The sequence below is a fragment of the Paenibacillus sp. KS-LC4 genome, from assembly GCF_036894955.1.
GTDB lineage: Bacteria > Bacillota > Bacilli > Paenibacillales > Paenibacillaceae > Pristimantibacillus.
In genome coordinates, this window is the sequence record NZ_CP145905.1 from 5,148,014 (window position 1) to 5,205,684 (window position 57,671).

At 48.5% G+C, this 57,671-nt stretch carries 59 protein-coding genes (2 of these 59 running past the window's edge); 9 read left to right on the plus strand and 50 right to left on the minus strand.

Going from position 1 to position 57,671, the window contains the following annotated elements; translation table 11 throughout:
• Window positions 1-1,089, minus strand: the 5' portion of a protein-coding gene (locus V5J77_RS21750) for an MFS transporter (protein WP_338552926.1). It extends 144 nt beyond the left edge of the window; only the first 1,089 of its 1,233 coding nucleotides appear in the window; it begins with the start codon at window positions 1,087-1,089; its stop codon lies off the left edge, out of view.
• A 227-nt stretch (window positions 1,090-1,316) separates the two neighbouring features.
• Between V5J77_RS21750 and V5J77_RS21755 the strand changes: the two genes are divergently transcribed.
• Window positions 1,317-1,961: a GntR family transcriptional regulator gene (locus tag V5J77_RS21755; RefSeq protein WP_338552928.1), complete on the plus strand. Its 645-nt coding sequence runs from the start codon at window positions 1,317-1,319 to the stop codon at window positions 1,959-1,961.
• A gap of 125 nt (window positions 1,962-2,086) precedes the next feature.
• On the opposite strand, the gene V5J77_RS21760 is transcribed toward V5J77_RS21755, so the two are convergent.
• The 8 genes from V5J77_RS21760 to V5J77_RS21795 form a co-directional block, all read right to left on the minus strand.
• Window positions 2,087-2,683: a TetR family transcriptional regulator gene (locus V5J77_RS21760; RefSeq protein ID WP_338552930.1), complete on the minus strand. Its 597-nt coding sequence runs from the start codon at window positions 2,681-2,683 to the stop codon at window positions 2,087-2,089.
• Window positions 2,684-2,754: 71 nt separating this feature from the next.
• Window positions 2,755-3,912, minus strand: a complete 1,158-nt coding sequence (locus tag V5J77_RS21765; protein ID WP_338552932.1) for an ABC transporter permease — start codon at window positions 3,910-3,912, stop codon at window positions 2,755-2,757.
• A gap of 211 nt (window positions 3,913-4,123) precedes the next feature.
• Complete coding sequence (tatC, locus tag V5J77_RS21770; protein ID WP_338552933.1) at window positions 4,124-4,936, minus strand: twin-arginine translocase subunit TatC; 813 nt, start codon at window positions 4,934-4,936, stop codon at window positions 4,124-4,126.
• Between the two features lie 37 nt (window positions 4,937-4,973).
• Entirely contained in the window at window positions 4,974-5,204 is a 231-nt protein-coding gene (tatA, locus tag V5J77_RS21775) for a twin-arginine translocase TatA/TatE family subunit (protein WP_046229102.1), read from the minus strand.
• A gap of 41 nt (window positions 5,205-5,245) precedes the next feature.
• Window positions 5,246-6,322: a molybdopterin-binding protein gene (locus V5J77_RS21780; protein ID WP_338552935.1), complete on the minus strand. Its 1,077-nt coding sequence runs from the start codon at window positions 6,320-6,322 to the stop codon at window positions 5,246-5,248.
• The gene (locus V5J77_RS21785; protein ID WP_338552937.1) at window positions 6,319-6,813 is read right to left on the minus strand and encodes a MogA/MoaB family molybdenum cofactor biosynthesis protein; all 495 of its coding nucleotides are present in this window, start codon (window positions 6,811-6,813) and stop codon (window positions 6,319-6,321) included. Before V5J77_RS21785 ends, V5J77_RS21780 begins: the two co-directional genes overlap by 4 nt.
• 65 nt (window positions 6,814-6,878) lie before the next feature.
• Window positions 6,879-7,373 (minus strand): cyclic pyranopterin monophosphate synthase MoaC, encoded by a 495-nt coding sequence (moaC, locus tag V5J77_RS21790; protein WP_338552938.1) that lies wholly within the window; start codon window positions 7,371-7,373, stop codon window positions 6,879-6,881.
• 24 nt (window positions 7,374-7,397) lie between these two features.
• On the minus strand, window positions 7,398-8,009 hold the full coding sequence (locus V5J77_RS21795) for a 5-formyltetrahydrofolate cyclo-ligase (protein WP_338552939.1): 612 nt from the start codon (window positions 8,007-8,009) through the stop codon (window positions 7,398-7,400).
• Between the two features lie 155 nt (window positions 8,010-8,164).
• Here V5J77_RS21795 and V5J77_RS21800 point away from each other — a divergent pair, with 155 nt between their 5' ends.
• Window positions 8,165-10,096, plus strand: coding sequence for an ABC-F family ATP-binding cassette domain-containing protein (locus V5J77_RS21800; protein WP_338552940.1), 1,932 nt, complete (start codon window positions 8,165-8,167; stop codon window positions 10,094-10,096).
• 288 nt (window positions 10,097-10,384) lie between these two features.
• Here V5J77_RS21800 and V5J77_RS21805 read toward each other — a convergent pair whose 3' ends face one another.
• The 21 genes from V5J77_RS21805 to yyaC all read right to left on the minus strand — a co-directional run bounded on the left by V5J77_RS21805 (window position 10,385) and on the right by yyaC (window position 29,373).
• On the minus strand, window positions 10,385-11,041 hold the full coding sequence (locus V5J77_RS21805) for a response regulator transcription factor (protein ID WP_046229099.1): 657 nt from the start codon (window positions 11,039-11,041) through the stop codon (window positions 10,385-10,387).
• A complete protein-coding gene (locus V5J77_RS21810; RefSeq protein WP_338552942.1) occupies window positions 11,019-13,415 on the minus strand; it encodes an ATP-binding protein in 2,397 nt (798 codons plus the stop codon). The genes V5J77_RS21805 and V5J77_RS21810 overlap by 23 nt, the downstream gene beginning before the upstream one ends.
• Before the next feature lie 33 nt (window positions 13,416-13,448).
• On the minus strand, window positions 13,449-13,622 hold the full coding sequence (comX, locus tag V5J77_RS21815; RefSeq protein WP_338552943.1) for a competence pheromone ComX: 174 nt from the start codon (window positions 13,620-13,622) through the stop codon (window positions 13,449-13,451).
• A gap of 123 nt (window positions 13,623-13,745) precedes the next feature.
• Complete coding sequence (locus V5J77_RS21820) at window positions 13,746-14,669, minus strand: polyprenyl synthetase family protein (RefSeq protein WP_338552944.1); 924 nt, start codon at window positions 14,667-14,669, stop codon at window positions 13,746-13,748.
• Between the two features lie 29 nt (window positions 14,670-14,698).
• Window positions 14,699-14,902: a hypothetical protein gene (locus V5J77_RS21825; RefSeq protein WP_338552946.1), complete on the minus strand. Its 204-nt coding sequence runs from the start codon at window positions 14,900-14,902 to the stop codon at window positions 14,699-14,701.
• A gap of 31 nt (window positions 14,903-14,933) precedes the next feature.
• Entirely contained in the window at window positions 14,934-15,662 is a 729-nt protein-coding gene (locus V5J77_RS21830) for an ABC transporter ATP-binding protein (RefSeq protein ID WP_338552947.1), read from the minus strand.
• A 627-nt stretch (window positions 15,663-16,289) separates the two neighbouring features.
• Window positions 16,290-17,861, minus strand: coding sequence for a 2-isopropylmalate synthase (locus tag V5J77_RS21835; protein WP_338552948.1), 1,572 nt, complete (start codon window positions 17,859-17,861; stop codon window positions 16,290-16,292).
• 188 nt (window positions 17,862-18,049) lie between these two features.
• Window positions 18,050-18,241 carry a hypothetical protein gene (locus V5J77_RS21840; RefSeq protein WP_338552949.1) on the minus strand — a complete coding sequence of 64 codons (192 nt, stop codon included), beginning with the start codon at window positions 18,239-18,241 and terminating at the stop codon, window positions 18,050-18,052.
• 8 nt (window positions 18,242-18,249) lie between these two features.
• On the minus strand, window positions 18,250-18,399 hold the full coding sequence (locus tag V5J77_RS21845) for a hypothetical protein (protein ID WP_338552951.1): 150 nt from the start codon (window positions 18,397-18,399) through the stop codon (window positions 18,250-18,252).
• Between the two features lie 595 nt (window positions 18,400-18,994).
• On the minus strand, window positions 18,995-20,050 hold the full coding sequence (gene tsaD / locus V5J77_RS21850) for a tRNA (adenosine(37)-N6)-threonylcarbamoyltransferase complex transferase subunit TsaD (RefSeq protein WP_338556980.1): 1,056 nt from the start codon (window positions 20,048-20,050) through the stop codon (window positions 18,995-18,997).
• Window positions 20,051-20,070: 20 nt separating this feature from the next.
• Complete coding sequence (gene rimI / locus V5J77_RS21855; RefSeq protein WP_338552952.1) at window positions 20,071-20,577, minus strand: ribosomal protein S18-alanine N-acetyltransferase; 507 nt, start codon at window positions 20,575-20,577, stop codon at window positions 20,071-20,073.
• The gene (tsaB, locus tag V5J77_RS21860; RefSeq protein WP_338552954.1) at window positions 20,574-21,506 is read right to left on the minus strand and encodes a tRNA (adenosine(37)-N6)-threonylcarbamoyltransferase complex dimerization subunit type 1 TsaB; all 933 of its coding nucleotides are present in this window, start codon (window positions 21,504-21,506) and stop codon (window positions 20,574-20,576) included. Before tsaB ends, rimI begins: the two co-directional genes overlap by 4 nt.
• The gene (gene tsaE, locus V5J77_RS21865) at window positions 21,499-21,999 is read right to left on the minus strand and encodes a tRNA (adenosine(37)-N6)-threonylcarbamoyltransferase complex ATPase subunit type 1 TsaE (RefSeq protein ID WP_338556983.1); all 501 of its coding nucleotides are present in this window, start codon (window positions 21,997-21,999) and stop codon (window positions 21,499-21,501) included. The genes tsaB and tsaE overlap by 8 nt, the downstream gene beginning before the upstream one ends.
• Before the next feature lie 12 nt (window positions 22,000-22,011).
• Complete coding sequence (locus V5J77_RS21870; protein ID WP_338552955.1) at window positions 22,012-23,202, minus strand: thiamine-phosphate kinase; 1,191 nt, start codon at window positions 23,200-23,202, stop codon at window positions 22,012-22,014.
• A 16-nt stretch (window positions 23,203-23,218) separates the two neighbouring features.
• Window positions 23,219-24,085 carry a YitT family protein gene (locus tag V5J77_RS21875; protein ID WP_338552956.1) on the minus strand — a complete coding sequence of 289 codons (867 nt, stop codon included), beginning with the start codon at window positions 24,083-24,085 and terminating at the stop codon, window positions 23,219-23,221.
• A gap of 128 nt (window positions 24,086-24,213) precedes the next feature.
• Window positions 24,214-24,570 carry a hypothetical protein gene (locus V5J77_RS21880; RefSeq protein WP_338552958.1) on the minus strand — a complete coding sequence of 119 codons (357 nt, stop codon included), beginning with the start codon at window positions 24,568-24,570 and terminating at the stop codon, window positions 24,214-24,216.
• Window positions 24,571-24,745: 175 nt separating this feature from the next.
• On the minus strand, window positions 24,746-25,825 hold the full coding sequence (locus V5J77_RS21885; protein WP_338552959.1) for an HD-GYP domain-containing protein: 1,080 nt from the start codon (window positions 25,823-25,825) through the stop codon (window positions 24,746-24,748).
• 235 nt (window positions 25,826-26,060) lie between these two features.
• Window positions 26,061-27,236, minus strand: a complete 1,176-nt coding sequence (locus V5J77_RS21890; protein WP_338552960.1) for an SAM-dependent methyltransferase — start codon at window positions 27,234-27,236, stop codon at window positions 26,061-26,063.
• Between the two features lie 2 nt (window positions 27,237-27,238).
• A complete protein-coding gene (locus tag V5J77_RS21895; RefSeq protein ID WP_338552961.1) occupies window positions 27,239-27,886 on the minus strand; it encodes a DUF6483 family protein in 648 nt (215 codons plus the stop codon).
• A gap of 61 nt (window positions 27,887-27,947) precedes the next feature.
• Entirely contained in the window at window positions 27,948-28,832 is an 885-nt protein-coding gene (locus V5J77_RS21900; protein WP_338552962.1) for an alpha/beta hydrolase, read from the minus strand.
• Window positions 28,825-29,373 (minus strand): spore protease YyaC, encoded by a 549-nt coding sequence (gene yyaC, locus V5J77_RS21905; RefSeq protein WP_338552963.1) that lies wholly within the window; start codon window positions 29,371-29,373, stop codon window positions 28,825-28,827. The genes V5J77_RS21900 and yyaC overlap by 8 nt, the downstream gene beginning before the upstream one ends.
• 219 nt (window positions 29,374-29,592) lie before the next feature.
• Between yyaC and V5J77_RS21910 the strand changes: the two genes are divergently transcribed.
• Window positions 29,593-29,820 carry a DUF1128 domain-containing protein gene (locus V5J77_RS21910; RefSeq protein WP_338552964.1) on the plus strand — a complete coding sequence of 76 codons (228 nt, stop codon included), beginning with the start codon at window positions 29,593-29,595 and terminating at the stop codon, window positions 29,818-29,820.
• 100 nt (window positions 29,821-29,920) lie between these two features.
• On the opposite strand, the gene V5J77_RS21915 is transcribed toward V5J77_RS21910, so the two are convergent.
• The 4 genes from V5J77_RS21915 to V5J77_RS21930 all read right to left on the minus strand — a co-directional run bounded on the left by V5J77_RS21915 (window position 29,921) and on the right by V5J77_RS21930 (window position 34,439).
• Entirely contained in the window at window positions 29,921-30,394 is a 474-nt protein-coding gene (locus V5J77_RS21915) for a hypothetical protein (RefSeq protein ID WP_338552965.1), read from the minus strand.
• 184 nt (window positions 30,395-30,578) lie between these two features.
• Window positions 30,579-32,168 carry a UDP-glucose--hexose-1-phosphate uridylyltransferase gene (locus V5J77_RS21920; protein ID WP_338552966.1) on the minus strand — a complete coding sequence of 530 codons (1,590 nt, stop codon included), beginning with the start codon at window positions 32,166-32,168 and terminating at the stop codon, window positions 30,579-30,581.
• A 26-nt stretch (window positions 32,169-32,194) separates the two neighbouring features.
• Complete coding sequence (galE, locus tag V5J77_RS21925) at window positions 32,195-33,193, minus strand: UDP-glucose 4-epimerase GalE (RefSeq protein WP_338552967.1); 999 nt, start codon at window positions 33,191-33,193, stop codon at window positions 32,195-32,197.
• A 73-nt stretch (window positions 33,194-33,266) separates the two neighbouring features.
• Window positions 33,267-34,439, minus strand: a complete 1,173-nt coding sequence (locus V5J77_RS21930) for a galactokinase (protein WP_338552969.1) — start codon at window positions 34,437-34,439, stop codon at window positions 33,267-33,269.
• 213 nt (window positions 34,440-34,652) lie between these two features.
• Here V5J77_RS21930 and V5J77_RS21935 point away from each other — a divergent pair, with 213 nt between their 5' ends.
• Both V5J77_RS21935 and V5J77_RS21940 read left to right on the plus strand, forming a co-directional pair.
• The gene (locus V5J77_RS21935; RefSeq protein ID WP_338552970.1) at window positions 34,653-35,519 is read left to right on the plus strand and encodes an AraC family transcriptional regulator; all 867 of its coding nucleotides are present in this window, start codon (window positions 34,653-34,655) and stop codon (window positions 35,517-35,519) included.
• A gap of 130 nt (window positions 35,520-35,649) precedes the next feature.
• On the plus strand, window positions 35,650-36,888 hold the full coding sequence (locus V5J77_RS21940) for an FAD-dependent oxidoreductase (protein ID WP_338552971.1): 1,239 nt from the start codon (window positions 35,650-35,652) through the stop codon (window positions 36,886-36,888).
• Window positions 36,889-37,049: 161 nt separating this feature from the next.
• Here the strand turns inward: V5J77_RS21940 and V5J77_RS21945 are convergent, their stop codons facing one another.
• Entirely contained in the window at window positions 37,050-37,589 is a 540-nt protein-coding gene (locus V5J77_RS21945) for a hypothetical protein (protein WP_338552972.1), read from the minus strand.
• Between the two features lie 206 nt (window positions 37,590-37,795).
• Between V5J77_RS21945 and V5J77_RS21950 the strand changes: the two genes are divergently transcribed.
• Window positions 37,796-39,037, plus strand: a complete 1,242-nt coding sequence (locus V5J77_RS21950; RefSeq protein WP_338552973.1) for a magnesium transporter CorA family protein — start codon at window positions 37,796-37,798, stop codon at window positions 39,035-39,037.
• Window positions 39,038-39,146: 109 nt separating this feature from the next.
• On the opposite strand, the gene V5J77_RS21955 is transcribed toward V5J77_RS21950, so the two are convergent.
• Window positions 39,147-40,127, minus strand: a complete 981-nt coding sequence (locus V5J77_RS21955; RefSeq protein ID WP_338552974.1) for a Gfo/Idh/MocA family oxidoreductase — start codon at window positions 40,125-40,127, stop codon at window positions 39,147-39,149.
• A 217-nt stretch (window positions 40,128-40,344) separates the two neighbouring features.
• Between V5J77_RS21955 and V5J77_RS21960 the strand changes: the two genes are divergently transcribed.
• Window positions 40,345-41,160: a lipase family protein gene (locus tag V5J77_RS21960; RefSeq protein WP_338552975.1), complete on the plus strand. Its 816-nt coding sequence runs from the start codon at window positions 40,345-40,347 to the stop codon at window positions 41,158-41,160.
• Between the two features lie 80 nt (window positions 41,161-41,240).
• Here the strand turns inward: V5J77_RS21960 and V5J77_RS21965 are convergent, their stop codons facing one another.
• The 8 genes from V5J77_RS21965 to efeO form a co-directional block, all read right to left on the minus strand.
• Window positions 41,241-41,885, minus strand: coding sequence for a hemolysin III family protein (locus V5J77_RS21965; protein ID WP_338552976.1), 645 nt, complete (start codon window positions 41,883-41,885; stop codon window positions 41,241-41,243).
• Between the two features lie 64 nt (window positions 41,886-41,949).
• Window positions 41,950-42,651, minus strand: coding sequence for a hypothetical protein (locus V5J77_RS21970; protein WP_338552977.1), 702 nt, complete (start codon window positions 42,649-42,651; stop codon window positions 41,950-41,952).
• Window positions 42,652-42,879: 228 nt separating this feature from the next.
• Window positions 42,880-43,080 carry a hypothetical protein gene (locus tag V5J77_RS21975; RefSeq protein WP_338552978.1) on the minus strand — a complete coding sequence of 67 codons (201 nt, stop codon included), beginning with the start codon at window positions 43,078-43,080 and terminating at the stop codon, window positions 42,880-42,882.
• Between the two features lie 14 nt (window positions 43,081-43,094).
• Window positions 43,095-44,030, minus strand: coding sequence for a methyltransferase domain-containing protein (locus V5J77_RS21980; RefSeq protein WP_338552979.1), 936 nt, complete (start codon window positions 44,028-44,030; stop codon window positions 43,095-43,097).
• Window positions 44,030-44,368, minus strand: a complete 339-nt coding sequence (locus V5J77_RS21985; protein WP_338552980.1) for a lipopolysaccharide assembly protein LapA domain-containing protein — start codon at window positions 44,366-44,368, stop codon at window positions 44,030-44,032. Before V5J77_RS21985 ends, V5J77_RS21980 begins: the two co-directional genes overlap by 1 nt.
• A gap of 139 nt (window positions 44,369-44,507) precedes the next feature.
• The gene (locus V5J77_RS21990; protein WP_338552981.1) at window positions 44,508-46,292 is read right to left on the minus strand and encodes an FTR1 family protein; all 1,785 of its coding nucleotides are present in this window, start codon (window positions 46,290-46,292) and stop codon (window positions 44,508-44,510) included.
• Window positions 46,293-46,314: 22 nt separating this feature from the next.
• Complete coding sequence (efeB, locus tag V5J77_RS21995; RefSeq protein ID WP_338556985.1) at window positions 46,315-47,559, minus strand: iron uptake transporter deferrochelatase/peroxidase subunit; 1,245 nt, start codon at window positions 47,557-47,559, stop codon at window positions 46,315-46,317.
• An 82-nt stretch (window positions 47,560-47,641) separates the two neighbouring features.
• A complete protein-coding gene (gene efeO, locus V5J77_RS22000; protein ID WP_338552982.1) occupies window positions 47,642-48,553 on the minus strand; it encodes an iron uptake system protein EfeO in 912 nt (303 codons plus the stop codon).
• A 476-nt stretch (window positions 48,554-49,029) separates the two neighbouring features.
• On the opposite strand from efeO, the gene V5J77_RS22005 reads away from it, so the two are divergent.
• Window positions 49,030-49,947, plus strand: coding sequence for a hypothetical protein (locus tag V5J77_RS22005; RefSeq protein ID WP_338552983.1), 918 nt, complete (start codon window positions 49,030-49,032; stop codon window positions 49,945-49,947).
• Window positions 49,948-50,071: 124 nt separating this feature from the next.
• The gene (locus tag V5J77_RS22010) at window positions 50,072-50,311 is read left to right on the plus strand and encodes an NHLP leader peptide family RiPP precursor (RefSeq protein ID WP_338552984.1); all 240 of its coding nucleotides are present in this window, start codon (window positions 50,072-50,074) and stop codon (window positions 50,309-50,311) included.
• A gap of 51 nt (window positions 50,312-50,362) precedes the next feature.
• Here the strand turns inward: V5J77_RS22010 and V5J77_RS22015 are convergent, their stop codons facing one another.
• From V5J77_RS22015 to V5J77_RS22040, 6 genes are all read right to left on the minus strand, one after another.
• Window positions 50,363-52,279, minus strand: a complete 1,917-nt coding sequence (locus V5J77_RS22015) for a HAMP domain-containing sensor histidine kinase (RefSeq protein WP_338552985.1) — start codon at window positions 52,277-52,279, stop codon at window positions 50,363-50,365.
• Between the two features lie 154 nt (window positions 52,280-52,433).
• Window positions 52,434-53,300, minus strand: coding sequence for a protein-glutamate O-methyltransferase CheR (locus V5J77_RS22020; protein WP_338552986.1), 867 nt, complete (start codon window positions 53,298-53,300; stop codon window positions 52,434-52,436).
• Entirely contained in the window at window positions 53,273-55,984 is a 2,712-nt protein-coding gene (locus V5J77_RS22025; protein WP_338552988.1) for a CHASE3 domain-containing protein, read from the minus strand. The genes V5J77_RS22020 and V5J77_RS22025 overlap by 28 nt, the downstream gene beginning before the upstream one ends.
• A gap of 180 nt (window positions 55,985-56,164) precedes the next feature.
• The gene (locus V5J77_RS22030) at window positions 56,165-56,917 is read right to left on the minus strand and encodes a sigma-70 family RNA polymerase sigma factor (RefSeq protein WP_338552989.1); all 753 of its coding nucleotides are present in this window, start codon (window positions 56,915-56,917) and stop codon (window positions 56,165-56,167) included.
• A complete protein-coding gene (rsbW, locus tag V5J77_RS22035) occupies window positions 56,914-57,357 on the minus strand; it encodes an anti-sigma B factor RsbW (protein ID WP_338552990.1) in 444 nt (147 codons plus the stop codon). The genes V5J77_RS22030 and rsbW overlap by 4 nt, the downstream gene beginning before the upstream one ends.
• A 66-nt stretch (window positions 57,358-57,423) precedes the next feature.
• Window positions 57,424-57,671 carry the end of a DUF948 domain-containing protein gene (locus V5J77_RS22040; protein WP_338552991.1) on the minus strand. The gene runs 298 nt beyond the window's last position, so 248 of the gene's 546 nt are visible here — the last part of the coding sequence; its start codon lies beyond the right edge, outside the window — the gene reads right to left on this strand; the stop codon is at window positions 57,424-57,426.

Sequence of the window (57,671 nt, forward strand, 5' to 3'; positions counted from 1 at the left end):
GCCAAGCCCGAAAGCAAGACCGAAGAAAATACCTGATACGAGCCCGACCTTCCCTGGCAGCAGCTCATTCGTATACACCATAATAATCGAGAAGGCTGAAGCCAAAATCAGCCCCGCAAAAAAGATCAAGATGACGGAAAACGTTAAATTCGCATACGGCAGGGCGAGTGAAAACGGGGCTGTGCCCAAAATCGAAAACCAAATCAGCGCACGGCGGCTGAATTTATCCGCTAGCATGCCGCCGAATAGCAACCCGATCACGTTGGCAACCAAAAAGACGAATAATATCATTTGCGCCTGGCTGGTCGATATCCCAAATTTTTCTATAGCATAAAAAGAATAATAGCTCGTTAACGCTGAAATATAAACATATTTAGAAAAGACCAAAATCATAATAATCGTTACCGCAAACGCTACTCTCGTCTTTGAGAGGCCGCTTCTTGCAAACGGATGATTTTGCACCGTCCCCTTGCGCTCCTTCTCGGCCTTCAAGTGCTTCGTATACCATCTGGCGACGTAGCTTTGCAGCATGAAACCGACAACGAGCAGCAGGGAAAACCAAACGACACCCTTTTGCCCCGTATGTACGAACAGCAACGCCGTCATGATCGGAGCAAGCGCTTGTCCAATATTACCGCCAAACTGAAAAATCGACTGCGCCAGCCCTTTACGCGCCCCGCCTGCCAAATAAGCTACCCGCGCCGATTCCGGATGGAATATCGCTGACCCGACCCCAATCAGCATAACCGCAGCGAGGATCATCCAATAATACGCCGAGAAGGCCAGCACCAGCACACCCGCAAGGGTGAAAAGAACACCGATGGGCAGCAGCCTTGGAATCGGCCGTTTATCGGTGAAAATACCAATAAGCGGCTGTAAAATCGCTGCCGTCAAATTAATGATTAAAGTAATAAGCCCAATTTGCGAAAAGGTTAATGAAAAAGCATCTTTAAGCACCGGATACAGTGCAGGCACAATCGCTTGAATCGTATCATTGAGCAAATGTACCGAGCTTGCGGCGAACAAAATCGGAAAAAAAGTAGTAGCCGCCACATTGGACGGCCGAATAGCAGCTGGATTAGTAGACATCAGGTTCTCCTTTTTCGAAATAAAAATCGAATTTTGATATGCGATATATTGCATATTATATTCCGGTTATGTATGCTATAGCAAGATTTATTTTCCCGATTGCTTTTTTTCTAAACGCAGCTTACTTTAATCCATTTGCACCCTCTTGCTGCTTCGATATATGATAGGAAGTAGCCAAATACGCCGTTTGAGAGTGATCGTTTAATTTTCTTGAAGAAGGTGATGCAATGCCGATACCGACTAATTATTCCTCGCCGCTAAGAATATCTGCGAAGGATCGAGCTTTAGCTCAGCTCCAGAAATGGATTATAGAAGGCACGCTTCAGCCTGGAGAAAAGCTGATTGATGCTGAGCTTGCAGATGCGCTTGGCGTCAGCCGGACGCCGATTCGCGAGGCGCTGCAATTGCTTGAAGTACAAGGGCTTGTGCAAATGCTGCCCAGCAAGGAAACAAGAGTAACGATGATTGAGGAAGAGGACATGCCCAAGCTTTATGCGCCGCTTGTTGCACTGAATGCTCTCGCAGCAGAGCTTGCAGTACCGCATATTCAGCCGGAGCATATTGCCCGCCTTAATGAGCTGAATGCCCAGTTTGCGAAATGCATTCAGGAGAATAAGCCTTATGAAGCGCTTGAATACGACGAGGAGTTCCATAATGTTATTTTGGAGCTGGCGGATAATGCCTATATTCAATCCTTTACCTCCTCCCTGCAAATGCATATTCGCCGCTATAAGTATTTATTTATTAAACAGCCTGCTTCGATAGCACAAGTAGGTGTCAAGGAGCATCAGGCGATCATTGATGCGCTCGAAGCCCGCGATGCGGAAGCCGCCTCCCTGATGATGAAGAAAAATGTAAGCATCCATATTTAGGAGCTGTGGGGAAATTAGAGATACTTCCTTTGCTCGCAGCTTCTTAGGCGAAAACAGAAAACCAACTTCCCCTCCCGCTTGCAGCAACGGAGTTGAAGTTGGTTTACTCTTGTTTACACATAAGCTTATTCGACTTGCTCCGAAGGCTTTAACGCTTTAAAAATAAAGGCCGTCGTTTCTGAAATCTGCTCCTCCAGCGTACTCACATCATCCCCCATAAGCACCAGCATATGATTATTTCCTTTTGGAAAAAGCAGGGTTGAGCTAACCGCCTTAAAAACGGTATGAACAGAATTAAATTCGAATACTCCCTGTTCTCGCCCCTTCAACAGCCACTGGTATATTAGCTGCCACAGCGGCAGGACACGCTCCTGAATCATGGCAATACGCGGCGTGTTCAGCGCAAACTCATGTTGAATAATGTAAGATAACTCTGCATCCTCATCGCGAAAAGTAAGCAGTTCCCGAATAATAAGCTTCATGCCTTCAAGAGGATCCATATCCTTCGCAATAGAAGCAATGCCCCTGCTAGGAAAAAAAGCTTCAAACAGTGCGAAAAACAAATTATCCTTTCCGCCAAAATAATACGAGATCAGCGCCACATTCGCGCCCGCTTCCTCACAAATTTGCCGGACGGATGTCCTGTCAAAGCCTTGAGCGGCAAACAGCTTTTTCGCTGCCAGCAAAATTCTCATTTTCACATCAATATCCGCAGCTTTCATCTCAGCCTCCTAACGGCAACCACTTTATTTGACGCATGCGCTTGGGGCTGATTAGAATGCGCGGAAACGAATTAGTTCGACTTCATTGCCACTTGCCCCGGCTTTGGCGCAGCCTGCTTCTTCAAACCAACCGCTGCCATGCTAATCACAAAACCGATGATCGCAATAATAGCCAGTGCCGCAACCTCGCTTCCAATGCCCGTTCCACCGAACAGCACATTCATTAGCCCTTCAACTGCATAAGTTGCTGGAAGCGCCTCTCCAAGCTTTACATAGAAATCCGGCAACAGCTCACGCGGCACAATCGCACCAGATGAAACGAGCTGCGCGGACAGTGCGATAATATTAAACAGCATGCCAGCCATGCCAAATACATATAGGAACATTTGAGAGACAAACATAAACGCAAGCACGAACATGAGCTGGAACAGCCAAAGCTTCAAGAAGCCCTGCTCCATTTGTCCATTAAACGCAGCGAGCAAAGAGGAGCCGACAAGCGATACGCCAACTGCCGCACCTGCCGTAATGATGCTTCTAGCTGCAAAACGCTGCCAGCGGCCTGCCTGAGCACTAACCATCATCGACGATTGCTCCAGATTCATCCCCATAATCATCGCGCCAACATAAGAAGCAAGCACCATCATCATCGGAACCATTTGGTTGCTCATGCCTTTAACAGGGTTCATGGATTCAATGTTCGCCGTAATACGCTGCGCTAAGCTTTGGCCAGCAACTGCTGCCTGCTCCGCTGGAACACCTGCCTTGCCAAGCGTACCTGCGATACCTTGCTCGACCGCCTGTGCATTGGCTTCCTTCGTTACCTCTGCGGCAACATTACTCATAATGCTCTTAATTAAAGCGGGGTTGGATTCATTAATAAAATAGCCAATATCCGCCTTGCCATCTGCCGCCATCGCCTTTTGCGAGAAATCAGCAGGGAAATAAATAATCATTTGCAGCTCACGTGCGTTAAGCTGCTGCTTCGCATCCTCAAGACTTGTAGGCTGCGACATTTGGAAAGGCAAATTGCTGATCAAAGAACCTGCGATTTGCGTGCCGAACTGTTGATCCTCATTAACGACTGCAATATGCAGTTTATCAGTACGATCGGTCACTCCATTATAACCTGTCATCCATATAACTGAAAATACAATTTGAAACATAAGCGCCGTAATAATACCCACAATTGTTGTTGGACGCTTCATAAAAGCTTGAATCGTGTTTTTCATCGCCAATCCCATCCTGTCTGTGTCAATTCATCTAATTTAAACGAATGTTTTAAACAATCAATTTAAACAATTGTTTCAATAATATATTTTGCTTTGAAAATTGTCAACATGAAAATAATGATCCCTGGCATAAATCAGAAAATCCCTGTGTCCGCTGCAATAAATGCAACGAATACAGGGATTTATGTTTCGGCGTCCGCACACGAAGCTATTACGCTTCATCGCTCATTTCCTCTTCCCGCAGCTTATCTGCTGCAAGCTGCTTGCGGTATATGGCAGCGGATAGGAAAACGCTCATTTCATACAAGCCAATTAATGGGATGGCTACGAGCGAATCTGATACAAAATCAGGCGGCGTCACCACAACCCCAATAAAAATCATAATGAAATAAGAAATACGGCGCATTTTGCGCAACCGGATCGGATTCAAAATCCGAATTGCGGTTAAAAACATAATGACCAGCGGCAGCTCAAATAAAAGCGAAATCGGAATCAAAATATTAAACATAAAGGTGAAATATTGAATAATTCCGAACGTCTCCACCAAATTCAAACTGTCTGAAACATTTCTGGTGAAATGAAACGCGAGTGGAAAAACGACAAAATAAGAAAACGACAGCCCTACCAAAAACATCAACAAGGCGAATGGGATATACTTAAGCGTCGCCCGCTGTTCCTTTACATGCAGAGCCGGCTTAACGAATGCCCATAGCTGATACGCTGTAAATGGAATCGTAATAATAAGCGCTATGACTAGCGCGAATTTCATATAGACGCCGACCCCGTCCCACAAGGAGAACGTATGCATCGGCAAAGAGCGCGCTGGCTCAAGGCTCATAATAAAATCATAAGCAGGCTTGGCCACAAACAAACCGGCAATGAGGCCCACCAAGATAACGAGCAGCATATAAAAAATCCGTTTGCGAAGCTCTCCGATATGCTCCAGCAGCGGCATCAGGCCTTCCTCACGCAGCCGTTCGCGATTAAAGGGTTGTTCGGTAGCTTCGTCTTGCCTGATTCCCATCTGTCACAATCTCCTTCCAGAAAAAAAGCGGGCCCGATTAATCCGGCAGCCGCTTGTTATTCGACTCAGTATTGTCTGATTTGGAAACGTCGATCCGTTTCTCCTCTTTGTCCTTTGGCTCATCATCCATTACATCTCTTGCACCCGCTTTAAACTCCTTAAGCGTCCGGCCGAAAGCTCTACCCAATTCAGGCAGCTTGTTAGGGCCAAACAACAGCAGGGCCACTAGCACCAGCAAAATAATTCCCGTTGCACCAATAGATGGCATAATCGTCTACCTCCCTCTCACTCTTGGATGTCTGTCCAAACTCAGCATCCGTACAAACCGCCATAACCGAGCTGTGTAATATCTTGCTTCACAATGCGATGCCCAGCAAGTATGCGTGCCAGCAGGACATCGAATGAAGTATACGGGTCATGCATGACGCATCCCGGCAAGCCAAGTATCGGCACTTCGTTCAAATAGCCCATTAACAGCATCGATCCAGGCAGCATCGGCGTTCCATAGCTCACGATGTGCGCACCCGACGCCTTAATTGCCCCTGGTGTGCGGTCGTCAGGATCGACAGACATACCGCCTGTTACCAATATCATATCATAATCTTGCTTAAGCAAATAGTTAATTTCATTAACAATTACCTGCTTGTCGTCGGGAGCAAAGCGCTGCTCGATGACCTCTGAGCCGAAGGCCTCCAGCTTGCTGCGGACAGCGGGACCGAATTTATCCTCGATTCTCCCGCCAAATACTTCCCCGCCTGTCGTCAGCAAACCTACTCGCAGCTTGCGAAATGGCTTTACACGAACAGGCGCAGCACCATCATGTGCCGAGCGATATTCTGCTGCCAAGCGCTCAACTACCTCTACCTTGGACTCCGGCACAACAAGCGGAATAGCGCGAGTAGCCGCAAGCTGCCCATCCTTCTTAACTACGCTATTCGTCTTTACCGTCGCAAGCGCAATTTCTCCGAGCGAATTAATGGCATGCACCAACGCTTCGTCAACCTCAACGAGCCCCAGCAGCTCGGATTTCATGCTTACTTTACCTTCATGCGGTTCGCTCAGCCAGATACCCTCTCCGCAAAGCGCCTTTGCCATCCTGCTTGCAGCATCATCCTCATGCAGCTCGCCAGCAGCAAGCTCCATAATGTAAATATGCTCCTTGCCAATATCGAGCAGATTTGGAATATCAGCCTCAGTTATAATATGGCCTTTTTTAAAAATACGGCCTTTAAACTCACCCGGCACGATGCGGGTGAGGTCATGAGCCAGCCGCAAACCAATGGCATCGTAGACCGACACTTCCTTGAGCACCGTCTTGGTTACTGAACTCAGATCGGCCGTTGTCGCTGCTTCTCCTTGCTGCTTATGCTGCCCGGCACTGCTCATAATACGTCGTCTCCTTGTGTACCGGAAATAATCTCAAGGGCTTGAGGCAGTTGATCCATAATGGCCATTAAGCTTTCATGGACACCTTTCGGACTGCCCGGTAAATTTACAATCAGCGACTTGCCGCGGATGCCGCATACGCCTCGGGACAGCATGGCACTTCTCGTCTTTTGAATAGCGCCAAACCTCATCGCTTCCGCAAGACCTGGAATAACCCGGTCAACCACACGCAAGGTAGCATCAGGCGTCACATCACGTATCGCAAGTCCAGTCCCTCCTGTTGTCAGCAATAAATCCGCTTGATAATATTCGGTCATCTCAATGATGGCTGCCATAATTTCATCCTGCTCATCTGGAACGATGCGATAATCGACAATTACGCCGCCAAGCTCTTCCTCAACCAGCTCCCTGATAACTTGTGCGCTTGTATCTTCACGTTCACCGCGCGAGCCTTTATCACTAGCCGTCAAAATAGCTACTTTCCACTGCATTTACCGTTCCTCCCATCCCTTGTCCGATCATGGGTGATTCCATCGCTGGAAACAGCCGCCTTGCTTTATTTTTCTATCGAGTCTGCTTCCGCTTGAAACTGGTAATCGCCGTTTTTGCCACCGGTCTTTGCAACAAGATGTGTCGGGCCAATTACCATATCCTTCTGAATTGCTTTGCACATATCGTAAACGGTCAGCGCGGCGATCGAAACTGCCGTCAACGCCTCCATTTCGACCCCTGTTTTACCTGTTGTTTTCACGGTTGCCTGTATGTATAGCTCATCTGCGCCATTGTCATCAAAGCGCACATCCACACCAGTCAAAGGAAGCGGGTGGCACATCGGAATGACGTCCGATGTTTTTTTTGCGGCCATAATGGCTGCAACCTGTGATACGGCCAGTACATCGCCTTTGCCTATCGTTCCCGCTTTAATCCGTTCCAGCGTCTCGCTGTGCATCGTAACGGTCGTCTGTGCTGTAGCACTGCGAGACGTAACGTCCTTATCGCTTACATCCACCATCTTGGCCCTGCCCTGCTCGTTAAAATGCGTCAATCCCACAGCACTCTCTCCCCCTTACAGCTTCTATAGCAAAAGAATCCCGGATTCCGTTACGATTCCGTTCATCTTCAAATCATGCTCCTGCATCAGAACCTGCTCTGCAACCTGCGCTTCGAAAGCGGCGCCAATCCACATCGCACGCTTCCCTTCCTCACCTGCCCGCTCCGCAAATCGGTCATAATAGCCTCCTCCATAGCCCATTCGTCCGCCAATGCGGTCAAACTGTATGCCTGGGACGATGATAATGCCTGGCACCTGCCCCTGCGGAAGCTCCTCGCATTTCGCCGGGTCAGGCTCACGGATTCCGTATGCGCCTTCCATTAAATCCGCTGGCGATTGCAGCCGATACAGTGTCATCGAGCGATCAAGCGGGTGACAACGAGGGACGATTACCTCACGCCCAGTTGACCATAACCTTTCCATTAGCGGCCACATGTCAAGCTCTGAGCGAAACGGGACATAACACATGATTTCGCGCTGCTTCGGATGCTCTTCCAGCCACACGCTTAATGCGCCGCATGCAAGCTCAGACCACAATGCCCGATCCTGCTTGGACAAGCGATCGCGGGCTTTAGCAGCATCCGCTCGAATCCGTTGTTTCTCCGCCTTTATTTGCGATTTCTCATTGTCCGTCATAATCGCTGTTCTGCCTTTCCAGTTCCTCAATTTCGATTATGTTCAGTTTACCATTGTTATGCAACTTTCGCCAATGGCGGCTTGCATTTGTGGTAATATATAATGAAATAGCAAGCAAGTGAAAGCTAAGCAATTATTCGTTGGAGGTATTTTTTATGCTGCTTCAAGTTTCTAATATAAGTAAAAGCTACGGTGTAGATCCCATATTATCAAACATTACGATGCAGGTGCTTGAACGCGAGCGCATCGGACTCGTTGGCGTCAATGGCGCCGGTAAATCCACGCTGTTAAAAATCATTGCGGGGGAGATCTCTTTTGACTCCGGGGCCATCCACAAAGCCAAGGAAACGCGACTTGGCTATTTGGCTCAAAACAGCGGTCTGCAATCCGACCGCACCATTGAAGCAGAAATGCGTGCCGTATTTGCTCATCTGCTGGAGGCCGAGCAGGAGCTGCGCGATCTGGAGCAGCAAATCGCCGATCCTGTGCTGCATGAACAGCCAAAGCGTTATGAAGAGATACTTGACCGTTATTCCCGCCGCTCGGACTGGTTTCGCGAGCAAGGCGGCTTTGAAATCAATACGCGCATCAACAGTGTGCTTCACGGCATGGGCTTCGGCACTTTTCCGCTAGATACACCGATCCATACGCTCAGCGGCGGTCAAAAGACGAGGCTGGCGCTCGCCCGTATTTTGCTTCAGGCTCCTGATTTGCTCATGCTCGATGAGCCGACCAACTATTTGGATATTCCGACGCTCACTTGGCTTGAAGGCTATTTACGCAGCTATTCCGGCGCGATTCTTGTCGTCTCTCATGACCGATATTTCCTTGATGCGCTTGTCCAGACGATTGTCGAAATCGAAAGGCATTCCGCTAAACGTTATACAGGCAACTACAGCCGATATATTGACTTGAAGGCTGCCGAGTACGAAAGCGATTTAAAGCAGTTTGAGAAGCAGCAGGACGAAATTGCCAAGATGGAGCAGTTCATTCAGCGTAATATCGTCCGTGCCTCAACTACGAAACGCGCCCAAAGCCGCCGTAAAGCGCTCGACAAAATGGACGTGCTCGATAAACCGCTAGGCGATTTAAAGAAAGCCAATTTCACGTTCCAAATTGAGCGCCAAACCGGCAAAGATGTTTTGCAGGTATCGGATTTATCCGTGCTGTTCGACGAGAAAAACAAGCCCTTGTTCCAGCATGTATCCTTTCGCCTGCATCGTGGCGAGACGGTGGCTCTTATTGGACCTAACGGTATCGGCAAATCGACACTGCTTAAGACGATTGTTGGGCAGCGCCAGCCATCCAGCGGCACCATCGCCTGGGGCTCCAATGTCAAGCTCGGATATTACGACCAAGAGCACACTGGACTTAATCAGACAAATACCGTATTGGAAGAAGTATGGGGGCTCTACCCCCATATGGAGGAAGCCCGTATAAGAACGGTTCTTGGCAGCTTTCTATTTAGCGGTGAAGATGTGCTTAAACGCATTTCGGCGCTCAGCGGCGGCGAGAAAGCTCGTGTATCGCTTGCCAAGCTTATGCTGGCTCAAGCCAATGTGCTCATTTTGGATGAGCCTACCAACCATTTGGACTTGTACAGCAAGGAAGTGCTGGAATCCGCTTTGCTCGATTATGAAGGCACGCTGCTCTTTATTTCTCATGACCGTTATTTCCTTAATAAAATGGCGGAGCGCATTGTCGAACTGACACCCACGGGCACTGAACATTTCCTAGGAAATTATGACGAAATGATAGAGAAAAAGCATGAACTCGAAGAAGCACGGCTAGAGGAGTTAGCTAAGCGGACTGCTAGCCGTAAAGCTGCTGCACCTTCCGACAACGTTAGCGATTACGCGTTGGACAAGCAAGCAAAGCGAGAGGAACGCAGCCGTCAGCGGAAGCTGGAGCAAGTCGAAGCCGATATTGCCGAGCTGGAGCAAGCCATTGCAGATTTGGAGCTGCAACTGACAGACCCGTCTATTTTCAATGATTACATGCGCATTCAGGAAATACAGTCGCAAATTGACCAAAAGCGCACTGCTTTAAGCGAAGCCTATGAGCAATGGGAAACGCTTAGCGAATAGTATTTACTGCCTCTCTCCTTTATTAAATCATAGTAAATAACATTGCAGAACATGAACGAATCACATGCTACACGAATTCGTTCATGTTCTGCTTTTATATTAGGTAGTACTAGGTCCATAAAAAAATATAAAAAGATGCTTGCGCTATAAAAGCGCAAGCATTGAGAGGGAAACCAATGTTAGGGTATTGCTAGGGGGATCAATGACTACAGCTTGCAAAGATTGCTGTAGCTATCCCAATATGAAAATGTCATTGCCTATCGAATATATAGGCAGCAACGGTAAAACTCAAGGGACAAATTGCTCAAGTCGGATAATGCCAAGCCGCTTGGCCTCAGCGATCGCTTCCGATCGAGACCTCACGTTAAGCTTTTCAAAAATCCGAGTTAAATGGTACTCTACAGTACGCTGACTCATATGCAGCTTTATGGCAATATCTTTGTTGCTATTGCCATACGCGACCTGCTGCAAAATATCCTGATCGCGTTCTTTGATTGATACTTCTTCAATTACTTTCTCAGCACGCGTAATTTTGACTTCGTTGCGTCGCAGCTGCTTAAGCAGTGAAATCGGAATTACCGCTTCCCCTCGCATAGCGCATCTAATGGCGTTATGCAGCTGTTCTCGCGAGACCGTCTTAGAGATAAAGCCGGAAACGCCGCATTCTATCAATAAATTATAGTGCGTGCTAATTTCATAACCAGTATATATGAGCACTTTGCGATCCGGATCTTGCTGAATCAAACGTTTTGCAAGCTCAAGACCGCTTATGCCTGGCATGTTCAAGTCACATAAAATAATGTCAAATCCTTCATTGCTAATCGCATCTAGCGCTTCCATAGCCGATAATACAACCGTCACCTTCATTTCAGGATCTTGTTCTATCATCGTTTTGGTGCCTTCTCCGACAGATGGATGATCATCAACTAATAAGATACGAATCACGCAGCAAACCCCTTTCCGATCGGCCAGTCGTCATATTTTGCGGCAATATAATAATGACCTCAAGACCTTTTCCACGTTTCGACCGGAATGTTATTTCACCTTCAAGGCTAGCGACCCTTTCTTTTATACCGGATAAACCCATATGCTCGAAAGAAGCCTCCATGTAATCGACATCCATGCCGACCCCATCGTCCTTATAGTGGAAATAAACGATGTTTGTTCTCTGCTCCAACTCTAACGTGACCAGATTGGCACGCGCATGCTTATCAGCATTGCGAAGCAATTCTTGGACAATGCGGTAAATCGCTGTAATCTGCTCTTCGTTAAGCAGGTTGTCGAAAGGCTTGGCCCGAAAATCGACCGCAAAATTGTTTCTCATTTGCGTATGCTCAATAATCGATTCCAATGCTTCAACAATGCCCATTTCCTTAAGAAGAGGCGGCCTTAACTCATTGCAGGTTTCTCGAATTTGATGGATGACATCAAGCAGTCCTTCCTTGATTTCGTCAAGCTCGACTTCAAGCTTTTCCGTTATCGGATGGTCCAGCATAAGTGCTTCCAGCCTTCGATACCACAATAATTGGTCTTGAAGCGCAGAATCATGAAGATCAGCTGCAAGCTTCCGTCGTTCATTTTCCGAAAGGCAAAACAACAATCTTAAAATCCAAGGTGTTGTAGCCTGCTCCTTCTTAACCTCAGATTCTAAATCCTCAATTAAGCTTTCAATCAAATATAAATTTTCAAACACGATACTTGCATAATTTGCAAGAGTCTTGAGCCAACGAAGCTCATCTGAATTAAAACGGGTATGGTTGGTTTTGGAGCCAATCCATACGATGTACTGCTTTGACTTCTGGCAGCCAATAATTAGTCCCAGACCATGGGGCAGCTCAACGACTTCCCCAACTTGAAGCGATTCAGTCACTTGCAGTAGAAAAATAGCGGTACTCTGCTCATCATCCTGCACCCCTGCTGGAATAACCAATGCTTCAACCTGGTCTACAACGAGAAAATCAATTCGGCTAGCTGGAAGCAATGCCCCAATTTCTTCTTTCAGCACCATCTCCAGATCATCCCGCTTCATGACTCGTGCAATTTTGCGCGAGAAACGATCAAGGCTGTCTTGGTAGCTGTACATCGCTTTAAAAAGCTTGGGACGAAATTTATGATCAATCTGCTCCTTGGAATAAAGAAACAGGGTCATAACAACGTAAATAATGAGGAAAATTTGAAGCCACCTGACCCAAGAAAATACAGTATCACTACTTACAATTGCAGCAATCATCATCGTAACAACAAGTGCAGGCAATAAAGACAGCAAGGTATAATACTTAAAGCGGGTCAATATAAAATCAACATCAAACAATTGGTTGGATGTTAATAAATAAAAGTAAACAATCGGCAGCACGAACAAAAAAGGTGCTGTGAACGCCGCTGGCAAAATTTGAATGTTTCCTCCCAGTAACGGCAATAAATTCATTGTCATGAAAGGGGTAAAAGCAGCCAAATGCGAGGCAAGCGTTATTTTAAATAAAGAGTTGAATCTGCTGCTCCGATAGTAAAAGAACTTCCTAAACAACTGATAGATACAAATAAAATTACCAACTATCAATGTACCATGATACACCATTCTGGCATTTAAGAATACTGCTTCCGGCATGTAATTCGTCCAAACATAAACTAAACAGAATAGTGAGGTTGAACCAAACACGATAATCATCGCTACAATCAGCTTTGGACTGATAAAGATGATACCATATCGCCGCAAGTAAATATTCATAAACAATAAGAAAAGAATGGCGACAAACGGAAGCACCGCGTACATGATGGTAATACCAACTAAATCACTGCGGTATGCAGCAACTGATGCAAAATAACTTATGCCTATTGCCGTAAAAAACAATATCAGCATAATCGCAGCTGTATCATGTTCACGCTTCTTGTATAAGAAAGTAGATAATCCGAGAAATAATAATAGAGAGCCCCAAGGAATATACAATTGAAGTAACAATTCTATTCCTGTGTGATCGCCATTCCAACCCCGATTAAAAGTGACTAACCTAAGCTCGCCACCCGCATTCAAAACTTGAACACTATCTACTCTCTCAATGGTTGAAAACTTAATGATATTGCGGTTCTGATCAGTTGGTTGTCCATTGACCTGTTGAACGATGTCTCCGACATTCAAGCCTTTAATTACAGCTTGTCCTGCTGGCTCAAGTGATTCAATTAAGTACTGACCTTGATCATTCTTAACTGTTACTGCGCCAATGAAAGGATCATTAATAATAACAATAGTCAGATAGCATAATAATGCGAATAACCCACTCAGGAAGAAAGATACTAATAGTTTCCTTGAGCGTAACAACTTCATCTTTCTCCCCCTAAACTCGTACAGCGGATTACCTTATGTCCAGTAGGCCAATTGGTAATTATCTTTCTTATCTGCTTGAATGCTCAGGGTTTCAAAAATTGCCTTCTTCTCCGCTGAAGTCACTCCAGCCATTTGCAAGTTCCCACTCATTGCTAAATCCATCATTTGCGAGTCTTTGGCTAAAGAACGAATAAATTCTTTCAACACTGGAACTCCTCCTTGGAATGTGTAAGGGTCTTTCTGTAGTTAACTATAACAGGAAATGATAGCCAAGCAAACGCAAATCTAATTCGTATTTACCGCAACTATCATTGCGGTGTCATTCGAAGGCTATTCTTTAGCCAATATGCTTAACAGCATTTCCTTATGCACGGCCACTTCCGGAACTGATTCAATGAGTTCCATAAAACGGTTATAATGCGTGCGCATCACAACTGAACCATATAGCATGGCACCAGATTTTTCATAAGCTTCCTCAAGCAGTCCGCGCTTATCTGCTATGTCAGCCTCATTCAAGCGACCTTCAAAGTAATCCCTAATCCACTTATGCTGGTCTACAGCGTCCTCAAGCATGTACATAGTAAGAAGCGTTTTCTTACGCTGCAAAAAGTCATTTTTCTCATCCCAGCGAAGCAGATCGCGAATGTCATTTTTAATTTGAGCCGCCATCCCCACTTCAACCGCATATTCCGCTACAATTGGATGCCAACCTCGGCCGGTAAGCATAACGCCCGTCATGCAGGCATTAACGATTAAGGCTGCCGACTTTTGCTTTATCGACTGAAAATAGGACTGCTCGTCGGACACAACGTTCATTAAATCCATCATTTGCCCGTTCGCCGCTTGCAGGAGTTGAAGATTCATCATTTTCATTGTTGTTTGTACATGGGAGCTATCGAATTCAGAATCCATCATCGCTTGCTGCGAAAGGGTCATGAAAGCAGCTGCAAGATGCAGTGCTATAGGCAGAGGAGCTTCAGACCAGGCTTGCTTTGGAGCATCCTGATCCTGTAAATCATCGAGAATATCGGTCGCCAGAATAAGGAATTCAACCGCTGCTGCCGCACGATATACTGCCGTCCCTTCACCGCCGAACATTCGGTAGTGGAGCACCGTCAAACGTCCAAAAGGAAGCTGCTCGTTCAGCCTGTCCATTAAAAATAAGTAGGCATACTGAATCAAAGAGTCCACTGTAAAATGTCGTTTGACCATCTCTCGCATTTCAAATTCGATTTTAGGTACACAGTCCTCCAACTTTAGACCCCCATCGTTTCAAGATTTTTCTATTTTACACGATGGAGTAAAAACGTACCAACATTTTTCAATATTTTAGTAATAAAACCCACCTTCCTCCTTGAATTCAACCGCTCCTGTTCTATCCCCTCCTCGTTTATTCGGCTCACCAGCACAGCGATCATTTCCATTCGTTTCCTTAACATGTCGGCACGATTGACAAATGGGCCAGTGGGGTCACGATCCCGGTTCATGAATGTTAAGCCCTCCTTCCAACTGTTGCTGTTACACGGCTCCCGCGTAAGCAAAATGGACATATACGGCTTCCATCGTTAAACCACCAGCTGGAATTTGCGAAATTAATCGCTTAGGGGTATCGCATTTCACTAAATTTCCTTGACGCAGCACAGCAATACGATCACAATGATGCTGCATTTCTCCCATGTCATGACAGGAAAGAACAATCGTTTTCCCTTGGCGCTTGAGCTCCAATATAATAGACCAATATTCTTCTCTCGCTTGCATATCCAGCCCCGTAGTCGGTTCATCCAGAAAAATAATCTTTGGGTTGTTGACGACAGAAATCGCCAGCGCCACGCGCTGCCGCCAGCCGCCAGACAAACGTCTAACAGGACGATCCAAGTAGCTTTCCAAGCCAAAACGGTCAATAATCTCTTTCATTTCGCATGAGCATTTATAGAAGGAGCGGAACATTTCCAGTGCCTCCCTCACATTCAGCTTATCCACCAGCGAGATACTTTGCAGATGAAGGCCAATATGCTCCTGAAGCTCGGTTGCTTCAGCAGCCGGATTAATGCCAAGCACCTCGATTTGTCCCTTGTCGGGCTGACGCAGTCCCATCAGCATTTCGAGCAGCGTCGTCTTTCCAGCCCCGTTCGTGCCGATAATGCCAAATAACTCCCCCTCTTTTATGTGCAAGGAAATATTATCGACTGCCTGATTCGAGCCGTAAGCTTTACATACCGAGTCTACCTTAATCATTGTCCTTCTCATCTAATTGTCGCCTCCCTGATTGATAAGACGTTCTGGCATAACCCCGTTTCTCTGATCTTCTGCCGTAAACCACCGCTTGTCTTATAACCTTACCCCATATGAACGGTAATTTCACCGTAAAAAAACGCAATCACCACCGCAATTTGTTTGCGGTTCCGCAACTTTTTCAAGGAAATTGATAGATTTATATGAGTAAAACCCAGAAATATGACTTGTAATGTAAGTTTTTATTCATTAACCCTCCCCACTAATATCGAATCGAATACTTCATAATTTTAGTATATTAATCAAATAAAAAGGAAACCTACAGTAAATTTTCATTTTTTACATCGAAAATGGTTATCCACAGCTTTGTCCACAATCAGACGCAAATTGTTAGTAAATTCTGTCGACATTTTCCGACGTAAATAAAGGATTTGTAAACGTTAACGTAATCAATTTTTAATGCCGTCGATTTTTTCGAATAATTATTCACACTATCCACAATTCCAGTGTCGACAAAGTGAAAAAACTATCCACTTTCCACGAACAGCCCATCCCCAGTCAAACCCTTGATTTTACGTATAAAAAAGAACTTATCCACAAAGCTTAACGCACTGTGAATAAGTCCCATTCTCGAGCTTGCTATTAAATTACACTTTGTTCATTCGCCCGCTTATTAATGGTCAGCATCGCTTGATTGCAGGCAGCGACATATGCCTGTGCGGCTGCATATACGATGTCGCTATGAATCGAAGTTCCACGATAGCGCTCACCATTGTTGACAATGGTCACGACCGCCTCACCGTGTGCATCCTCGCCTGTGGACAATGAATGGATTTCCAGATCCTCAAATTCTGCCGCAACAGGGATCGCTTGCTGAATGCAGTGAATGACGGCTTCTAGAGGTCCATCGCCAGTTCCTGTATAGGAATGCTCGGTACCCAGATCATTTTCACGAATTGTCACGGTCGCAATACGGGATTTATGGCTGCCCGACAGCACCTGCAGATCGGTCAGCATATACGGATCGGGCTGAGTCGCCGTCATTTCGCCAGCGATGCGAATCAGCTCATTATCCGTCACCAGCTTCTTCTCATCGGCAACTTGCTTGAAGCGATTGTAAACATTGACAAGCTCCTCGCCTTCTACGGGTATCCCGTATTCCGACAGGCGATGCTTGATTGCATGACGGCCGGAGTGTCTGCCCAGCACAATCATGCTGCGCGGAATGCCCATCGCCTCCGGGTCCATAATTTCATACGTATTGCGGTTTTTCAGAAGGCCATCCTGATGGATGCCAGACTCATGCTGGAACGCATTGCGACCCACAATTGGTTTATTAAAAGCAATCGGATAATGCATCGCCCGGCTGACCATCCGCGACGTTTCATAAATTTCGCTTTGCTCGATCCGCGTCTCCATTTGCAGCACCGATTTCCGAGTTTCGATAATCATCGCAATTTCCTCCAGTGAACAGTTGCCAGCACGCTCTCCAACGCCATTGACGGTAACCTCTACCTGCGTCGCACCTGCACGAATGGCCGCCAGGCTGTTCGCTGCTGCCATCCCCAAATCGTTATGGCAATGAGTGCTGTAGCGAACCGTTTCTCCTCCTCTAGCCAGGCGACGAACAGAGCGGAACATATCGTCGATTTCATCTGGCATCGCATAGCCCAGTGTATCCGGCAGATTGATGATCGTCGCACCTTCGGCTATAGCCGCTTCGACCAGTTCTACGACAAAATTGCGATCCGAGCGCGTTGCATCCATCGCTGAAAATTCAATTTCATCTACGAACTGCTTACCGTAGGCAATCATCTCACGGGCGATTTGCACGACCTCCTGACGTGTTTTGTTCAGCTGATGCAACAGATGAATATCAGATGAGGAGATGAAAAGATGCAGTCTTCTTCTTGCTGCATCCTGCGTCGCCTTGATCGCCGCATCAATATCGACCTTCATCATGCGGGCAAAGCCGGCAATTTCAACATGCTGAAGCTCGCGGGAAATTTGCTGAATCGCTGCAAATTCGCCGGGGCTGGAAATAGCAAAGCCCGGCTCGATGACGTCAATACCCAGCTTACCTAACTGGCGGGCGATAATAATTTTACGTTCAGGATCAATGGAAGCGCCCGGAGACTGCTCGCCATCTCGCAGCGTCGTATCAAAAATTTGAATTTTTCTCATGCCGTTATTCATATCATTTACCGTTGTCATCGTTATGACCTCCTGAAATTTTAGTTAGCTATAGCTACAACTGCAACCAAGGTGAAACGGCTGTCGCTGTCCTTTGGCGGCGCGGCGCGTTTCATTACGAGAATATAAGCTGTTTATAAGAGTGAAACTTATAAATGCTTATATAAAAAAAAGCCTGTCGTCTCTAATTGAAAGAGACGACAGGCTTTTCACCCACCGTGGTACCACTCTAATTGGCCGGACCCTGTATGCGCCTTGAGCAGAAAAGCCAGAGCGGCTTCTCCTTTCAGGCTGCCGCTGGATGGATGATTCCATACCTGCCGCATTCGCGCGGGTCCAAACCCGCTTGATGCCCGGTCACGGGGGCTGATTCCGTAACGATGTACACCTATCAGACTCACAGCTAGCCTTAGCCGCCTGCTCCGATTGTTCCATCGTTCCGCTCCCAGGCGAGTTCGAACGTAAGCTTCGACTGCGTCGCACCATCCCGCAGCTCTCTGCAGCGCTTCCTTGTCGACCATCCAGCAGCTTGATTATCCGCCTGCCGCTTCCCATTCAAGGTTCACGCTATTATCCCGCTTTATCGCTCTACTACTCCTGTTCCTTGCGTTTACTGTATGTGATTTCAGCTTCTCATGCTGGTTCATGTCTAGCTTGCCTGCTTGCTCCTGTCATTGCTTGCTTTCAACTTTTAACTTTGAACTTTGAACTTTGAACATCCAAACAACAAGAAAAGCCTGTCGCCTCTTGAATAAATCAAGAGACGACAGGCTTATTACAATCCTGCGCGGTACCACCCTTGTTGACCCTCCGCTTTGCTATCGCAGCAAATTAGAAAGCCCACCTTAGGCACATCATCAACTCCGGATGTTGATTGATGCGCACCCGATTACGGGGGTTAGCCGTGACAGTGTAGTAAATCCGGCTATCCATGGTTAGCCAGTTGTTCCACTGTTCCGCTCCCAGGCGAGCTTCAGGCTTCCGTCGACTGCGTTGCACTAGCCCGCAGCTCTCTGTTCATTCCGGGAATGGCCCTACTATTCCTGTTCCTTGCGTTTGCAGAATATGAAGTTCAAAGTATTGTTGCTTATTATATGTCTTCAAAAATGAGATGTCAATCACAGCACTCAAAAAAATTTCGCGCAGCCATCAGTCTAGCTCTGCGCCTGCGGCGCCATCCAGCTTTCTAGGCTAAAGCTCGGCTCAGCTTTAAGATCAAGCGACGAATATTCGCCGCGCTGCCATTTCAGGAAAGCGGCGGCGCCAATCATCGCCGCATTATCCGTGCATAGCGTCAGCGGCGGAATAAACAGCGGCACGCCTTCGGCTCCGCAACGGGAAGTCAGAGCTGCCCGCAAACCGCGATTCGCTGCAACGCCTCCGCATAGCAGCAGCTGCTTGGCGCCATAGGCGCGAACGGCGCGAAGCGCTTTTTCAACAAGCACCTCGATGACCGATTCCTGAAAGCCTCGTGCTAGAGCTGCTTCATTCAGCGTATCCCCGCGCATTTGCGTCTGATTAATAACAGCGAGCACCGCCGACTTCAAGCCGCTGAAGCTGAAATCATAGGAATCCGCCTCCAGCCACGCCCTTGGCAGCGCCAGTGCCTCCGATGCATCGGAGGCCAATCTGTCAATATACGGCCCGCCCGGATAAGGCAGCTTGAGCGAACGGGCTACTTTGTCGTAAGCTTCCCCAACCGCATCGTCGCGCGTGCGACCAATCATGCGGAAGGAGCCTTCATTTTCGAGCAGCACAAGCTCCGTGTGCCCGCCAGAAACGACAAGCGCCATACACGGATACTCCAGTTCATGGACGAGCTGGTTAGCGTAAATATGTCCCGCTATATGATGGGTCCCGATTAAGGGCAGGTCGAGCGCCATCGCCAATGTTTTGGCAGCTACGATTCCAACAAGTAGTGCTCCGACTAGTCCCGGTCCCTGTGTCACCGCAATTGCCGATAAATCCTTCAGCAACACGCCCGATTCAGCAATCGCTTGCTCAATCATCAGCGTAATGACCTCAACATGCTTGCGTGAGGCAATTTCCGGCACAACGCCGCCAAAGCGCTGATGCACCTCGATTTGGCTCGAAATGACGTTCGATAATATATGCTTTCCATCCTGAATAACGGCAACGGATGTTTCATCACAGCTCGTCTCAATGGCAAGAATAACGCCTGACTTGCCTTCATTCGCCGCTGTCGTCATTCCTTCCTGCTGTTGTATGCTCAATGGTCCCACCTCTCTTCCCGGACGCCCAAGCTGCTCGTATCAAGCTCCGCCCACATAATGAGCGCATCCTCCTGATTATCTGAATAATAGCCGGGACGGACGCCTGACGATTCAAAACCAAGACTGCGGTAAAGCCGCTGCGCCACCACGTTTGATACCCTAACCTCCAGCGTCATTTTGTTCGCGCCGAAAAATACCGCCGTCCGCTGAAGCTCGCTCAGCAGCAGCTTTCCAAGTCCCTGTCCGCGATGATCCGAACGAACCGCTACATTCGTCACATGCGCCTCGTCCACGATTACCCACATGCCCGCATATCCGATAACTTGCTTCTCGTATTCCATCACCATATATTTGGCAAACATATTATTCGTCAATTCATTCGTAAAAGCTTCCGCAGTCCACGGGCCTGTGAAGGCCTCCTGCTCGATCGCCACAATAAACGGTATATCCTGCAACGTCATGGCCCGATAAATAATCTCATCCCGATTGATTTCTCTCATCATGACTCCGCATCCTTTACTCGAGCCGCGTCCACATCGGCATTAATGACAGACACTAGAGAAGCCGATTGAGCGGCCAGCTCTTCCGCTTCCTTTGCAGCCTTTAGGGCAGCCTCTTTTTCTTGCAGCTTAACTTCCGCCTCATGCAGTTGCGTGTAGTTGGGCGCAAGCGTATGGAGGTCATCTGTATCGCCTTCAAGCAGCCGTTTCCGCCCCAGCTCAGCTATCGCACGGCCCTCCAGCTCATAAGGAAACAGACCAACCTCTACACCTGCTACTGCACAGCCTTCCACAAGCCGCTGCGCCTCCACCTCATGTAGCTTAAGATCGCCAGTGATGTAAATTTTAGCAACATCGTTAGCCTGCTTCTGAACCTGCTCCAGTAACTGATCGACCCAATCCCGCATCAGCCTGATTCCATCCGCCGCCTGGCGTTCCCATTGCTCGCCATATGCATAGGAGAAGCTTGCCGTATATACTTGGCCGCGCCTTGCATCCATGATAGGAATGAACCATACTGCACCCTTGTTCATATTAGGATCAGCCGACTGAATTTGATGCAGCACTGATGGAATCAGAGCATCCGTTTTTTTAAATCGCTCACATGCCCCGTAAGCAATCGCTTCAAGGCTGGACAGCGCTACTAACGGCTTATCCCAGGCCCAAGCAAGCGTCTTAGCAGCCGTTACTGCAATTCGCATGCCCGTGTAAGAGCCTGGGCCACCGCCTACAGCGATGCCGCCAAGCGCATCCCTGCTTACACCGCAATCCTCAAGCAGCTGCTTTAAATGCGTAATAATATAAACGGAGTGATTGCGCTCCGCAAAGGATTGAATTTCACCTAAAATCCGATCACCTTGAATAACAGCTGCCGCAAGGGCAGCCGTCGAGGTATCAAATGCTAATATGGGCTGCTGCGCATGTTCAACCATTTTGCTTCCCTACTTCCCTGTCATTCAATAACTGACACCAGCCTGCGTAGGCTTCTCCGATGCCTTTCAGCCGAATTAACCGCTGCTCGCCGCCCATATGCTCCAAATACAGCTCTAAACGCTCCTCAGGCAATAGCTCTTCGATCAAGCTTGCCCATTCCACTATCGTCACGCCGCTGCCATAAAAATAGTCGTCAAGCCCCAGCTCGTCCGCTTCTTCAAGAGAAACACGATAAACATCCATATGATAAAAGGGCATTTCTGCGCCTTCATATTCTTTGATAATCGTAAAAGTAGGACTATTCACTATACCCTGCACGCCAATCGCTTTGGCAAAAAACTGTGAAAACGCCGTTTTCCCAGCACCAAGATCGCCGTCAAGCGCCAGCAGCGTGCCAGGCTTTGCCCATGAGGCAATAAGCGTCGCGAGCGCTTCCGTATCCTTCGTGCTGCTCGCCCTCCACTGTGCCTCTCCAATCGCTGTCTGCATCATATTCACCCAATTTCATATCTTAAAATGATTATAGCCTCGCTTGGCAAGCGGCATACGTTTGGCAGCGGCTCCGCCTACATTCGTTGCTTTGGCCGGCAATGACAGCTCCAGCTCCACGGAAGGAGCACCCTGCCTCACCTCGCCAACCATATAAAACGGCAAGCCTTCAGCGCGGAATGCTTCCCGGGCTGCCTGCACATCAGCGGCTTCCATTGTGCCTAATAGCACATAATCCTCACCGCCATAAAGCATCCACTCCAGTGGATCCAATCCGACATCAGCCGCATAAGCAGCCATACTGCCGCTGCGTGGCAGTAAATCTTCCTTAAGCACAAGGCAGCACCTTGAGGCTTCGGCAATTTCCCATGCTTCACTGGCTAGTCCATCGCTCACATCATTAAGGGAATGGCAGCTGCCACGCTCTAGCAGCAAACGTCCCGCTCGCACGGAAGGCGCTGGGCGGCAATGAGCCGCTATAAGCACTGCCGCTCCGCGTTCCTCTTCATGCTCTGCATTAGTGTACGCTCCCACAGCGCTTACTGTTTGCATATCTCCAGCAGATTTCATCCCGCTGGCATCATCAGCTTCGGCCGCTTCCCTTGCTTCGCTCACCGCCTGCTCTTGCTGCTGCCGCGCCTGCTTTCGCGCGAGCAGCAAATGCAGGCCTGCCGCCGACAGACCGACGGCTCCGGTCAGCACAACCGCGTCTCCGGGCTTCGCCCCGGAGCGGCGCAAAGCCCGCCCAGCTTCGACGGCTCCCGTCACCGTCACCGCAACAACCAAGTGCTGCGGCGAAGAGGTCGTATCGCCGCCAACAATCGCGACGCCGTAATCCGCGGCGCACGCATAAAGCCCATCATAGATCCGGGCTATTCGCTCCGGCCCATATGCCGCCGGCACGCTCACAGACACGAGCGCATGCCGCGGCAAACCGCCCATTGCCGCGATATCGCTTACGTTCGCGGCAAGCGCCTTATATCCGATATCCTCATCCGTCATCGTATAAGCATTAAAGTGCACCGTCTCCACCATCGTGTCGACGGCCATCAGCAGCTCCAATGGGCCTTCCAGCTCATCGGCCATCTCCGCAGGAGCAATAATGGCCGTATCATCGCCAATACCGAGCGTCACGCCTCTTTGCTGCTGCCAATGTGCCGGCTGTCTGCCCGCCGTCCAATGGCTGATGCTTGCAAACTCATCCAAAGCTTAAACCCCTTTGCTAATGAATATCACGCTTCTTAAAGCGTCCGCCCTTTACATCGTGAATGTTGCCGACGGCCAGAAATGCAGACGGATCAAGCTCCTGCACGATGGATTTCATCTTTGCTTCCTCCAGCCGGGTGATTACGCAAAAAATAATCCGTTTTTGCCCGCCCGTAAAGCCGCCCTCGCCATGCAAATATGTGACGCCGCGGCCGAGACGGCTCATAATAGCTGCCCCAATTTCCTGCCAGCCCTCGCTAATAATCCAAACGGCTTTCGATTCCTGAAAGCCTTCAATCGTAATGTCGATCATCTTGAACGCTATGAAGTAAGAAAATAGGGAATACATGGCCCGATCCCAACCGAATACAAAACCGGCGCTGCACAATATAAAAAGATTAAAAAACATGACGACCTCGCCTACTGAAAACGGCAACCGCTTATTGCTCAATATCGCAACAATTTCCGTCCCATCCAGCGAGCCGCCAAAACGGATCACGAGTCCGACCCCCGCTCCCAATATGACACCGCCGAAAATAGCGGCCAGCACATATTCGCTCGTAATGGCCTGCACCGGATGCAGTAAAAACGTACCCAGCGACATAACGCTGACGCCATATAACGTCGATAAAGCAAAGGTCTTCCCGATTTGCTTGTACCCTAGCAGCAGAAAAGGAAGATTCAATACAAACAAAAACAAACCAAGCGGCAGCCCCGTAAAATGGGATACGATAATAGAAATGCCTACGATACCGCCGTCGATAATGTGGTTCGGTACTAGAAAAATCTCTAAAGCTACAGATACTAGGGTAGCCCCAATTGTAATAAATAGAATTCTGCGAATAATATCCAGCTTGGATAAAGTATGATGCTGCACACCCATATGTATCAAAGCTCCCCCTTTAAACATCTATCCCCATATTACATGAAGATAGAGAAGATTCAAAGAGAAAGCAAAATCCTCCTGCCCTTTCCGCCTGTTCTAGGCAGAAAATGCAAGAGGATCTGGGGTTAGCCGATAACCGCGAAAGTTTGTACCCCTGCCGGTATGAATGCTGTACGGAATAGTACGCCATTCGAATTGTACAAACGAATCGTGTAAGACACTGAAGTCAGCGTCTGGATCTGGTTAAACCTGACGACACCAAAGCGGTCAAATGAGGCAACCGCAACGACATTATCGCCTCTAAACAGACGGGCAAAAAATCCAGTCGTATTAAACGGCACTCCATTGTTTGTAACCCACACAACCGTCAGACGGTTAAAGGTCGGGCCTCCGCTTTTAAAATTCTTCGTCCGCTTTACCTTGCTGATGACTTTTCCGGAGCCCTTAGGGCCGAGAAACGGGGGAATCATTTTCATAGACATTACAACACTCCTTTATGCGCTTGTCACCTTAACAGCTTATGCAGCATATGGAATGCTCGTATAGTCAAGCCCCCAATCTAGCAAACCCATTTATATCATTGCTTATTAACAGCTCCGCGGGAAAAAGCTGCCTTTTCAAGAAAGACTCTCTCTTTGACCTTATAGCTCCTTGACCCTATAGCTCTTTGACAATCGTCAAATACATGTCGTCCTTGAGCTCAATTTCAATAGGATTAGCCGTATGCGAGCCGTCGGCTTCACGAATAATGCGTACGCGCGGACGATGCAGAGCCAGCTCATTGTTCGCTGTCACGACGGCAATCTGTCCCGTACTGAGCAGCAGCGTCGTCGCCACCGGATAAATGGAAATATGGCGGCAAAAGAGCTTAATCAGCTCAAAATCAAAGTATGTATTGCCAGCCGCGAATAGAAATTCGATGGCTTCCGTTGGTGTATATCTTTTGCGATAAGGGCGCGGTGAAGTCAGTGCATCATATACATCGGCAAGTCCGACTATTTGAGCGAACATATGAATATCATCATGCTTAAGTCCGCGCGGATAACCCGAGCCGTCATAACGCTCATGATGCTGCAAGGCGCAGTGTGCCGAAACAAGGGAAATGTCATGATATTTCCGCAAAATATCGAAGCCCTCCATGGCGTGGCTCTGCATCATTTCGCGGTCTGCTGCGGATAGCGGCCCTTTAGTCGCCAGCAACGGCTGCGGCAGCTTCGTCATACCGATATCAAACAGCAGCGCGCCAATTCCCAAATCCTCTAATTGATTGCGATTAAAGCCCTTCGCAATGCCAATAACGCCGGCAAGCACTGCCACATTGACCGAATGCTGAAACAAATAGGCATCCGCCGAATGAATGCTCGTCAAATTGACCGCTACATTCGGCCTGCTCGCAAGATCCTGCATAATGGACCCGAAAACCGAGCGGAATGTCCGGCCAATATCCGGCGCAATCGTCCGCCCCTTTAGAGCGGGCTCCTTGAATGCATTCATCGTTGCAGAAACAGCCTCTGCCGCTTTTTTGCGCGTCTCGTCGCGTATGGTGTCCTCCGGTATAATATCTTCCGTGTCCTTATCTTCGATAAACACAGAATCATAGCCCAAATTTTCAAGCCTGCTAATAAAACGGTCATTCATTTCCACGCCTGCGCCGAGCAGCACGCTGCCGTTATCTTGAAAAATAGTTTTGGCAAGCCTGTCCCCCGGCTGTACCATGCCAATCTGAACTTTTCTCATTTCCTTGTTTCCCGCCTTTAACCATGTTAACGCTAGTAATCGGCATCTATTATTTGATCGCTATCATCCATGCATGAATAAACCAATTCCACAAGCAAAAACGACTTTGTCGTCCTTCCATAGCGATGAAGAGCTTTGCCTTAGAAATATAAGCCCATTTATAAGTGTGAAGCTTATAAATGCTTATATTTCAAGTGTAAACGGCTGAAGCCGTCCCTGCTGGCAAATATACTTGCTAGTTTGCGGGCAAACGTCCGGCAAGCAGCTTCTCAAGACTAGGTGCTAATTGCAGAAAATTACGAAACTGCTCATATTGCTCCCATTTTTTCGCCTGTGTGCCTGACTCGCCGCGAACCGCTCGAATAAGCAGATTTTTGGGCGTATGCTCTGGATCAACAAACTCCAGCATTTGAACCTTATAACCCAGCACCTCAAGCAGCGTGCCGCGGGCCGCATCGGTTGCAATTGCAGCAAACCGTTCTTTCAGCAGTCCTTGCGATAATATGGGGGCAAGTGCGTCGCTGCTCACTTGCTTAAATAACTCATGCTGGCAGCATGGCACGGACATAATAACCGCTGCTCCCCAGCCGACAGCCTTGGCAAGCGCTGCATCGGTAGCCGTGTCACAAGCATGAAGCGTCACAACCATATCCGCTTCGCTCACACCTTCATAATCGGCAATATCTCCTACCATAAATGTCAGTTTATCATAACCGAGCTTATGTGCAAGCTCCGAACAAAAAGTGATGACATCCGCCTTCAAATCGAGGCCGATAATGCGGATATCCCGTTTCTGCTCTACCGCCAGCAGGTAGTAAAGAGCAAACGTCAAATACGATTTTCCACAGCCAAAATCAATTATGGTGAGCGGCTTGTCCTGCGGTAGCTGAGGCAGCACATCGGAAACCATTTCCAGGAAGCGGTTAATTTGCCGGAACTTATCCTGCTTCTTCGCATGAACCTTGCCCTCCGGCGTCATAATGCCCAGCTCCACCATAAATGGAGCTGCCTGCCCTTCCGCAATCACGCGCTGCTTCTGACGGTTGTGCTGCTGCTCCGTGCTGGCTGCAGTAGCAGTGGGCGGCTTTCTGAGCAAGGTCGGCTTGCCTTTTTTACTAAGGAGCAGCTGTATGTCTGCTTCTTGCGTTTTGAGCAGCGCTTGCCGATATTGCTCGCCAAGCAGCTCGACCAGCTTCGCTCCCGCATCCTCAGGAAGCCAATTGTTATGTATAACCTTATTCGCATAATGGGCTTCAAATTGATAATGAAGGCCATTTTTCAATTGTACGGGACGTATGATGATTTTGGGCGCTGCATCTCCATCCTTGCGGCGAAGCTGGCTCAGCGTTCCCTGCAAAAGTCCGCCCGTTTCTGTCAGGCGGCAAATATCCTGCTGCCACTGTTCTGTCATTGCTATTGCTCCATCTCCAGGCTGCTAAGCCCTGTTCTGATTTCCTCAATCGGCAAGCCTCCAGCAGCGAGCTTGTCCTCCTGAAACGGAAGCAGCCGCATATAAAACGCGGCGACCTCGTCCTTGCTCGCTGCGCCATCCTCTAGCAGCTCATACCAAATATTTTCGGCCAGTGCAAAAGCGCCCTCCGCTTCATGCCACTGCGCAACCAAGCGCTTCGTTCGAGAAGAAAGCTCGTATGGCGACAGCTTGCCGAGCAAAATCGCCGCCTCATCGCTCGAATTGGCAAGCGTCGGCGGCGCGTCAATGAGTGAAAGCCGCATAAACAAATGCAGAGCCTTTAAATGGTGCGTGAAGCTTTCCGCTTCTTTGCCCAAATCCTCATACAGCTCCGCCTCCTGCTTGAACAAAATCGCAATGGCCTGAATATTGTCCGTTTCTACAACGCCATTTTTCGTCATAACTGCAAGCAAATCCTCGTCTGACAACGTACGGATCAGCTTGCCGCTTAGCCCAAACCTGCGATCCAGCAGCTCGTCGATAACGACAAGCGCGTCCGCCTGCTTCAGCTCTCGCCTCAGCTGCATTACTTGTCCGACCGCTTCCGTCATCTGCTCAATCATACGCATAAAATAATCTCGTTGAAACATCGCTTCTTGCCTCCTCCTCTACGCAAATTCCCGCTCCTGCGCTTGAATTAGTCCCTATTTATTATAGTGAAGCAATAAAGCTGCGGATTGCCTTTGCGCATGCTTCGGGCTGCTCCACCATGCTCATGTGGCCGGCATCTTTAAGCAGCACCTGCGTAATGGAGGGGCCGTCCCATAACAGCGTCCGCTCCGGTGGAACGATTTGATCCTCTTCTCCGGCAAGCAGCAGCACAGGAAGCTTTGCTTCACGCAAAAGACTCGTCCGATCGGGCCTTGCTTTCATTCCGGCCGCTGCAGCGATCGCTCCTGCTCCACCCGTCTGATAGCCAATCGCCTTCACACGCGCCACCTTGTCTGGCAGCTTGACCAAATTATCCGGAGCAAACAGCTTTTGGGACATGCCGTCAATGACCTGCTTAAGCTTGCCCTGTTTAATTAAATTTATCGTATTGTCCCGATTGTCCTTAGCCGCCTCACTGTCCGCGAGTGCTGTAGAATGTACGAGTCCAAATGCCGTCAACCGATCCGAATGCCGCTCTGCAAAAGATAGTGCGATGTAGCCGCCAAGCGAATGGCCTAGCAGGCATATTTTATCTAAGCCAAGATGTACAAGAATAGCGTAAAGATCATCTGCATACACTTCCATAGCAGCTTCAAGATCGTCAGAGGCCGAAGATAGGCCATGACCGCGCAGGTCAGGAATTATCAAGCGTGATTGCTGCGTCAGCATCGGTGCAACTTCTTCCCAATAAGCCGAGCTGCCGCAATAGCCGTGCAGCAATACAAGTACGGAAGAAGAACTTCCTGTATCTGTATCTGTATCTGTATCTGGATCTGAGCCTGCTGCTCCAGCTTGCCATTTTAACGCTTCTGAGTCGTAAAAGCAAAGCTCGGTACCATCCTCAAGCATTAGCTTTTGATTCGCCAGAGAAACTCCATTAGCCAAAATAAACACGCTCCTCTTCTGTCCAGTTTAATACGCGTTTGCTTCCTGGCCATGCCCCAGCTATCGCTGCTGCTAATTGCTCTGCCATTCGCATGACGTGATACAGCGATGTCGTCTGAAGCGTTATGTAAGGCTTGTGGCTTAATGCATTCACAACACCTGCAATGCTGTAATGTCCAACAGGAGGCAATCTTCGGCCCGTTGCTGCTCCCGGCTGGAGCGAGCCCGCCATCGCCAGAAAGCTTCCAACCGATTGCGGCTTGCCCAGGCAAGCATCAATCGCAATGACGACTGCATGATTTTCAGCCATGAGAACCGCCTGTTCTACGGCATAGGCATCACAGGGCTTCTCCATTGTGCCAATAACATGCTCCCAGCCCTGCTCTTGCAGCAGCGTGCCAACGAGAGGCCCGAAGCAATCGCCTGTTGAACGGTCTGTACCAATACATACGAAGGAAACCTCGCTTCTATTCGGGTACAGGCTGGCAATCGGAGCCAGAAATTCAGCTAATTCGAGATTGAAACGATTTGCCTGCTTCATCTTTCTGCTCCTTTAAGCTTTAAGCTATGCTGCCTCATTCCATTTATCTGCGTTCCTTTATGCTCTAAACTAAACTTCCCTATCCTGCTATTAATTGTATCGGATTTATGGGCTCTATTCAATTTTTCTGATGCCCCATCCTAAATTATGTTACAATGACGGCATTAGTATGAAACAGCAGGCGCATGCATGCCCTGAATGATGAAGGAGGATTTACCCATGCTTGATCTTGAACAGCAAACGCCGCAAAATATTGAATTTATGATTGATGCCATCAAAGCAAAATTAAAGATGGCTTCGGCTGCCGCTATGCAGGCTACCCATTTCAACATTACGCAATACGAAGACATTAAGGATTTGTATGAGGTTGTTGCAGGCAAAGAAAAATTCAGTATCAGTGAAGTAGAGGCCCTTGTAACAGAGCTAGGCAAGCTAAGGAACAAGTAATACAGCCCTTCAAGTAATACCATTAAAATACATTATATTACACCCATCGACAACACAAGAAAACCGGTGCACTCGCAAGAGTTGCCCCGGTTTCTTTGTTTTATTCTTCTGTCGTTTCGGATTCCTTGACTGCTACAGCTGCTGCAGCTTCAAGGGACAGTGAAATGGCTACTTGCTTCTGCTCGCCTTTCAGGAAGAAGGCAAGGCGCTCCAGTTTCTCGGCAAGCTCAGCACCGCTAAGCGTTATGTTCAAGTTATAGTTGAACTGGTCGGCTGGAAGCTTAAGCTCCTGCTGAGCGTAAGAGGGCTGTCCCCTCCATCCACGTTCAAATCCACCATTCGATTGTGAGGACAAATGATCCGGAACCGGATAGAACTTGTCCGACTTATTTACAACCCGCTCATAGATGCGGAGTTTCTTAAGAAGCATGTAATACTGAGCGGAATGCTTGAAATCCCAAGCTTCACGGATATCCTTAAGCGTATAATCCATTTTCCACCTTTTTAGCTTTTCCACTTGCTCATCCGAATTCAACTGTAAAAAATCCTCTAGCGGCATAATAGTTTCTGGCATATAAACTCCTCCATCTAACTTGTAATGTTGACGATCACAATAAAAAAATAGCAACGCAAATACTATTTTTAATCATATAAAAAATACCATAATTTTTTACACTTTTCAAATTAATTATTTCACAGATTAAAAGCTGGCTCTCAACCCCTCAGGATTAAAAGCCAGCTTCACCATTCAGCATACCTTATTCAGTTTGCAAACCTATGGAAAACAGGAACTTTTGGAAGCTTGCTTTTCCGGCATCGTTGCGTTTGTACACACCCGCATCCTTCAGTACATCAAGGAACTTCGCGCCCGTCTGCGCCTCTACATACGCCTTAGCTTCGCTCTCCGAGCAGGACGTTCCATAACGCGCTGCCAGCTCTCTAATCCACTCTGCATGCTTGTGAAGCGGATGAGTGCTTTCCTGCAGGGAAGCATCAATAGTCGCCTCTCCCGTCAAGTAGGCGGCAATTTGACCGAGCTCTGTTGCCAGTCTGCCTGGCAGCACAGCAAGACCCATCACTTCAATCAGGCCGATATTTTCTTTTTTGATATGATGCAGGTGCTGATGGGGATGAAAAATCCCATCGGGATGCTCGTCGCTTGTCCGATTGTTGCGAAGCACGAGATCGACCTCATACTCGCCGTTGTCACGTAGTCTCGCGATCGGTGTAATCGTATTATGCGGAATCTGTGCCGCATCCGCAGCCCCAGCGGTAAATGCGAGAACGTCCGCATCCGCGTCGCTGTATTCGCGCCAAGCATCAAGCAGGCTGCAGGCTGCCTTATGCACATCAGCCTTCGAAGCGCCATTGACCCGCACGACGGACATTGGCCAGCTTACGATGCCGTATTTGACGCCCGGCAGCTTCGGATTAACGAAGCTTGCTTCCACTCCTGCCGCCTCCATCGGGAACGTATGACGTCCGGCTTGGAAGTGGTCATGGCTTAGAATAGAACCGCCCACTATCGGCAAATCCGCATTGGAGCCAATAAAATAATGCGGATACTGCTCGACAAAATCAAGCAATCTCGCAAACGAGGAATGCGAAATCGCCATCGGCTCATGTGCGCCTTTGAATACGATGCTGTGCTCGTTGTAATACACATAAGGCGAATATTGAAAATACCATTGCTCAGCCTGCAAGGTCAACGGCAGCACGCGCAGATTTTGCCGCGCAGGATGATCGGCGCGTCCGGCGTAGCCAACATTTTCAGCACAGAGCAGGCACTGTGGATATTTGGATTGCGGCAGCGTCTTGAGCAGCGCAATTTCCTTAGGGTCCTTCTCTGGCTTGGACAGGTTGATTGTAATCTCCAGATTGCCATAATCCGTATCGTACAGCCAGTATTTATTTTTGCGTATGCGATCCATACGGATGTAGTTGGAGTCAATATTCAGCTTGTAGAACGCATCCGTTGCCTTGGAGATGCCCTCTGCTTCTGCTGTGCGATTGAAAGCAGCTACTGTTTCCGAGGGACGCGGCATGAGCAAGCCCATAATGCGAGCATCCAGCAAATCGCGATAGGTCGTAATATTTTCCTCAATCAGGCCAATGCTGTGGCCATAATCGAGCAGTTCCTCCAATATCGTTACTGCGCTATCCAGCTGCTCCTCAGCTATTGCGCCTTCATATGGCTCCGTAAAGCCGAACAAATCAAGCAGCGCATTGCGGGCAGCATGAATGTCCAGCTTGTGAAGCAAGCCCTGATGCTCAGCAAAACCAATCAGTCGTTCAATATTTATAAGCGCCTTCCCCGCATTAGCGGCGGCTGTCTGGCTGTCTGTCATGCGAAAACCGCTCCTTCCTCTTGCTCCTACTTCTGTGCTTTGCCTTTATAGCCTTGCGGGTTTGCCACATGCCAGTTCCATGCGCTGCGGATAATATCCTCAAGCTTGTTGCGCTTCGGATTCCAGCCCAGCTCGCTGCGCGCACGATTGGATGCAGCTACAAGCACTGCTGGGTCGCCAGAACGGCGCGGCTCAAATACAGCCTTGATCTCGCGTTCGGTTACAGCGCGCGCAATGTCAATGACTTGCTTAACGGAGAAGCCTTGTCCGTTGCCAAGATTGTAAATCGAGCTGTCCGCACCTGTGCGCAGACGTTCTACGGCAAGCACATGCGCATCGGCTAGATCGCTGACATGAATATAATCGCGGATGCAAGTGCCATCCTCCGTCTCGTAGTCTTCGCCGAACACCGAAATATGCGGCCGCTGTCCAAGCGCTGCCTGCAACACGATAGGAATAAGATGTGATTCAGGGTTATGATCCTCGCCGATCACTCCGCTCTCATGCGCGCCAGCTGCGTTGAAATAGCGCAAAGATACGAATTTCAAGCCATGCGCGACATCGAACCATTTCATCATTTTTTCCATTGCCAGCTTCGTTTCGCCATAGGCATTAGTCGGCAGCGTACGGTCGTACTCGTCAATAGGCACGTTCTCCGGCTCGCCATAAGTAGCAGCTGTAGATGAGAACACAATCTTAAGTACGTTGTGCTCGATCATTTTTTCAAGCAGACATAATGTGCCATATACATTGTTGTGGTAGTACTTGCCTGGGTTTTGCATGCTTTCCCCAACGAGCGAATTGGCAGCAAAGTGAATGACAGCATCAATGCTGTTTTCCTTAAATACCGTTTCCAGAAAATCCTTATCGCGCAAATCGCCAACATACAGCTTTCCACCCGTTACCGCCTCGCGATGTCCCTGCTCCAAATTGTCGACCACAACGATTTCTTCTCCGCGCTCTTTAAGCGATGCCACGGCATGCGAACCAATATATCCTGCTCCACCTGTAACTAATACTGCCATTGTTATCCCTCCCATATTTGCTTGCATTCTACTCACTTCAGTCGATAAGACTGCTTTAGACCGCTGTTATTGCTTAAACCAACTGCTCTACGCCATTGCCGATGCTGCACACGTAGAAATCCGCTTTAAGTCCGGTTGCCGCCGTATATTCCTCGCCCACCCGCTGCTTGAAGCGCTCGATGCTGTCTTCATGAACGAGCGAGACGGTGCAGCCGCCGAAGCCTGCGCCTGTCATGCGTGAGCCAAGCACGCCGTCTACTTTGCGAGCCGCAGCTACCATCGCATCCAGCTCCGCACCGGTTACTTCATACAAATCGCGCAGCGAGTCATGCGAGCCATTCATCAATTGGCCAAACGAAACGAGATCGTCTTTCTTAAGGGCCTCCATGGATTGCAATACCCGGTCAATCTCTTCGACAACATGCTGGGCGCGATTGCGGACGATATCTTCTTTAATCAGGTGCTTGTTTGCATTGAACTGCTCCAAGTTAATTTGGCCAAGCAGCGTCAGCTCTGGGAACGCCTGCCTTAAGTCCTGAACCGCCTGCTCGCATTGGCTGCGGCGCTCATTGTAAGCGGAATCCACCAATCCACGGCGCTTGTTTGTGTTGCCGATAACGAGCTTGTAGCTGCCCGATTGGAACGGAACGAGATCATATTCAAGCGTGTCGCACATAAGCAAAATCGCATGATCCTTCTTGCCGTTCGCCACAGCAAATTGATCCATAATGCCGCATTGCACACCGTTGAATTCATTTTCTGATTTTTGTGAGAGAAGCGCAATTTGCACCTTGTCGATCGGCTGTTTCTCCAGCGTCAGCAGGGCATGAGCCGTAACCACTTCAATGGAAGCTGACGAGGATAGACCCGCTCCGTTCGGAATTTCGCCATGGTACAGCAAATCATAGCCGGAAGTATAGCTCACGCCGCGCTGCTGTAATTCGTGAACAATCCCTTTCGGATAGTTCATCCAGTCATCGGCTTCGTCATAAACAATATTTTCAAGGTCAAACTCCCGGCTTATTGGAAAATTCGTCGTTGCCAGTCCAAGCTTGCGGTCTCCGCGTGCACGAATAAGCAGCGTAGTCCCAAACGTTAAAGCAGCCGGAAACACATAACCACCGTTATAGTCGGTATGCTCGCCAATGAGATTCACTCGGCCCGGAGCATGAAATACTTGAATAGCGGAGGCGTCCCCACCATAGTGTTGAATAAATTTCTGTGTAAGCTCTTGAACATTTGCCACTTGCTATCACGTCCCTTTTTATCGTCTTTTATAATTTGATGTAAGGCGATGTCTTCCCCTTCAGTATAGCGCAAGGCAAGCGGCATTTAAAATGGCGCAAAGTGCTATTCACATGGATATTTGTGACTTTTATATCAACCTTAAGACATGCTATGATTATTAAAATCCGCAAATACAGCAGTCTTTATTCCCAATTGCAGGCAGGTGTAATGAATGACCAGACCAGAGAACTATAAAGTCGCCTCAAGCCCTATGATCATCGAAAATGATTTGCTTCACGTGTTGTTCGCAGGGGAAAGCCAGACGAAGCCCGCGCATCGCCTCGGTCCGAAAGTATATGATTTTTATTTGATGCATGTCGTGCTTGAAGGCAGCGGCATCTTCATTTGTGGCGACAATCGCTATGAGCTGCGGGCAGGGCACACCTTTTTAATTGAGCCGGAGCAGCTTGTCAGCTATGAATCGGACGTTCAGAACCCGTGGCGCTACCGATGGGTTGCCTTTAGGGGCTCACTTTCTAGCGCGCTGCTTGAGACAGCAGGGTTATCCGCGGCTCAGCCTATCGTTGATACTGGCAGCAGCAGGCGGCCAGCCGTGCTTTTTCATCATATCTTCCATATTTTCCGCTCGAATGAGGCGGCCGCACATTTGAAGGCAAATGGCTATTTGCAGCTGCTGCTCGCTGAATATAGCGCCGTTATGAGCGATACCGCTCGCGGCAAAGCGCTGATGGCCGATGACGAAGGGGAGCAATTGCTCCAAAAAATGATCCATTATTTATCGACGCAATATGCCCATCCCGTCTCTATTGAACAAATGGCGGAGGCGCTCGGCTACAATCGCGCCTATTTATCGCGTTTTTTCAAACGCAAAACGGGAACATCGCCCGTCACCTTCCTGCTCAAGCTGAGAATAGATAAGGCTAAGCAGATGCTGCGCGAGCGTGGAGAACTGACGATTGAGCAAATTTCCGCTTCTGTCGGATTGCAGGATGCGCTTTATTTCTCTAAGCAATTTCGACGTTTTTATAATCAGTCCCCCACCGCTTACCGCGAAGCGATGCGCAGTCTGAAAGAATAGGAAGCAAGCCGCATTCCTTGTAATACAGAGAGGCTGTTATGGGACATATTAGTGGTACGGCATTGGAATAGATATGTAATGGTTTTTAATAAAGCCATTTAAAATCAAATGAACAGGAGCTGTACCACTGATGAAGGAGCTGCATACAGGCAGTCTGTATTGGCCTACGACCTTAAATTCGACGGCAGACTATCCCCGTATTACCGAGAACAAAAAAGTAAAGGTTGCCATCGTCGGCGGCGGCATGTCTGGCAGCATTTGCGGTTATATTTTGGCGCAAAGCGGCATTGAAGCGGCAATGCTCGAACGGGAAAACGTGGCAGGCGGCAGTACGTCGGCCAACACCGGCCTGCTCCAGTTTTCCAATGACATTATGCTGTGGGAGCTCGCAGACCAAATCGGCGAATACGATGCTGTGCGTTTCTATCGCGGCTGTCTGGATGCTGTGAGGCAGCTTGGAGAGATTGCGGCACAGCTCCCCGTAGATGTCGGCTTCATTCCGAGAAGCAGCCTGTATTATGCGACCTCCGAGCAGGATTTGCCGGGGCTGCGGAAGGAATTTGAGATGCTGCGCAAGCATGGATTTGACGTCACCTTTCTGGAGGCGGACGATATTTCCCGGCAGTTTCCCTTCCGCAAACCGGGTGCCATTATGGCGAATGGAGATGCCGAGGTTAATCCATTTCAGTTCGTGCAGGGCGTATCCAGCGCTGCGGCGCAAGCCGGTCTGCAAATATATGAGCATACCGACATCGTAAAGCATGAACAGACTGCTGAGGGCATGCAGCTGTTGCGGACATCCGACGGCTGGGAAATCGAGGCGGAGCATGTGATATTCGCTATTGGCTATGAGCCCGAGGAATTGCGCGGCCAGTTGGTTAAAGCCGACATCAATCGCTCCTTTGCCGCCGTTACTGGCGTTCAGGATGAAGCGAAGCTTCGGGCCAATTGGCCGGGACCATGCCTTATTTGGGAAACGGCGCGCCCCTATTTATATTTGCGCACGACGGTGGATGGCCGGATCGTCGTCGGCGGTCTGGACGAAATGACCGATGCGCCTATTGAAAGCGAGAAGCTGCGGCGCAAGCGAACCGATAAGCTGCTGGAGAAAATAACGGCGTTGTTTCCGATGCTGGATCAGCCGCTGGAATTTGAATGGAGCGCCACGTTCGGTGAATCCCGCGATAATCTGCCCTTTATCGGCGCCGATCCAAAAATGCCCGGCGTCTACTATTGCCTCGGCTACGGCGGCAACGGCACCGTCTACAGCACGATGGCTGCTTATATGCTGCGGGATATGATCAATGGGAGGGAGCATCCGCTCGCAAGCATCGTGCGCCTTGACCGTCCTTCGTTATTAAAGGTATAGGCAAATATCACAGCCTTATTGAGCCTTGTTGTATTGAGCGTTATATAGAAAGGAGGGGCTCCGCCGATCGGCGGAGCCCCTCCTTTCTATATAACGTAAACCGTATAACACACAAGACTTTTGCTGTTTTTCGTTCATTTATTTGTGCTCATCGTCTATATCTAAAGATCGGCAATATGCTCAGCGCCTTGGCTGCGAAGCACAGATTCCGCTACTGACAGCCGCGCCAGCTTCGGTCCGCCCTCTTTGTCCATCATCGTATGGGTCTCATCCGTCTCGATGACGACGATAATGCGTCCTTCACGAATTGCATCTCGGCTTGCATCCTCGGCTTTATCCAGACCAAGCGCCCTAAGCGCGCGATTGATGCCGTCATCATCCGCGCTTAGATTAGTCGCAAGCAAGCCATCTGTTGTCAAAGGCACCGCGGCCCAGCCGCCAGCTCCAGTCATGCCCGTCGTAGGGATCGCCGCAGCAGCAGCAATCGTCGTCCCTTCATGGCCCGCATGGCTTGCCTTCGTTCGTGCCAGCTCCATGACCTCATCGGCATGCACATCGGTTTCCGCCTCAATTCGGCGGGAATGCTCGCCGTCCTTAGCAATGATTTGAAGCTCCCCAGGCACGAATCCGGCTTGCTCCAATGCGGTAATCGTATCAATTACTTCTTGCTCCGTCTTGAAAATCCCCAGCTTCTTAGCCATTCGAATCTCCTCCTAAAACCTGATTGTGAATACTAAAGTCTGCTGATTTGGGCATCTGATCCATACGCCTCATTACAGCCGGCTTCGACCGAGCGCTCTTAGAATAGTTATACCCTCAGCGGCAAGGAATCAATCGTATTGCATAGAGATTCACTGCTCGGTTGTTGTACAACAATCACTTTCAAGGTATGATGGAAGGAAGTGATATGGAAATCGGACAAGCAGGGGGCAAGGCGATGATTCATCGAGTGCTTCGCTATCCCGCGCAGTGGGATTGGCAAATGCTGCAGCTCGAAAGGCAGCATGCGGAGTTAGGGCAGAAACTGCCCAAACGCAAGGACAATAGAAAAAATAACGAAAGCTTCCTTGCAGCGCGGCCATACCCTGTTCAGGCAGCAAGCGGCGCCGATTCGCAAATGCTTGAGGCGAAGCTGCTGCTTCCAGAATGCGCATCCTGGCTTGAGGAATGCAACGGACGAACGACAAATCAAATTACCGTTGCTCCAGCAACTGAGCTTGGGCCGCTTGTTCATGGCACGCTGATGATCCAGATCTCGGAGGTGCATACGGACATACAGCCGTTCCACTTTTGGGTATGTGGCAGGCGACTTGTGACGATGCATGAGGATATGAGGTTGGCTATACGTTTTCAAGCAGATGATGTAACGAATAGGCTGGAAGCTTGCGATACCGCTCCAGAAGCGCTGCTTGTTATGCTGGGAGTTATATTAGGCCCGTTCCATGAAGGGCTGGACGGCTTTGAAACACGGCTCGGAGAACTTGAAAATAATATGCGCAGTGCCAATCGTACCGGCCTGATGGACGTCATTATTGAAAGGCGGTATGACCTGCTGCATTGGAGTCATCTGTTTACGCCCGTTCGTGAGCTTCACGGCTCAGTGAAGGAGGCCTTTCTCGACGGGATTATGGAAAGTGAAGCCTACAAGCGCATTACACACAAGCTGGAGAGGATCGATACGCTGCTCAAGCATTATTCACTGGAGATCGACACACTCATTTCAATGGACGATGCCATCTCCAACTTCCGCGGCAATGATATTATGAAGACGCTGACGATTTTCACGGTGATTTTTACTCCGGCAACGGTCATTTCTGCCCTTTGGGGTGTGAATTTGCAGCCGCTGCCTTGGGACAAAACTTGGTGGGGCTTTACGATCCTTTGCGCCTTCATTATAGGGATAACCGTCTTCATTTACGTGTGGCTATGGAAAAAAGGGTGGACTGGCGATATGCTGATTGGCCGCGGTAGTTCAAGCAAGCTGACTGCCTCTCGCTCTGATCGCCACAGCCGCAAGAAGTATAAGGAGGCGCCAGAGGAGGACAGCGGGCGACGTTACTCATCGGAGCGCACATCACCTGCCAATACTTCCACGCAGGAGCAGGCTGCACAAGCAGCCAAGCCATTGACTAGATCACGCCGACTGTAGCCAAACAGGCAATAAGATAAAATAAGCCCCTCCATTGCTCGCTATTTCAGCGAATTTGGAGGGGCTTTGCTTTATTTACAGCATCGCTTCATTCATTTAGCAAAGCGTTTTATACGTACGAGGGCAAATGAACAGGAAGGCCCGACTTCGCCGATTGATTAGCTGCAACGGTAATTTCCTGCGTCCGCAAAGCATCTGCATAGGTCGAACGAATGCGTGAAGTATCGCCGGTGCGAACGGCATGCAGGAACGCTTCATTTTCAAGCTGATAGGGATCGCGCTTATTTACGTATTCTGTTTTGCGGCTCGCTTCGATATCTATGAGCCCATGATGCCCAAGCTCCAATACACCCTTATCCGTATAAATGTGCAGTCCGGCACGTTCTCCGGCGCTAATGGCACAAGTATTGCTAATGGAAGCGACTGCGCCGTTAGCCAGCTTAAAGGTGGCCGTTCCAATATCCGGAACCTCAACCCCTTCTTCCTTGCCTGCCATAATCCGGTCGCCGTAGGCTGCATAAACCTCCGTAACTTCACCAAGCAAATAGCGGAGTAAATCTACAATATGAGTCGTCTGCTCGACGAACTGACCGCCAGAGCCCTTCATTTTTCTCCACCAGCCAACACCAGGCATACCGCCCATCCAGCTCCCGATAGCCATGGCAGCCAGTCTGCTCTCCAACAGCTCCTTCGCTTTATCCGTGCCGTCCATATAACGGAAATGGTAGCCGACTGAGGTTATGAGGCCGCTAGCCTGTACCGCTTGTCCAATAGCTGCCGGTGTTTCAACATCGACGCCAAGCGGTTTTTCGACCAGAAACGGAATTTTGCGCTTCACCAGCTCCGTTTCGATCTCTCCATGGGCAAACGGCGGCACACAAATATAGACCGCATCCAGCTTCCGGTCATCGAGCATATCGGAAACGTTTTCATAACCGCGTGCATCTGTAAACGGCTTTGCCGCATCGTCGGCCTTCTGCTTGCTTGTAGCCACTAGCGCTGCTACGTTGACGCCTTCCATACTTGCCAGCTTTTGAGCGTGCATTTGACCAAACCAACCTGTACCAATAACACCAATCTGCAAAGTCATGTGCAAGCTCCCATCGTAAAGCTTTTTTCCTATTATAACGGCGCAGCCCTGCTCGCGTCCAATGCTACTTTGCTAAATTTTTTTAATCTGGGCATGGCCCAAGCAGTTGCGGGGACGCCCAGTCTTTCATATGCTACAACATCAGCTTCCCGCTTGCAGTCAGCAAACAGGCAGAAACTTCTCGCGCAATCGCGCAGTAAGGATCGGAGGTCGGGCAATGACAACTTTGAAAAAAAACAACCGGGAGTCACAGCAGTTGGACACTCGGACAGCTTTGTTTTTGGCCGCAGTATGCGGTCAAACGTATTTACAATTCACGAATCCAAGCGGGCTGTTTCTCGTACCTCGCAATTATACGCTGGTCGGGACATTCAATGCCAAGGCCTATGATCAGACGGAGGAAGCCTTTGGCTTCCTGCTGACGTCTGAGCAGTCCTCCGTACTCGCTTTCCGCGGCTCGGGCTCCGCCGTCGATTGGGTATCGGATTTTATCGCCCAGCAAACACCCTATCGTCCCGTGAAAAATGGCGGTTATACGCATAAGGGCTTCACCGATATTTATATGTCTGCGCGGGATCAAATTTTGGCGCTCATGGAGCAGTTGCCCGCTGATAAGCCATTGTTTATAACCGGGCATAGCCTAGGCGGCGCTTTGGCTACGCTTGCAGCTGCCGATATTGCCGCGAATACGCCAATAAAATCACCGATTGTCTATACCTTCGGGGCACCACGGGTCGGTGATCCTAAATTTGTTCGAAATTACAACAATCTTGTCGGTACCCATTGGCGTTTTCAAAACGAATATGATATCGTTCCCCATCTCCCAACACTTGTGTATCAATCGCCACAAACGAAAAAAACGTATTATTACTTGCATGTAAAGGGCGAGGTCAAGCGCTCGTTCAGACTCGGCTCGGTTGCCGCCAACCATGTACTGCCTAGCTATTTTAACGATCTTTATGTCGAGGAGCCCATTTTTGCGCTGGCTGTCTGTTCGGAGCCCCCGGGCTGGTGCCCGCTGCTTACCCAGTAGACCTTCTTATGTTTGCATAAAGAAGCTTGGCAGCGGACAAATGCTATTGCATCCGCCCGCTGCCAAGCTTCTTTGAACGTTTATGATGGGAGCATATAGAGCAAAATCGCAAAGAAATGCAGCACGGACCCGCCTAATACGAACATATGCCATACCGCATGATGGTAAGGAAACGCTCGCCACATATAAAAGACGGTTCCCACGGTATAAAGCAGCCCGCCTGTAATAAGCAGTTGCAAGCCACCGGGCGCCAAATGGCTCGTAAGCGACTTCCAGGCAAAGACGATGAGCCATCCCATGGCCAAATATACGATAGTCGAGGTAAATAAAAACTTTGATGCAAAAAATGCTTTAAATACGACGCCAACGAGCGCAAAGCCCCAGACGATGCCGAAGAGCACCCACCCTAATGTCCCCTGCACAATATGCAGCAAAATAGGTGTATACGTCCCCGCAATAAATACATAAATAAAGGAATGGTCCAGCGATTCAAAAACACGCTTGGCCCTGCCTTCTGGAAAGCTGTGCACTAATGTGGATGCGGCATAAAGCAGCAGCATCGCTGTTCCATAAATCGTAAAGCTGACCACATGAGAGGCAGTACCCTTATCTACAGCAAATATGATTAAAATAACGAGCGCAGCAACACTAAGTGCAGCGCCAATACCATGAGTGATGGCATTGGCTATTTCCTCGCGCTTGGAATAAGTGTGTGTGTTGGCCATTGCTATGGCACCTCCATCCTAACCACTGAATATATTAAACACTTGCTATTTACAGTGTAGAACATCAGTGCCAGTCTTTCAACCACAGCTGCAGGCGCTCAATCGTTTTATCCAAATTGCAGACAGCATCTCGGTCGCGAAACGCCTCTTGATGGCGAAAATAATGGGCATGTCCGCCGATGACATGAATCGGCTCTACCTTGCCTGGCGCATGCTTCATCTGCTGCCATTTAGGCACGCCGGAAGTGCTGCGCGTCCAACCGCCCCAGCTGCCGATCCGGCTTACGGGATCATTAAGCTTGCCTGCCTCGTTGACGGAATACAAATAACAGACTTTGTCTTTCAGCTGCGGCGCAATATGATTGCGCGGCGAACCGACCTGAAGAACGCGGAAATTGGTCATTAGATTGCGTTCCATCAGCATTTTCGCCGCTTGATAGGCTGCGGCTCCGCCGCCGCTATGTCCGATGAACAGGGAAGGCTCATCAGCGCTCATCAGCTTCTCCTTCACTTGGCGGTAAGCCATTTGCCCGCCAATGCGTCCGGCTGCAATAAAGCTGGTTAAATCGCTGCCCACCTCAAGCACCTGTCGAAACAGATTGCGGCTGTTGTCGCCATAAGGATGCAAAATATGAATGCGGGGCTGAGCGCCGGATTCACGAAATAATTGGTCAAGCTTATCACGACAAACGTTAAAGGCACTCTTAGTCGTAGCCACACCTGCCAGCAAAAATATGTTAACGGCTCCTCCACCAGCTGCCAGCATGCTTCTCCCTCCATTGCAAAGAAATATGGTATAGGTACATTATGCGGGAAGAAGCTGCGATTCATTCCTTCACGAGCTACTTAAAAATAATCCCAATTCACCTCAGACACAATAGAGATTGCCAGCCCTCTAGATACTCTAATTAAAAATAAGCCTTTTGCTACGCTGCACATTTTCAGCATAGCAAAAGGCTATTCAAACGATCAAGCATCTCCAGCTGATAGCTGATTACACGCCCATCTTTTTGCGTTGATTATTGACCTTCTTTGTGTTCTGGCTCTTCATTTGCTGTGTGCTTGTTGAAAAGCCGCCTTGTGCGAAGGCATCTGCTTTACCCTGCTTCTTCTGGGCCAGCAATTGCTTAGCCTTCTCCGCTTGAGTCAGCTTCTTCGGCTGCTCCTGTACTTCCTTATTCTCCACGTCCGACATCTTATCACCTCGCTTTATGATTTAACCAACGTAATAAACCTTGTAAATGCGCTCTTATGCAGCTTGCATTGATCAATCAAGCTAAAGCCGGAAGCTGCAAGCTGCGTTTCAATCGGCTCCGTCGTTATAATGACTGCAACGTCAGCAAGCCGTCTTACACTTTCCAGCATATCAAGCTGCTCGCCAATCGGCAAGACCGAACATAAATTATACGGCAGATCTACGATTGCCGCATCATAATGCCCTTCCAGCTCGCGCATATCGCCAAGTGTAACGAGTTCCTTGCTATAGCCAAAATGAGCAAGATTAACCCGTGCTCCCTGAACTGCGAGCGGATTGCGATCCACACCGCGAATATCAAGGCCCATCGACAGCGCCTCAATGAGCACGGTGCCCATGCCGCAGCAGGGATCGATTATCTTCGCCTTAAGCGCCTCGCCTGCTGGCCCCGCAGCGATATTAACTATCGCTCTGGCCACCCTCGTGCCTAATGCTGTCGAATAGTTTTGCGGCTTCTGCCGATGGGCGAGCCAGATCGCGCTCGCTTGCTCACAGGCGCCAAACCAATATCGCTGCTGCCAAAAGGTAATACCCAGCAGACGCTCCGGCTGCCGCATATCCGCTACTCCAACTAATGATCCGCCGACAGAACGCTCAAGTGCGCGCTGCTCCTCGTAGCTGTAAGGGGCGTCCGCCACTGTACAAAGCACCTTGAATGTCGCTCCATTCAAATCAACAAGCGGCAGCTGCTCCAGCAGCTCGGGCAAAGTTGCACCTGAAAGGGATAGCTCCATGCGACGCTTGAGAAACGGACTTCTACTCGGATGAACGTTATGCTCGCTCACGACGAAGCCATCCCTGAGCGGAGCCTCCAGCAGTCGCCACAATTCCAGTCGGCATAGCTCCAATTCCTCTTCATGACAGCTGTAGCTGTATAAATAACGAGTCATTAATGGTCTACTGACGTCCGTGTCTGAGGTAGCTCAGCCTCATCAATGCTGAAAGGTATAAACTCCGGCTTTGCTTTGCTTTCCACTTCAACGGTTAATTCATTCACCTGTTTATTCAGCAGCTTAACCTGGCGCTGCAAGCGAAACACGCGCACCATGCCAAACAATCCAATAACGAGTCCGCCAATGAGCGTGGAGGCGAGAATGACGAGGATAAGCGGAATTTGAGCCTGTGCAAACATAAAATTAACTTGCACCGAGTTGACATTAATTACGGCAAACAACGCAATAACAAATGCAAACAGCAGTGCGGATATAAGCATCGTCTGAGCCTTCATGTTCTCTCCACCTTTTTCTGGGTTGCTATTAGTTTATCATATTCCCTATTAAACCAATAGTCGCAGCATCAAACAGCAAGCGGATGCCCACCTCAGGGCACCCGCTTTAGCTTGTTCATATAACAGCTTTATTAGATTGCTACGCTTTTCTTCTCGCCTGCTGCCACACGAACATTATAATAATGACCACCAATACCGCAAGCTGCGTAAAAGCTGTCTCCAGCGTTGGATAAATTCCAAGGAAGCCAATGGTCGGCCATTCACTTAACGCATGCGTCGGCAGCCATGCAGCAACCTGCAGCGAGTGAATGCTTTCTCCCATAAAGCGGAACACCAAATAATAAATGAGTACCGATGCCACAATGAAAAAGGGACGAATTGGCAGCTTCGTGCTGAAGCGAATAATAACGAAAGCAATTGCCACGAGCAGCAGGAACGTTACGCCAATACCTAGGATCATTTGGTAGGGATCAATGGAAGGTGCCATGCCGACATAAAATATCGTCGTCTCCGCCCCTTCCCGCATAATAGCAAGCGCCGACACAGCGAACAAGGACCACAGACTGCCGCGCGCGATTGCGCTGCCCATTTTGTTGTCAATATAGCTGTTCCAGCCTCGCAAATTCGCTTTGCTGTGCAGCCAATTGCCAACGGTTATCATCAAGATGACGGAGACGAGACCAGCGATGCCCTCAATTGCTTCACGCGCGCTGCCAGCAGCCGCTTGAGCAATCACATAAGTGAGCAGCACAGCCATAACCGCGCTCAGCAGCAGGCCGACCCAGACGCCAGACCACACCCAGATGCGTTTCGACTCGTTGCCCGTTTTTTTCAAATAAGCCAGTAAAGCCGCAAGCACGAGAATCGCCTCAAGCCCCTCGCGGAGCAAAATCATTCCAGCATCCCAGGCAGTATAGCGCGTTTCCTCCACCATTGGAGCAAGTATCTCTCTGATTTCCCCAATTACAGCTTGGGCTTTATCCGGTTCCGGCGGATTGGAAAGCAAATAGCCCGAAACCGCCGTCATTTGAATTTCGATTTTCGTATAAGCATCAGCAGAACGAATCTGAACCTGCCCTTCAACCGACGGCCATTTTGAAATAAAGGCTTGCATTTGGCCATCAGCCTCACTTAAGTTGCCTGCGGCTATGTCTTTAGCTGCTTTATCAACAATTGCAATCAGGTCAGCAATGCCCAGTTTTTCCGCTGGCACCGCAGCCGCATCAATTTTGCCCGCCATATAATCATTAAGCAGCTGAATCATCGCGTTGGCTTCCGTCTCGGCCTGCTCCGCACGCGGCGGCTCAGCCTGAAGCGCAATTCGGATCATGCTCATTGCCGTCTCCAGCTTGCCATAAACGCTGAAATTGTCCGAGCGGATCGCAGGTTCAATTGTCAGCCAATTATCGTTAATCGTCTTATAATCAGCGCTCGCCTTTCCCCATTGCTCCCCTTTAATTTCGACCAGCAGCTTTGTCGCCATAGGCAGCAGCAGCTTTGCCGCTTCCTTGCCGCTCAGCTTAGCTTGATCGTCCTTCTGGACGGTTTTCACATATTTATTAATCGTCTTTGCCAGCTCGGATAAGGAGGCTTTCGCCTCATCCGGCTTGCTGTCCCCCTGTTCCAAGAGCACGATTGCATGAGCCAGAGCGGAGTCGACATCGGCGGATAAATCTGATTTTTTCACGTTTAGCTGCTTCCAGCGCTCATTTGCTTCTTTAATATGGCCGGATGCCTGCTCCCAGTCACTCTGGCTTGCCGCCGCAAGCGCTCCGCCAACGAGCGGAAGCAGCTTATCCAAATCGCTGGACGCTTCTGCAAAAACGGGCCTCACGCCAATCGAGCTTGCAGCTATAGCTGCTAAAATAACGATAATGCCGAGCCATTTCCATCCTATGCTGTAACGGCTGGTACCTGAAAACATATGCCGCTTCTCCTCTCTCCTGCTACAATAACGTATCTCCAATATAACCGCCCTCTCTGACGCCAGGGAAACAGGCAAACACGGCGCTGCCCGTATGCACGATATATTCATTCAGCTTATCCATGCGGCTCAGCTTGGTCTGCATCGGAATAAACTGCTTGCTCGTATCGCGGTTATAGCAAATAAACAATAGTCCCGCATCAAGCTGTCCGGTGCGCTTGTCAAGACCACTGGAGTAGGAGTACGAGCGGCGCAATATTTTCAAAGACCCGTCACCTCTAGCAAGTGCCAGATGCGAGTTGGCTGGAATGACCGGCTTGCCGTTCTCATCCTTTTTATTCAAATCAACGGTGTCAAACTCCTTCAAGCTGCCAATTGGAGCACCGCTCTCCCGGTGACGACCGAAGGTTGCCTCTTGGTCAGACAGCGTCGAGCGATCCCACACCTCAACCCGCATGCGAATTCTTCTCACGACCATATAGCTTCCGCCCGCCATCCATGGTACACCGTCATCGGCGGAAGCCCAGACGACCTGCTTCATCTGCGCTTCATCGCTCGTATCCGGGTTCGCGGTTCCATCCTTGAAGCCCATCAAGTTGCGCGGGGTTGCTCCCTGCTTATCAGCGCCGGATGTACGCTGAAAGCCTTCCGTCGTCCAGCGAAGCACCGCTTTCCCCCGTGCGATCCGCGTCAAATTACGAATGGCATGGAAGGCGACCTGCATATCGTTTGCGCATACCTGCACGCCGATATCGCCACCGCACCACTCCGGCTGCAGCTCATCGCCGCCAAATGCCGGAAGCTCCTCAAGGGTAGCGGGCTTCTTGCTTGACAGGCCGAAGCGTCCATCAAAAAAGCTCGGCCCTACGCCGAACGTAATCGTTGTTTTGGAAGGCGATAAGCCTGCGGCTTCGCCCGTGTCGGATGGCGGCAGGTTCAAGTTATTATTGTCCGTGCCAATCATCGTTCCTTGTGTCATTGCAGCTGAAGCGGCCGTCCAAGCTTGAAACAAGGTACGTACATCATCAATTGAAGCTGCAGTCAGATCAAAAGCAGCGAATAGTATAAAATCCTGTGACGGCGTCGCAATGCCTGCCTGATGAGCACCGTAAAAAGGCAGCACATCTCCATTTGCTCCAGCCCCTGTCGCCGCCGGAACGGTCAGCGTCTTGCTTGCCGCCTGCATAATGCCGCCCATGCCAGTCGCGCCGATCAGCAAACCAGCCCCACCAACGCCCATGAGCCGCAATAAATCTCTGCGGCTCATCGGTTTTTCCAGCACACTGTCGCCAGCCTGCTTCTGATTATGCTTTTGTTTATCGTCGTTGTTAGTAGTAGAACTCATGACATTAAGCCCCCAAAATTTTGCCCATTTGTGAAAGCGGTTCTGCCAAAGCGTCCAGCAGCTGGCTCAGCTTCTTCGTATCTTCTTCTTTCAAATCAAGGTAAGATTTATAGCCGTCGCCATCTTTATAAACGGCAAGCGCATCGTCAAGGCTTGTGAAGCTTGTGCCAATCAATGCTTCCAGCTGCGCATCATGCTTGTTCAACTGCGGCTTAAGCAGCTCATAAATTTTCTCCGCACCTTCAACGTTAGCTACAAAATCATACAAATCAGTATGTGAATAACGCTCCTCCTCGCCTGTTACTTTAGAGGAGGATACTTCGTTCAGCAGCTCAACCGCACCCGTAACGAGCAGGCTAGGCTCAATTTCGACCGTCTCCATCAGTGCGCGAAGCAGCTTGATGTCCTCAAGCAGCGTATCGGCATAGCCTTCAGCGCCTTTTGTCGTATTTTCTTCCCATAAAATTTTCTCGATTCGGTGGAAGCCTCTCCATTCCTTCTCGTCGACATCATTTTCACGGGCATCAATATGAGGGTCAAAATCGCCCAGCGCTTCAGCAATCGGCTCGATTCTTTCATAGTACATTCTCGATGGCGCATACAGCTGCTTCGCCGTCTCCAATTCGCCCGCTTTAACGGCATTGACGAATTTTTCGGTTTCAATCACGAGCGAATCCGCCTCTTTAATGGTGAAGGCGCGATATTCGTCAAGAATAGGCTGCCATTCCTCTGCGGTGGCAGGTGCTATTGTAGCAGCGGGCGACTCCTCCGACGCTGCCGGCGTTTCATCAGCTGTATTTGCTGCTGTCGCTGCCGCGTTATCTGTTTTTGTATTAGCAGCAGTATCCGATCCGCATGCAGAAAGAAATAATAGGCTTGCACAAGATAATGAAATTGCGATCAACTTCCAGTTCATTCGATTTTCCCCTTTAACAATCCACGTCATGTGAATTTATTCTATTGCGAAGTATATTCCTGTTGAGAATCATTGTCAATTATATTTTTATGGCAACAACGGTACTTATTTTTCGTGCATCTCTAGCTGACCGAAAGCAGGAGCCAAATCATTAACAACTATTCTCATCAAACATACCAAATAGAAAGAAAGCCATACAGCGGGATTGGATCAATTCCGCATGTATGGCTTAAATCATTAATTCGCAAAATCGGTACGACTGGTTGCATTATTAGCCCATTGTCTCCCATGCGCTCCTCCTTTTTCGCATTCGCCTTTCTCTTTTTATCGTTTTCCCACAAAAAAAGTTTCAAGTTTCTACATTTTACTTAACTTACCCTCTATCTTCAACAACCAAAACAAAGTATAATACTGGAAAACATATTATTTAATGCGCCTTTTAGCCTATTATATAAAGATAAGAGGTCTTTTGCCCTATGACATTTATCACTCATTTTGAAGGCCGCCTTCAGGCCGTTTTCTCCAAAGCAGAGCAATTAACAGCTAAATTTCCCGAACCGCTAAATCAAAAGGGACAAGCTTATATTAGGCATATTAATCCTCTGCATCGCAGCGGCAGCCAGAACTATCTCGGCTATTTGCTGCCCTATTGGATGACGGAAATGGCCGATGTGACCGAGGAGCAATGCGAGCAGCTTGCCCTTGCCAATTTATTCGGCATGCTGCATTTTTTCATTGTGGATGAAGTGATGGATAAGGGGAGTGCGGAAAGCAGACAGAAACTGGCTTTGGGACATTTATTTTATACGCAAATGTACGGTGTCCTGCACCGTTTGCATCCAACTGATTCTAAGTTTTGGGAGTATTATGATCGTTACATGGCCGATTGGTCGCTTGGCGTGACCGAAGAATCCGAGAGCGATTATTTCAACACCGATCCGCTTCGTACCGCTTTAAAATCATCACTCGTGAAAATAGCCAGCACCGGAGCCTTGCTCCTATCGGACAAGCACGCCTTCATACCAGCAGTCGAACAGGCTGTTGATTATGTGCTTGTTGCGCTTCAAATGGCCGATGATTGGACGGACTGGGAAGCAGACTTAGCTGATGGAAGCTACAACGGATTGCTAGCCTTATTCAAGAATAGATGGCCGGAGCATTCGCCTATTATCGTCAGTAAAGTAAGAAAAGCGATATATGTACAGGGGCTGCTAACGGACTATGTCGAGCTCGCTCGCCAATTTCAGCAAGCCCATCAACAATTAGGCCTTAAGGCTGGTTATTTACTAGCGTTTCATGCCTCCATAACCGATTCTCTCGCAAATGATGCTCAAGCTATAGAGCTCAATCGCAAAAAACAGATGGAGGGCGGACTCTTTCAAACACTAGCATGACATATTCCGTTAAAATTTTTGCTATTCATTAGCATTTTATGAAAATATATAGTAGTTTTTGTCGAAATTCCATGCTACAATATGCAAATGGAACTTATACATAATACTAGAAAGGTGGAAAAGTATGAGCAGCGATAACCCGTTAAGACAACAAATTATTCAGAAAGCATGGGAAGATGAGGCTTTCAAGAAGCAGCTGCTAGCTGATCCACGCGCCGCTATTAAAGAGGCTTTTCAAGTTGAAATTCCAGAAGACATTGAAGTAAACGCAGTAGAAGAACAGACTAACAGCTATTATCTCGTAATCCCTATCAGTCCAGCTGATAGCTCCAAAGCAACTGTTGCATCTCCGCCTTGGAAGTAACCTCTACGTACAGTCATCAAGCAAGCGCCCTGCCAGGAAGGCAAGGCGCTTTTATTGAATTTCTGCTATAGGCAAGCTTACGAACGCTTCCGTACCTACTCCTTTAATACTGTTAAAATAGATCCGACCGTTCATTACTTCAATAATGCGGAAGGTAACCATTAGCCCAAGCCCTGTACCTTTGGACTTATTAGAGAAATACGGCTCGCCTAGTCTTTCCAGCTCGCTCTCTTCCATCCCTACTCCATTATCGCTAATGCGAATAATGACGGTGGAATCCTCCTGATAGGCGATAATGTCGATGCTGCCCTTTGTTGGCAGCGCTTCGATGCTATTTTTCACAATATTAATAATCGCTTGCTTGAACTTAGAGGAATTACCACGCACATACAGCTCAAAATTCGACTCCACCCGCAGCTCTCCACCTTGAATCGTAGCAAGCGGAGATAGTATAGCTTCAATTTGCCCCAGCTCCTCCGCTATATTCAATATCGTCGTCATTTCAACCTGGGGCTTGGCAAAGGTCAAAAAGTCCGTAATGATGCTGGATGCGCGATCCAGCTCGTCGATAGCCAGCAGCATATAATTTTTATCCTTCTGATCGGCGGAGCGATGGCCAATTAACTGGAGAAAGCCGCGTGTCACCTGCAACGGATTGCGCACTTCATGTGCAACTGATGCGGCAAGCTGGCTAATGATTTCCATTTTCTCAGAACGCTGCAGCTCATTATTGAATACCTCCAGCTTACGGGAATACAGCAGCATTTGCTCATAATTATTAATGATCCGGCGGATTAACACCACGATTAAAGAGAAAATGAAAAACAGCGTTCCCCATTTCCAATAAAACATTTCATAATCTGTGTGAGTAAAATAAATGACCAGCTCGGATACTACAGTTAGTGCAAACAGCGCAAAGCCTATAGAAATAATAATGCTTTCCCGATTTCGCTGCATACAATAAAACGCAAGCACCGAAATTAAGATGATGTTGCCAATTATCACGGACGAAGCGAAGATAAGTGGCACGATGCGCTCATAATAGTGCAGCACTCCTCCACCTAGCAGGATGCTCAACAGCAGCCATGCGATGCTTCCGGTGGAGATGGCTAATTGGACACGCAAACAATATTTGAGTACCCGGCTTGTTCCCTTACTAATAATTTGCTCAAAAAATAAAAAGATCCAGGTCATAATAAACGTCGAGGATATATCAAACAAATAATAATACACTCGACTGGATTTTCCGAAAAACGCATACAAATACGGAGAAATCGTCAACGTCATAATCCCAAGCGAGAGCATCAGGAGGCATAACGAATTCCAGCCTGGCCAATATATTTTATTCACAAACAGCATACATATAAGTAATGAAATAGATACAAATACAAGCGTGCAGCCCAAAATGATATCCAGAATATTTTTCTGCAAATATTTAGAATTCATGCTTTGGAAATCGCCAAGCTTCACGCTACCGTCGATTCCTAGCGAGCTTGAATCTGCGTTGCCTTTTAAATAGATGTATATCGGCTTATTATAATAATGAGGAGACAGCTTCAGCAAAATATTGTTTGTCTCATAGCCGTAGTTGCGCTCATCCTCATATATAAGATAACCATCGTTAAATATACGAATTTGCTGCGCAAAGTTCACGTCAAGCATTATTCCAGGATTTTCCCACTTCAAATCTGGAACCTCAATCTTGATCCAGGCGGAGTTAAAGCCATCCGGCTTCGTAGTGACCCGATCATTTTCAGTTGACCAGATCCATCTATCATTGTGCTCCTGATCCATCACATCTGCGAGCACCGGCTCCTGACTTGCCTCATCTAGCCATTGAATATACCACTGATCAATATGTGTTATTGGTGGAGGAGGAGGACTCGCAAAAGCCCGAGGAACCATTAAACAGATGGATAAAACGAAGAATAGTACGACGAACCTTGCGTATCTCAATACTTCTCTCATTCCTGCACCTCAAAGCCTCGAAGATTCATCACTAGCCCATTTCTCCTAAAGTATTCGACAATCTTTGATAGCATCCCTGCCTTTTTTACCTATTGGCAAAAAAATTATATAACACAAAAAAAGAGCAGACAAGCCGCTCTTTTTATCATATAGCTTAGGTTACGTCATCTCCGCTTAATGTTGGTTTGCGATAGATTCGCTCATTCGGGTTAAATTCGACATATTTAAAATGCTTATCGAGCTGGACAATGGACTCCTTATTACCTAAACCGAGAAACCCCTCCACCGCCAAACTGCTGTAAAACAGCTTATGGACTTGCAGTTGCAAGGTCGTATCGAAATAAATCATCACATTACGGCAAAGAATGAGATGAAATTCATTAAACGAGCCGTCCGTCACCAAGTTGTGCTGGGCGAACATAATATTATCGCGCAGCTCAGGCAAAAAATAAGCATATTGATGATCCGTTTGATAATATTCGGAAAATGCGCTTATTCCGCCTGCTTCCATATAATTTTTCGTATAGATTTGCATTTGCTTGAGCGGGTAAGCACCTCGCCGGCACTTTTCAATCGCGCTCTCACTCATATCGGTCGCATATATTTTGCTATGCTGGGTGAGGCCCTCCTCTTTGAGCAAAATAGCCATAGAATAAACCTCTTCGCCTGTCGCACAGCCAGCATGCCAAATTCTTATTTCCGGAAGTCCTCGCAAATAAGGGATCACCTCTTGCCGCAGGGCACGAAAAAAACCAGGGTCCCGAAACATCTCGGTCACTCTAATAGAGAAATCATGCAGCACCTTATCCAGCATGTCTTTATCACGAAGCACTTGTTCAAGCAGTCTTGTAATCGTAGGGATTCCTTCAATACGCAACCGATTTTGAATCCGGCGCATGAGCGACGAACGAATATAATGCCGAAAGTCAAATCCATAATAACGGTAGATGCCTTCTAAAAATAATTCTAGCTCTACGTTTTCCACTTCTTGATTCATCGACCCTCCTGCTTCGTCATCCATACGCGGAGCAGCGAGTAAAGCTGCTCCATTTGGAGCGGCTTACTAATGTAATCCGAGGCGCCCGCCTGCATGCAGCGCTCCCGATCATTCCTCATCGCTTTGGCCGTGAGTGCAATAATCGGCAGCTCCTTCAGCAATGGATTGCTGCGAATACTGCGTATAGCTTCCAATCCGTCCATAACCGGCATCATAATATCCATAAGAATAATATCAAAGTCAGGCTGATGATTCAAAAGCTCCACGCCGATCTTGCCATTGCTCGCTGATTCCACAATAACTCCTTTACTGGTAAGGGCCGTCTTAAGCGCAAATACATTGCGATCATCGTCATCAACGAGCAGCAGCCGCTTTCCTTCAAATAGCCGCGTATCCTCTATATGAGCTTTACGCTGTGCCTTCTCTTCCTCGCTAAGCTCTTCATCATCCTGTTGCTTAGCATCTCCTCCAGCATCATCAGATGCAAGCCATATTACGGTATTCGCACCAGCCGCCGACTGGTCTCGACTATTCAGCATCTCCTGACTGAACGCCACGAATTCTTCACTTAAGCTTGGTAAAAACAACGTAAAGGTACTTCCCTCGCCCTCCACGCTCTCAAGCTGCAACCTGCCTCCTAGCAGGCGGGTAAATTCACGGCAGATGGATAAGCCTAAGCCCGTACCGCCATATTGGCGGTTCGTTGTGCCATCCGCTTGCTGGAATGCTTCGAATATAATGGCTTGCTTGTCTGGCGAAATGCCAATGCCGCTGTCGGTTACCGAAATCGCAATCATCGTATCTGATGGAGCCTCGCCATTATAAAGCTCTACTATTTTTGATTGTGCAACTGGAGAAATGCTGAGGTGCACGTAACCTCTATCTGTAAACTTAAACGCGTTGGACAGCAGATTTTTTAATATATGCTGTAAGCGGTGACCGTCCGTCGATATAATAGGCGGCGCTTGCTCATCGAAGCCCGTAACGAAGGAGAGCTGCTTTTTCTCGGCTACAGGATCGAATAGCTGGCGCATCAACATTGGAATCTCAGTCATATTCACTTCGTCAATCGTTACTTCAAGCTTACCGGCTTCAATTTTCGATAAATCCAAAATATCGTCGATCAGGCTGAGCAAATCCTTGCCTGCCGAATGGATGACGTGGGAATAATGCTGTTCTTCCTCCGTCATCGTCTTATTTTCATTCTCATAAAGCATCTGCGACAAAATTAAAATGCTGTTAAGCGGCGTACGCAGCTCGTGCGACATATTGGCCAGAAAATCAGTCTTGTACTGCGAGCTCTGGATAAGCTTCTCGGAATACTCCTCAAGCTCATGCTTCGTCTGCTCCAGCTGACTGTTGCGCTGCTCTGCCAAGTCCCGCTGCTCCTGCAAATAATCGTTCGTCAGGCGCAGCTGCTCCTGCTGCATTTGCATTTCTTCAGACTGTGCCTGTAATTCCTCAGACTGCGCCTGAAGCTCCTCGGTCAGCATTTGTGATTCATTAAGCAGACGCTCGATTTCCATACGTCCTATGACACTGTTTATAGCTACGCCAAGGCTTTCCTGCAACGCTTTAATAAGGGTAAGATGCTTGTCATCGAAGCTTCCTAAAGAGGCAAATTCCACAACCGCCAGAACTTTGCCCTCAAAGAAAACCGGAGCCACCAGCAAGCTTCGAGGAGAAGCCTCCCCTAAGGAAGAGCGGACTTTAACGTATCCCATCGGCAAATCTGTCAAATGATAAAGCCGTTTGTCAACGACACATTGACCAGCAATTCCTTCTCCGGGCTTGAAGCTTACTGCCGCTTCTATAGCATGATCGTGCCCGGCAAAAGAAGCCGTCTTCACATAGGTGGATACGCCATTTTGTACATGGCGCAAATAAATAGCGCTATAAGTAGCATCAACCATCGGCGTTACTTGATAAACAAACGCTTCGGACAAATCAGCAATATGCTTAAAGCCCTGATACATATCCGCTACCTCCACGGTCCGCTTCTGTACCCAGCTTTCTTCATTGACGTTGTCCAGCAATTCATTCGTCGCCTCGGCTAACTCGCGAATTTCATCCTTCGTATTTACGCGAATCCGCTCATTAATATCACCTTCTGAAGCGATGATGCTGCGAATCGTATGTTTGACATCCTTAATCGTACGAACAATGGCACCTGAGACGAATATAGCAGCAGCAATCGCGCTTATCGTCACTAAAGCAAAGGCAATAAACAGCACATTTTGCAAATTGCGATTATTTTGTGAGAGTGCCTCCACTCTTAGCTTCGTTAGCTCCTTCTCCGAAGTGCGAAGCTGATCCAACTGGGTACGCACCTTTTCTACAATTTCCTTGCCCAGATCGCTCGCATAATAGGTCCGGATCGCATCCATCTTGTTTTCTTTACGCAGTTGAACGACGGGCTCCCCCGCAAACTTGCCCCATTGCTCAATATTAGCTTTAATTTCCTCTAAATTCGCCTGTTGGCCAGGATTATCATCCAACAGCTCATGCAGTTTACTGTAATTGCTTCCCCATGCTAAATTAGCATCATTGTAAGGAACTAAATACTTCTCGTCACCACTGATAACGTAACCCCGCTGCCCATTTTGCATATCAAGCATATTAATTTCAAGCTGATCAACCATTTCGTGAACGGTAATATCGTGATCCGCTATGAAATTGATTTCGCTCTGCAAAGCATTTATACGCACAACAATAATACCAATAGCAACTGCTAAACATAATAGAATGCTAAGATAGCCTAATAAAATTTTCGCTCTTATTGTAAAGCGCATCGAACGCCAAATAAGTCATTCCTCCATTCCAACCATACTTATAACTCTATCATCCTTGCTTAGAGTATGGCAAGAAAAGAGGCATCTCAGATAAACTTACAGCCATGCCCGCAGCTTCTCAATCGCACGCTTCTGAATCCGTGAAACACTCATTTGCGAGACTCCCAGCTTGTCGGCTATCATGCGCTGCGACTGGCCTTCCTGATAGATTAAATGGATAACGGTCTGTTCTTCTTCCTTGAGGCTTTTCATCGCTTCCCCTATATCCAGCCTCATATCAAGCGCTTTAAATTCATCAGACGGATTAGCAATGAGGTCACCAATTGAAGCACCATCCCCTTCGCTGGTGAGCGGCGTATCCAGTGACGTATAATGGTAATAATCACGTCCTGCCAAAATTTCAATCGTCTCTTCCTGCGTAAGCTCCAGATGGGCCGCGATTTCCTCCACCTTCGGCGAGCGTTCCAGCTTGACCGTCAATTCATCAATCGCATGCTGAAGCATGCTGCCCTTTTCCTTAACACGTCTAGGCACCTGAATATACCAGGAGCGGTCACGCAAATAATTTTTTAAATTTCCGATGACGCTTTTCATCGCATAACCTTCAAACGGAATACCAATTGAAGGATCATATTGTTTAAATAGCCGCAGCAGCGACATTTGTCCTACCTGAAATAAATCCTCATATAAGTCAGGACGGCTGCGTGACATTTTGCCAGCAGCCATGCGAACGATATCCTCATAATGCAACAGAAGCGCAGTAGCCGCTTCATTACAGCCTTCCTCTCGGTAGGTATGCATATAAGCGGCAATTTCACTTGGTGCTTTGGAGGAGGGTTTTATGCTCATGCCATTTCCTCTTTTCTGCCAAGCAGCTTGGTAAGAATGACCTCCGTACCGCTAGTCGTATTCACTTCCACATGATCCATAAGCTCCTGCATCATATACAGACCAAGTCCGCCGATTGGGGCATCGCTTAATCTCGTGGAGTGAAGCGCACCCGCTGTTCGATTAACAGCCTGTTCATAATTGAAGCTTGTGCCATTATCACGAATGCAAATTTTAAGTCCATCACACTGCTGTTCAAAATTCACATGTAGCTCGCCCGAGCCTACATGCTCATAGCCATGTATAATCGCGTTATTACACGCCTCGCCCACTGCTACCTTCATATCTTCAATTTGCTCATATTCGAAGCCTAACTTAACGGCGAGACCGTAAAGAGTCAATCTAACAATATCGAGATAATCTGCCTCCGCTGGAATTGTCAATTGCACCGATGTTTTCATATCAGCCATTCTTTCCTTTCTACTGTAAGATGTAAAGCAACGCCTATCATGCTGCTAACGGTTTGTTTAATGTCTGCTTGAAGCCGTATGATGCGTAGCCGCTGGCCCAGCTGCATTTTCTGAGGCTCCCGTTCCAGACTTGCGCTCTGCGAGCATATGCAGCACTTTCGCAGCTAGCGTTGCTCCTTGTGCAAGCAGCTCTGTCTTTGTAGTATTTACTGCCGCTTTAGGTCGCGCTGCTTCCGCTTCGGCTTGTGCAACAGCTCTTTCCTTCCGCAGCTTCTGCCCTGACTTCACAGAAGAAATGAGTGCAA

Bases quoted from the DNA above. Each gene is read 5' to 3' on its own strand.
- V5J77_RS21755 (WP_338552928.1), top strand. From the start codon at position 1,317: ATGCCGATACCGACTAATTATTCCTCGCCGCTAAGAATATCTGCGAAG.
- V5J77_RS21760 (WP_338552930.1), bottom strand. From the start codon at position 2,683: ATGAAAGCTGCGGATATTGATGTGAAAATGAGAATTTTGCTGGCAGCG.
- V5J77_RS21765 (WP_338552932.1), bottom strand. From the start codon at position 3,912: ATGAAAAACACGATTCAAGCTTTTATGAAGCGTCCAACAACAATTGTG.
- tatC (WP_338552933.1), bottom strand. From the start codon at position 4,936: ATGGGAATCAGGCAAGACGAAGCTACCGAACAACCCTTTAATCGCGAA.
- tatA (WP_046229102.1), bottom strand. From the start codon at position 5,204: ATGCCATCTATTGGTGCAACGGGAATTATTTTGCTGGTGCTAGTGGCC.
- V5J77_RS21780 (WP_338552935.1), bottom strand. From the start codon at position 6,322: ATGAGCAGTGCCGGGCAGCATAAGCAGCAAGGAGAAGCAGCGACAACG.
- V5J77_RS21785 (WP_338552937.1), bottom strand. From the start codon at position 6,813: ATGCAGTGGAAAGTAGCTATTTTGACGGCTAGTGATAAAGGCTCGCGC.
- V5J77_RS21795 (WP_338552939.1), bottom strand. From the start codon at position 8,009: ATGACGGACAATGAGAAATCGCAAATAAAGGCGGAGAAACAACGGATT.
- V5J77_RS21800 (WP_338552940.1), top strand. From the start codon at position 8,165: ATGCTGCTTCAAGTTTCTAATATAAGTAAAAGCTACGGTGTAGATCCC.
- V5J77_RS21810 (WP_338552942.1), bottom strand. From the start codon at position 13,415: ATGAAGTTGTTACGCTCAAGGAAACTATTAGTATCTTTCTTCCTGAGT.
- V5J77_RS21825 (WP_338552946.1), bottom strand. From the start codon at position 14,902: ATGAACCGGGATCGTGACCCCACTGGCCCATTTGTCAATCGTGCCGAC.
- V5J77_RS21830 (WP_338552947.1), bottom strand. From the start codon at position 15,662: ATGAGAAGGACAATGATTAAGGTAGACTCGGTATGTAAAGCTTACGGC.
- V5J77_RS21835 (WP_338552948.1), bottom strand. From the start codon at position 17,861: ATGACAACGGTAAATGATATGAATAACGGCATGAGAAAAATTCAAATT.
- tsaD (WP_338556980.1), bottom strand. From the start codon at position 20,050: ATGACGACAGCGGCGAATGAAGGCAAGTCAGGCGTTATTCTTGCCATT.
- rimI (WP_338552952.1), bottom strand. From the start codon at position 20,577: ATGATGAGAGAAATCAATCGGGATGAGATTATTTATCGGGCCATGACG.
- tsaB (WP_338552954.1), bottom strand. From the start codon at position 21,506: ATGGTTGAACATGCGCAGCAGCCCATATTAGCATTTGATACCTCGACG.
- tsaE (WP_338556983.1), bottom strand. From the start codon at position 21,999: ATGATGCAGACAGCGATTGGAGAGGCACAGTGGAGGGCGAGCAGCACG.
- V5J77_RS21875 (WP_338552956.1), bottom strand. From the start codon at position 24,085: ATGGGTGTGCAGCATCATACTTTATCCAAGCTGGATATTATTCGCAGA.
- V5J77_RS21880 (WP_338552958.1), bottom strand. From the start codon at position 24,570: ATGTCTATGAAAATGATTCCCCCGTTTCTCGGCCCTAAGGGCTCCGGA.
- V5J77_RS21885 (WP_338552959.1), bottom strand. From the start codon at position 25,825: ATGAGAAAAGTTCAGATTGGCATGGTACAGCCGGGGGACAGGCTTGCC.
- V5J77_RS21890 (WP_338552960.1), bottom strand. From the start codon at position 27,236: ATGACAGAACAGTGGCAGCAGGATATTTGCCGCCTGACAGAAACGGGC.
- V5J77_RS21895 (WP_338552961.1), bottom strand. From the start codon at position 27,886: ATGTTTCAACGAGATTATTTTATGCGTATGATTGAGCAGATGACGGAA.
- yyaC (WP_338552963.1), bottom strand. From the start codon at position 29,373: ATGAAGCAGGCAAATCGTTTCAATCTCGAATTAGCTGAATTTCTGGCT.
- V5J77_RS21910 (WP_338552964.1), top strand. From the start codon at position 29,593: ATGCTTGATCTTGAACAGCAAACGCCGCAAAATATTGAATTTATGATT.
- V5J77_RS21915 (WP_338552965.1), bottom strand. From the start codon at position 30,394: ATGCCAGAAACTATTATGCCGCTAGAGGATTTTTTACAGTTGAATTCG.
- V5J77_RS21920 (WP_338552966.1), bottom strand. From the start codon at position 32,168: ATGACAGACAGCCAGACAGCCGCCGCTAATGCGGGGAAGGCGCTTATA.
- galE (WP_338552967.1), bottom strand. From the start codon at position 33,193: ATGGCAGTATTAGTTACAGGTGGAGCAGGATATATTGGTTCGCATGCC.
- V5J77_RS21935 (WP_338552970.1), top strand. From the start codon at position 34,653: ATGACCAGACCAGAGAACTATAAAGTCGCCTCAAGCCCTATGATCATC.
- V5J77_RS21940 (WP_338552971.1), top strand. From the start codon at position 35,650: ATGAAGGAGCTGCATACAGGCAGTCTGTATTGGCCTACGACCTTAAAT.
- V5J77_RS21945 (WP_338552972.1), bottom strand. From the start codon at position 37,589: ATGGCTAAGAAGCTGGGGATTTTCAAGACGGAGCAAGAAGTAATTGAT.
- V5J77_RS21950 (WP_338552973.1), top strand. From the start codon at position 37,796: ATGGAAATCGGACAAGCAGGGGGCAAGGCGATGATTCATCGAGTGCTT.
- V5J77_RS21955 (WP_338552974.1), bottom strand. From the start codon at position 40,127: ATGACTTTGCAGATTGGTGTTATTGGTACAGGTTGGTTTGGTCAAATG.
- V5J77_RS21960 (WP_338552975.1), top strand. From the start codon at position 40,345: ATGACAACTTTGAAAAAAAACAACCGGGAGTCACAGCAGTTGGACACT.
- V5J77_RS21965 (WP_338552976.1), bottom strand. From the start codon at position 41,885: ATGGCCAACACACACACTTATTCCAAGCGCGAGGAAATAGCCAATGCC.
- V5J77_RS21970 (WP_338552977.1), bottom strand. From the start codon at position 42,651: ATGCTGGCAGCTGGTGGAGGAGCCGTTAACATATTTTTGCTGGCAGGT.
- V5J77_RS21975 (WP_338552978.1), bottom strand. From the start codon at position 43,080: ATGTCGGACGTGGAGAATAAGGAAGTACAGGAGCAGCCGAAGAAGCTG.
- V5J77_RS21980 (WP_338552979.1), bottom strand. From the start codon at position 44,030: ATGACTCGTTATTTATACAGCTACAGCTGTCATGAAGAGGAATTGGAG.
- V5J77_RS21985 (WP_338552980.1), bottom strand. From the start codon at position 44,368: ATGAAGGCTCAGACGATGCTTATATCCGCACTGCTGTTTGCATTTGTT.
- V5J77_RS21990 (WP_338552981.1), bottom strand. From the start codon at position 46,292: ATGTTTTCAGGTACCAGCCGTTACAGCATAGGATGGAAATGGCTCGGC.
- efeB (WP_338556985.1), bottom strand. From the start codon at position 47,559: ATGAGCCGCAGAGATTTATTGCGGCTCATGGGCGTTGGTGGGGCTGGT.
- efeO (WP_338552982.1), bottom strand. From the start codon at position 48,553: ATGAACTGGAAGTTGATCGCAATTTCATTATCTTGTGCAAGCCTATTA.
- V5J77_RS22005 (WP_338552983.1), top strand. From the start codon at position 49,030: ATGACATTTATCACTCATTTTGAAGGCCGCCTTCAGGCCGTTTTCTCC.
- V5J77_RS22010 (WP_338552984.1), top strand. From the start codon at position 50,072: ATGAGCAGCGATAACCCGTTAAGACAACAAATTATTCAGAAAGCATGG.
- V5J77_RS22015 (WP_338552985.1), bottom strand. From the start codon at position 52,279: ATGAGAGAAGTATTGAGATACGCAAGGTTCGTCGTACTATTCTTCGTT.
- V5J77_RS22020 (WP_338552986.1), bottom strand. From the start codon at position 53,300: ATGGATGACGAAGCAGGAGGGTCGATGAATCAAGAAGTGGAAAACGTA.
- V5J77_RS22030 (WP_338552989.1), bottom strand. From the start codon at position 56,917: ATGAGCATAAAACCCTCCTCCAAAGCACCAAGTGAAATTGCCGCTTAT.
- rsbW (WP_338552990.1), bottom strand. From the start codon at position 57,357: ATGAAAACATCGGTGCAATTGACAATTCCAGCGGAGGCAGATTATCTC.